The sequence below is a fragment of the Microcoleus sp. ARI1-B5 genome (genome assembly GCF_036705795.1).
Taxonomy (GTDB): domain Bacteria; phylum Cyanobacteriota; class Cyanobacteriia; order Cyanobacteriales; family Microcoleaceae; genus Microcoleus.
Window position 1 is genome coordinate 159,331 of record NZ_JAUBVK010000014.1, and the last position, 44,623, is coordinate 203,953.

Genomic DNA, 44,623 nt, shown 5'->3' on the forward strand with positions numbered 1-44,623 from the left:
TTCGCTGAAGGTGGCGGTGACGGCAAACGGTGCGTTGACGGTGGCTGCTGCTGCCGAAGTCAGGGCTACTGTGGGAGGTGTGGTGTCATTTACTGTCCAGTTCACGCTACCTGTCAGCGTGCCATTGTTGCTATTGCCACTGGCATCGGCGGTGGCAGTCCCCGTTCCTTCATTGAAATTCCAATTACCTATCAACCCAGCCGCTGAACTGATAGATATATCCTTGTTGGCTTGAATTTGAGCCTGAGTCCGGGCGACGTTCCAGACTCTCACTTCGTCTATTTGACCGGTGTAATTGCTTCCTGTTACCTGCTCGTTGCTCCCAATTCGCACGTTGTAGCTATTGGTAGAAAAAATGGCACTGCCGACGTTTGATTGGGCATCCAAAACCCCATCAACGTATAGGAGGACGTTGGTGCCGTCGTAAACGGCTGCTACATGATGCCATTGGTTGTCGTTGACGTTGGCATTTCCTGTAACGTACTTAACTCCTGTAGTGGAGTTGAAAGCAAACTCCAGATTGTTTGAGCTTGACGATCGCGCCAGTCGCCATGCCGAATCTCCTTTGGCAACGATCGCTTCCCACGGCGAGGTGAAATTTGGTTTTAGCCAGGTTTCAACGGTTAGGCGATTTGTGGAGATGTTGAAACTCGGGTTACTCGGAAGACTGACATAACCTCCATTCAAAGTGAGGGCGGTGTCTTTCGGAGCTAAAATGCCGTTATAAGCTGACCTCGCTTCGTCGGAAAAAGCGAGGTCAGCTTCGATTGAACCAGTGGTTTTTTCCAGTTCCCAATCTCCGCCAAGTGCCGCATTCCCCGTTAAGTCCGTGGAGGCAGCAACATCCGCCCCAGTTATTTCACTGAGGCGCTGTACGAAGTTTTCTCCGATTTCTCCGGCTGCTACGTCGCACCCGTACAGCAAAATATCTGCTCCCTCAGTCAGCGCCTTTCTCCACTTCTGTATCTGGCTGCTAAAACTTTCTAAACTTTCCCCATTCAGGATGTCTGAACCGAGTTGGACGCTGCCTGCACTGCCGTGCGAAATAATATGGACTGCTTCTACGTTTTGTTTAGCTGCTAGTGTTTCGGTTATTTGTTCGATGCCGCTGCGGTTAACATCTAATATAACGATTTCGGCTTGTGGATCTGCGCCTCCGAGTAGGGTTTGATAGTCTGAGACGTTGGAGTCGATAAAAATAATTTGTTGGTTCACGTTAAATACCTGCCTGGTTAGCATTGATGTTTTTTGAATGCGACTGTGCCGCGAATTAGAGATTTGTAGAAGCCCGCGACAAATTAATAGGGCTGATGCAGTCGCCCACCCAGAAAACCGGTTGTTTTAAATCTTATTGAGGGTTTTTAGCCAATATTTGGGTTCAAAAACCCGGTTGCTGGATACCCGTGCGTCCAGGACTGACCGACACCCTCTCCCACCTTCTCCCAGGCTTTCATCATCGCCTGACTGAGAGCATCTTCCGCATCCTTAGGATTGTCTCTCCACCTCACACAACAACGATAGAGATAGCCTCGCTCTTGCTGCCCTAAATGCCATAAATTTCTTGAAAGTATATCCTTCACACCCTCATTCAGGTATGACACTACGAGTGCTTTAGTCACTAATTGATTCTTCACTTGAAATCAGGAAGTAGTTTTAATTTTTGCTTAACTTAGAGTAGTTTTGATGCACTCGATAAATTCTGTTACCTTTTTCCAGCTTTTATAAACTCGACCAGGTATTGTTTTAAACAATAACACTTATCCCAGGTTTTCTGATGCAAGTTTTGTGTTTTTTGTGTAAAGTTGCCCCCAACAATCTGACCGACGGCGTGAGGTCATTCCACCCACATTCCGCACCCTTGGGTTTCACACAAGCATTATTACTCAGAATTATCGATTTTTCAGATGATAAATTATACTTTTCCACAATACATCCGTTAATATACGGTATTAAGTTATAATTTATGGCTTAATTGCTCGCTCAAAATAAGTAAAAACCGATGGTGAGAGTTGAGGGTGGGGAATCTGGGTTCAAGCCCTAAGCTTAAGCTACCTCAGTCACGCCCCCAAATTTGACTGAGGTAGTTTTTATGTTATGCCTTTAGATGCCTCTGATCTTAACTGTCCACAGGGCTGGGATTAACCTTGACAGGGTTAGTTTTTGCAGGCCACTAAAATAACTATATTTTCTTTGCCGCTAAAAGTAAAGTCGGAAAAGTCGGATTCTAAAGTCGGAAAAGTCGGATTCTGAAGTCGGAAAAGTCGGATTCTGAAGTTTCTGGGCAAGATCCCGAACAGGTTCTATGAGGTTGGTGGCTCCCGCAAGCTGCTTAAACAAGGTAAGGCTTTGTTATGCCGCGGTGGGTTAGAGGACAGGGCAAAAGCATTGAAAAAGTATTGACAAAACAGTCGGTTTATGCATCTTGACAAATCCTCAGAGTCATGATACTCCGTTTCAGGTATTTTGAAGACTCAATTCCGATGAGATGGTAAAGTTTCATGCTTAGCTGTGCTGGAGTGTTAACATCCCATTCCCGATGAAACTTAAACCGGAATTCACTCTTACCGATTATTTTACTGGCTTGGACGAGCCAGTCTGTCGATCGCACTTTCGCGTCACAAGTTACTCGATTTCATCGCCGTCGCCAAATATCCTGTCATTTGCGGAGCCTAAAGTAGGGTGAGTATAAAAAATTATGGTCAAGTTAAATATCAATGGTTGACCCTAATTTTTTCTAACTCTCAAATGGCATTTTGTCTCATGATACATTAGCCAGATTTTTTGCTATTATTTACCAATAAAAATCTAGCAAAAAAGTAAAGTTCCGTAGGGAAAAGCCGTGCCGAAGCGGTTGGCAAACCACAAGGTGATATAATACCGGCTCAAAGTGCTGGCAACGGTACCGAAACTAATTGCGATCGGATGGCCCTGATTTGGGTCTTGCAGCATACAGCTATTGAAGATTTGCGAGTTAAAATTGAGATAAATTTCAGATTCAGCGGACTCATCTAAAGTATTGTATGATTAAAATGGCGATCGCCAATTTTAAAATTATAGAGAGTATGTATGCAAATTGTGCTGGCTGCGGTAGACGATGACTTAGTTAGAGCCTGGGAAACCACTTGTGGCAATATCGAGAATGTCAAGATACATCGCGGCTCAATTTTTGATGTGAAATGCGATGCGATTGTGAGTCCGACAAATAGTTTTGGCTTCATGGACGGCGGCTTAAATTTAGCAATTTCCGAATATTTTGGAGGTCACGTTCAACAACGCCTACAAAAACTAATTCAGACTCGCCATCACGGCGAACTGTTAGTAGGATTAGCCGAAGTTGTCGATACCGATCATGACGAAATTCCCTATTTGATCGCGGCCCCAACAATGCGCGTTCCCACAATTTTAACAGAGACAGTCAATGTCTATCTAGCAACCCGCGCTATTTTAACTCTCGTAAAATTTGGCACAGTCCCAGACGGAACGCCAGTCAAACATATCATTGAAACGATCGCTATTCCCGGCATGGGTACGGGAGCGGGCAAAGTGCCGCCGCACATCTGCGCGCATCAGATGAAAGTCGCGCTTCAAGATATCCTCCTATCTCAATACAAATTTCCTGAATCTTGGCTGGACGCCCAAAAATCTCACCACCTGTTATATGGGAGCGATGTCGGAGATTTGTCGTTGGAAAATTGAAAGAATTAAAATTCAAAGTTTGACAGTGTTGAGAAACCGGGTTTGTGGGTGTTGTGTTTTTTGAGGTGGAGCGACTTACCAAAATTTAAGTGCGCTAAACCGTACCTGCAAGTTGGCGGTATCCTACACACGAGCTCAACTTTGATAGATAGAATGTAAGAGAACTGAGGAAAAAAAACTTAACAGCCAAAAATTATCTGTGATGCCACCAAATACTGCGATCGCAACGTCGGTTGTGGGTACGCGGCGGGCAAATCCAATGCAAACAACTATTGAAGGTCGATCGACATTATTGCTTAAACTAATGCTTTCAGGGAGAGTCCCGAAATGAATCAAATTAAAACTGCTGCTTTGTTAGGTTTGTTAAGTGCGCTGTTAATTACCGTTAGCTATTGGGTAATCGGCGGTACGGGAGGTGCAATTATCGGCATTGGTTTGGCCGCCGCCATGAACTTAGGTTCGTGGTTTTACTCAGATAAAATCGCTTTGGCGGCTTACGGGGCTGTGCCGGTAACTGCCAACCAAGCGCCAGCACTTTATACAATGGTGGAAAGACTGGCGCAGCGCGCTAATTTACCCATGCCGGGAGTTTACATTATTCCTACTGCGTCTGCTAACGCTTTTGCTACCGGGCGCGATCCCGAACACGCGGCGGTTGCAGTCACTGAAGGCATTATGAATATGCTTTCAGAGGACGAACTCGAAGGAGTTATCGCGCACGAACTTACTCACATTAACAACCGCGATACGCTGACGCAAGCGGTGGCGGCGACGGTGGCGGGGGCGATTTCGTGGTTGGCGCAAATGGCGAGTTACAGTATGTGGTTTAGTGGGGGTAGGGACGATCGCAACAGCCCGAATCCTGTGGGGTTGCTGCTAACGATTATCCTCGCACCGGTGGCTGCTTCGGTCATTCAGCTAGCCATTTCTCGCACGCGGGAGTTTTCGGCGGATGCGGGCGCTGCCCGGTTAACGGGCAATCCAAGGGCTTTGGCGAGGGCTTTGCAGCGGTTGGAAAGCGGCGCGCGCCAAATGCCTCTAGATGGTAATCCGGCTTTTGCACCGCTGTTGATTGTGAATTCGTCTGCTGGTGATTGGTTTAGAAGTCTGTTTTCTACTCATCCAACTACGGAATCGCGGATTGAAAATTTGATGAAGCTGGAACAAGAATTGCCTGGTTCTTATTAAATACCAGAATGAATTCTCGCGCTACAGGTACAAAGTCTTAAATGCCAGAATGAATTCTGGCGCTACAGGTACAAAGTCCGCCTTCACGGACTACAAAAGGAGATAATTGATATGACAGATCCAAATTTGACTGAAGTAACAATTGTAGAGGTATCTCCGGAAACGACGGCGATCGTTAAAAAAGAGATGCCCGACGCGACTGATGAGGCGATCGCAGAAACTGCCGCTTTGTTTGAAGCAATTAAAAAACGCGCCGCCGCCGAAGTCCAAGCAGCGGGCGATCTTACCCGCGAAGCTTATTTGAAAGCTGTCCAAAAGGCTTCAGCCGCGATCGAACAAAATAAGTCGATCGCCAAAGAGAGAATGACAGAAGCAGTCAGCCTGATCAAAAAGGAATCTGAGAAAAATTGGCTGGTGGTGGATGCGATTAAAACCCGGGCGCAAGCGCAGGTGCAAGATGCGGGCGAAGTCAGCCGCGATGCTTATTTGAAAGCAGTTCGACAAGCGCGAGAAGCGGTGGAACAAAATAAATTGATCGAACGCGATCGCATCGATCGAGCTGTTGACCACATTCACAAGGAAACTGAAAAGAATTGGCACGTTGTGGTTGTGGAAATTGAGTCGATCGGCACTCGCTTGAAAGAGACGGCTAAGTCTGCGTGGAACGCGCTGACGGCGTTTTTTGACAAGTCGGATCGCGGCGGTTCGCAGAAGTAAAGTATAAAGCAATCGGTTTTTTATGGGCCGTGGCCGCCCGGTTTCACGCCTTTGATGGATGCGGATTCGCATTCCAATGCTGCGAACCTGGTTTGTAGTTAGGACTTCAGTCCTTTGATGGATGCGGACTCGGATTCCGATGCTGCGAACCTGGTTTGTAGTTAGGACTTCAATCCTTTGATGGATGCGGACTAAAGTCCTCACTACGAACCAATTTTATTATGGTAGTCCGAGTGGCTTCAGTATTAGCCCTCAGTTGTTTCTAGGCCGAATACTCGATCGAACACTTTAGTCACTTTATAGCCGGAATCTATAGATTCTAGCGGGTCTTTCCGCAATCGGTGCCGCAAACACAGAGTCATCACCCGGCGAATATCGTCCACAGTCACCTCTGTGCGGCATTCTAGGGCTGTGAAAGCTTTCGCGGCCCGATTTGTGACCAAATCGCCGCGCAGCCCGTCTACGTCCAATTCCGCGCAGACTTGGGAGATTTTTACTCGCAAATCTCGATCGATAGTTACGGATTGCAGCCTTTCCTGAGCTTCCACCAACTTCTGCTGCATATCGTCTTGTTGGTGCTGGTATTTGGCGAGAAACTCCGGCGGATTTTGGTCAAAGCTCGATCGCTGTTCGACAATTTCTACTCTTAAATTCGGGTCTTTTACAGTCCGAATTTCTGCGTGCATTCCGAATCTGTCGAGCAATTGCGGCCGCAATTCTCCTTCTTCTGGATTCCCGGAACCGATTAAAATAAATTTAGCCGGGTGGCGGATTGAAATGCCTTCTCTTTCAACAGTATTCCAACCGCTGGCGGCGGAGTCGAGCAAAACATCGACTAAGTGATCGTCGAGCAAATTGACTTCATCGACGTAAAGAATGCCGCGGTTAGCTTTAGCTAAAAGCCCTGGTTCAAAAGCTTTCACACCTTCGGACAAAGCTTTCTCGATGTCGATCGTACCGCAAACTCGGTCTTCGGTAGCGCCGAGAGGCAAGTCTACCATTTGCACTTTTTTGCGGGCGATCGCGATTGTACCTTGATGCAAAGTGCGATCGCGCACCTCATCGCTCATCAAATCCGGATCGGTGGGATGGCTGTTAAAAGGATCGTCAGCCACCACTTCAATTTCTGGCAATAAATCAGTGAGGGCGCGGATTGTGGTAGATTTGCCAGTACCGCGATCGCCCATAATCATCACACCGCCAATTTTCGGATCGATGACATTCAACAGCAGCGCCAGTTTCATCTCCTCCTGGCCAACAATCGCAGTGAAGGGAAAAACAGCGCGGCGGGCTGCTGTAGTAGCGGTAACGGTTGGCGGAGCGCCCGCATTTACGGTATTGCTGACTTCGGCAGTAGGACTCACAGGATAACTCAAAATATAATAATTGCCTGTTTATTGTAAGGGATAAGGGATTTTAGATTTTAGATTTTAGATTTTGGATTTTGGATCGTGACGGGCTTGGGCGCCGAAGGGAAACTGTGAATAAGGGCGATCGAGCAGACACAACTATCAGGTAGTATTCAAGATGTAGCGTGCTTGTGGGGGCACAGAGGGGATCAGCGCCCAAGGGAAACTGGAAGGGCGATCGCACCTAATTGTAAAGAAATGTAACAATATTGCGCGATTCGCATAAAAACCTCGGCTTGCTCCAGATAGGTAATTGAGAGCATAGTCAAGCAACTATTTTTGAGGCGTGCAAATGTCTGAAACCAACATCGGTGCATTAACTGGCAGCAAAACCTACACAGGCACAGTTGACAGTAAAAATATCTTTGACCTTTACCAATTTAACATCAAAAATACCGGAAGTTTCCAACTTTCCGTTAACGGTTTAACCAGCAATGCGGACCTGTTCGTACTGAACAGCAGCGGCACAACACTGTACACTTCTGCCAACATGGGAACCAGTGCAGAAACAATTAGTGTTGACAACTTAATTGCTGGAGACTATGCAGTCAAAGTTTTGCAAATCAGCGGCAACACTAATTACAGCCTAAGTTTAACAGCAGCACTCCAAACCGAAAAGGCGATCGGCACTGATAGCCTCACAGGTGCAAAATCCGATGCGCCACTTCCCGCCAAAGACTCCACAATTTCGGCTGTCACCAGCACTTCTGAAAAATCCACAGCAACCAAAGATCCCATCACAGGAAATCTAGCTGAGGAGAAGACTGCCGCCCCTACAAATAACAGTCAAGTTGCTGGGGGGGACAAAACAGCAATTCCAACCGATATAACAACTACCAAAACCGAACCAGAAAAAACTGTAGCCGGCACTGAATCGGCAATTTCCGCATCCGAGAAACGAACCGAACCTGGAACATTAACCACCGAAAAGTCTGAGGAAACTGCTAAAACCACAAATTCAGCGAACACGGCAGCCACCACAACTACGAGTTCAAAAGATGCAGTTACAGGCGAGACAATTGCCAGTAAAGAACCAAAAACCGACGCTGCTTTAGCCGCAGCATCAGAAAAACCAACAGAAGCTGCAACTTTAAGCGCCGAAAAGTCGATCGAAACTGCTGCAACAAACAATCCAGCCAGCACAGCCACCGCAACAACTACGAGTTCAAAAGATGCAGTTGCCAGCGAGACAATTGCCAGTAAAGAACCCAAAACCGGCGATGCTTTAGCCCCAGCCGCAGATCCTAGCAAAACCAGCGACAAACCAACTACCAGCGGCACCACCGGGGAAGACACCAAACAAGAAACTCCCACCACCGCCCTACCGATTTCCGACACTAAAAAAGAACCCGAACCAACTCCCGCCAAACAACAGACATCTCCCTTTACATCGGGAATATTTACTGTTGACGCAACAGGTAAAGTCGGCATAGATTACCTATTAGATGGCGGCTTGTATCGCGGTCAGCTAGCGATTATCAGCCTCAAAGGCATGGAGAAGTTTGTACCGGGTTCGGAGGAGTTTATCAAAGAAGCGGCGGCGCGGGCGATGAGCAATTCTGAAAAAGGTTACATAGTAATCGACGATTTGAGCGAAGGTGCGAGATTTTCCGGTAATTTACCAGAAGGTAATTTCAACGAAGGAGCGTATTTAGGAGTCAAAACTTTTGCGATGACTCCAGGGGATGAATTTGGCATCATGATCGTGCCGAACGATACTGTAAAGTTCGTGTACGACTATCCCGGTTTTGGCGGCGATAAACGTCCGCTGTTCTCGATGGTGACAGCCAATCCTAACGAGGCATTTCACTTAGGTCAAATTGCCGATATCACGGCAGAAGGCAATACCTTTGCGATGGAGGATATGCGGTTCGATTTAGGAACTGACAGGGATTATAATGATATTACTTTCCAAGTGCGGGGCGCTAAAGGTAAAGCGGCCTTGATGGATAGTGTGGTTAACCCGGATAAAGATTGGCGCAAAACTGATTTTGGCAAGGCTGTAGTTGCCTATGCCAAACCTTACATTACGCCGGAACCGCAACCGAAGTTAGAAGCTGAAGTATCCGGCTTAATTGATGATTTAGAAAAGGAGATTACAAATCCATCAACTCCTGAGAAAGAGACTCCGAAAGCCTTAGAACCGACGGCTGGCACAGACAAAAATACTACTGAACCCAGCAAGGTTGTACCAACTGATAAGGTAGAGGCAAATCCTGCGCTTCCAGCGGTAACAACTGAGGAAAAAGTCAAAGATACTGCGACGGCTACTACCGACAAAACTACTGCTGAACCGACCAAGGTTGTACCAGCCGATAAGGTAGAGACAAATCCTGCAATTCCAGCGGTAAAAACTGAGGAAAAAGTCAAAGATACTGCGGATACTGCGGTTAATCCGAATCGAGTTGAAACAATCAGTAATGTAGAGTCGAAGCCGACAACAATTGGGGCGAATTCACCCACTGCTGGCAAAGATACTGCGGTTGATTCGACGGAAAAATTACCCATTGAAAAAACGCCTGTTCCCGCAGCAGCGACTGAGGAAAAAGACACAGTTGCTGAAATTCCATTAGCGACAATTTTGCCAGTAAAATCTACCGCTGAGACGGAAATAGTAGCAAATGTAACTCCGAAGGTAGAGGCGAAACCTGAAGTTTTGCCAGCGGAAACTGAAGTTGCAAAAGCTGAAACTCCGAAAGTTGCTTTACCTGGGAATAGTGTCGATTCTGCGGTGAAGGAAAGCCAGCCAGCAGCTACGGTTGGGAGTCAAGAAACTAAATTACCAATTGAAAAAACGCCTGTTCCCGCAGCCGCGACTGAGGAAAAAGACAAAGTTGCTGAAACTTCACTAGCGACAACTTTGCCTGCTAAATCTACGGCTGAGACGGAAATAGTAGCAAATCTAACTCCGAAGGTAGAGGCGAAACCAGAAGTTTTGCCAACGGAAACTGAAGTTGTAAAAGCTGAAACTCCGAAAGTTACTTTACCTCAAAATAGTGTCGATTCAACTGCCAAGGAAAGTCTGCCAACACCTATTGATGGCAAGGAAACTACGGAATTTAAGCCGTCTTTATCGGTGAAAGAGACTAATTTGGAAAGTATGCCTGTGAGGGCTACTAACAGCGGTGAAGAGTCGCAGACGAAGGAAATAGTTGGTGAGACTAAGACTCCGACTATCAGTGATGTAATAGTACCAACAGAGTCACTGCCAAGTTATCAGATATCAGAAATTGATTTTTCTGTGAGTGCTGATTTGATAGCACGTTTGGAAAGCATGAAACAAAGTCTTAATGACAACAGAAGTGCAGACGATCCGAGTCAAAGTAGCAGCAGCGAGGCTTGGATTGCTCGTTTAGACCAACTGACTGAAAGGTTGATTGGAAATGAATCAGCGACGGTTTCCGATAACACTGTGGCTTTAGTTTCGCGGTTAGAAGAAATGGTCGATCGACTAACCATACCGCCCATCGAGCCGCCATTACCGTCGATTGAGACAGCACAATTCGATTTTCCTGCTGCCGATCAGCCGATAATCGGAGTCATTGACACGGGATTTGCCGGCAAAAATCCCGATATTGACTACTCGCGAATTACCTGGGGACAAGACAGGGTAGATGGCGATGCTGACCCCAGATTGGAACCTGGTAAAGGCAACGAACACGGCACTCATGTTTTAGGAATTATTGCCGCCACTCAAAACAACGGTGTTGGTATTGACGGCATTAATGAAAAAGCACCTATTTGGGCTGGAAGGGCGATCGGTTCTGGAAAATGGGCAGAATCATTAGTTGAATATGTTGATTTTGTCAAGACTTCCGGGAAAAAGAATGCAGTCATTAATTTGAGTATGGATCTTACTCAAGTTAATCCCGATGGTACGACAACAACTCGCTATGAATTGACGCCGGAGGAAAGGAGCGCGATCGAATATGCTCGTCAAAATGGAGTATTGATGGTAGTTGCGGCTGGCAACGATGGCGTTGTAATGTCTGCCTTGGGTCAAGCTTCCCAAGAGTTTGACAACATTATTACTGTCGGCGCGGCCGATCGGGTTAATGATGAAATTGCACTTTCCAAAGCTTACGATCGCGCGGACTATTCCAGCTACGGTCAAGGTTTAGATATCGTAGCCCCTGGAGGAACTGTTGACAATCCACAATTATCAACAGTTGGAGATGGAGTTGGCTTCATGTCAGGGACTTCGGCTGCAACGGCCAAAGTCACCGGTGCAGCGTCGCAAGTGTGGGCGGCAAATCCCAATTTGAGCTTCCGTCAAGTGATTGAAATTCTGAAGCAAACTGCAACGGATTTGAAGACAACTGATTGGGATACCGAAACCGGTGCAGGGTTGCTGAATATCGAAGCGGCAGTAGCTTTGGCATTAGCCACGATACCGCAAGAGTATGAGGTATCAGCAACCATCCTTCCTGAGACTTGGAATGGCAATGGCTTAGTCACCCCTATGGAAAGGGCAGCTCGGATTCCCTATACATTTCGCTCGGGAGATACACTTTGGGGTATCGCGCAGCGAGAACTTGGCAATGGCAGTCGTTGGGTCGAAATCCAGAAAGCAGATGGTAGCACCTATACCTCGCAGCAAGCAATGAATATACCAGTTGGGACTGTAGTTTATCTGCCAGGTAACAGCCCAACTCCAACTCCAACTCCAACTCCTACGCCGACTCCAACACCTGCACCAACACCAACACCAACACCAACACCGACACCCGTTGGTTCTTTAGCAGGCAAGAAAATAGCTTTAGATCCAGGACATGGAAACTCTCCTGGGAGATTCGATCCCGGCGCGGAGGGTTACGGCACTACCGAGGCAGCAGAAAACATGGTGCAAGCGCAAATTGTCGCCGACTATCTGAGGCAACGGGGAGCGGAAGTTAAGATTATTGATGATGGGAGTTTGGGACTCGAACAAATCGGTCAGCAAAGTAGTGGCTCAGACCTATTCGTTTCCCTGCATCTGAATTACTTTAACCGCAGTGCCCAAGGCCACGAAGTTTTTTCTCACACTTCAGCACCAGCCATAGATAGTAGCCTTGCTCGGACTATTAACAGCGAACTAGACGCTGTTTTTCCCGATTCAGAAATTCCCAATCGCGGTGCAAAAACAGCTAATTTTGGCGTACTGCGTGGCGCACCTACTGGTGTACCTGCTGTGTTGGTAGAATCCTTGTTTATCGATGCACCAGGAATGAGTCGTGCCAATGTTGAAAAAGCAGCAGGGGCGATCGGACGCGGCATTGAGAAATTCCTCACTGGCAATATCACTAATCCTGGGACAGGAAATAACAATGGTTCGGGTTCGTCTGCTCCTCCAGCAACTCCTGGACAACAGCGACAGTACATTATCAAAGCTGGCGATACACTAACCGCGATCGCTCAACGCGAACTGGGGAATGCTAACCGCTGGCGTGAGATTGTGAAAACTCCGACTGGCGGGACTTTTACTGAAGCTCAAGCGCGACAGTTACGAGTTGGTGAATCAGTTTATTTGCCAGTGAGTTATCAATCTGGGCCAGGTACACCTGTGAAGCAAGTTCCTACAACGAATCCGAATCAGACTAATTTTGAGATTGGTCGAGTCAGTTCGCGAGTTGGTAGCGTGCCTTTGAATTTGAGGAGTCAGGCTCAAGTCACTTCTCAAAATCGGATTGACACATTACCTGTCGGTAAGGAACTGAAGATTTTGCGATCGGTGCAAGGCGGAACTTACAGTACCGGTAATGGCAATCGCAATGATTGGTACGAAGTTGAAGTGAATGGCAAGCGCGGTTTTGTTGCTGCTTTCTTCGTTGATAAAGGTTCTAGTGCACCGCCACCACCGGAATCAGGTTTTGTTAACTCAAATGTTGGGGGTGGGCCGCTCAGATTAAGGAGTTCAGCTTCTACAAGTGCTCAAATTCTTACCAATTTGAATCAGGGTACAAACCTAAAGATTTTGGGAAGCGTGACGGGTGCCACTTACAATCCCGGCAATGGCAATCGCAATGACTGGTATGAAGTTGAGGTGAATGGCAAGCGTGGGTTTGTTGCCGCTTACTACGTGAGTAAGGGAACTAATTCGGGTTCCGGTGGTGGCAATTCTGGTAATTCCCAAACATGGCAAAATCCTCTTCCCGGTTACCCAGTTACAAGTGGGTATGGTTTGCGCAGCAATCCTTTGAATGGTACCCAAGAGTTTCACTGGGGCATTGATATAGGTACTTCAGGCAAAACTCCTTCTGTGAAAGCTGCAAAAAGTGGCAAGGTTGTCGTTGCTGGATGGAATAATCAAGGCTACGGGAATTTGGTGATTATCGAACACGCAGACGGCACGAGAAGTTACTATGCCCACCTATCAAGTATTGCTGTTTCTCCTGGTGCATCTATCAACGGAGGAACAAATATTGGAAATGTGGGTAGTACAGGTAATTCTACTGGCAACCATCTTCACTTTGAAGTGCGTGTATCTCCTTATCGTTGGCAAACAGATAACCGCAATCCTAGAAACTACATTAATTTCTAGGATGTGTTTATCTCATCGCGTCTGATGCAATTCACCTTCCACACCTGCGATCGCCCTTTCTTTCCCCTCCTGAAAAAAGCGCGATCGCCCTCTCCCATCCTTCTGTGCCCAAACACTTCTGGCAAAACCCAAACAATCTCCGATTTGTAAAGTTTTCTGAAGATCAGGCTAAGTTTCGCATAAAACTAGCGCCTCGCCCCTGATAGATAAGTGACGGTTGGTTTTTGAATGCGCTCGCGCGCTCGGGCTTTCTTGCTTTTTCTAAAGAAAGGGCGATCGCCTTTTTGAAATAAGTCAAAAAGTGCGTGAAGCGAAGCTATCCGGTAGGGAATCGCTCTTTTGGGAAAAGAAGGTTGATCGACCTTTTGGAATAAGTCACCAAGTGCGATCGCCCTTTTTGGCATGGAGAGGGCGATTTCTCAATCAGTTAGGAATGCGATCGCATTTAGCAAATTCAATTAAACTTCAGTAAAATAAGACAGAGCCATCTGAGCCTCCCAATCTAACTCACCATGCAAACTTTAACATTTGACAGCATTTTAGACGATCTCGAAACCTTGTCTGTAGACGAACAAACCAATCTGCTTGCCATCATGCACCGAAGACGCGAGCGATCGCCGTCGCACCGAAACTGCCGCTAACATTGCACAAGGAAAACAGGACTATCAATCTGGAAACGTCTTTCGAGGTACAGTAGACGCGAGCGATCGCGGAGCTAAACCGTTGAAAATAATCACCTTTGCTCCATCATTTAGTGGAATATGACTGTCGGATTGTATTTGATTTTGTTAAAAATCCAGAGTTGGGAGATGAAGAAATTCTCTTGCTTGACATTGGCACTCATGATGAGGTGTATTGAAAATGCTGGTTTATGGAGCGCCTTTTTCTATCTGCCACCGCCCGTGGGCGATCGCTCCTTTATCATCAATTAAAAGGTCGAGATCCCTTTACTTCTATTTCTCAAAAAAAGGGATCTCGCAACTAAAAATTGTTAGCTTTCAGGAGTGCAGAATACAATCTCGAAAACTGCATTTGGAATATACCGCTGCAAAGCTCTCAGGCGATCGTCAGCGTCTTGACGGTTGACAAAACTGGCGATGATGCTGGTTTTTGCATCGGGCAAAATTCGAGCGATCGCCCAAGGGCGGTGAATTGGCCGATTTCTGACAAGATACAGGTAGTTGGCAAGCACAGAACCTTTGAGATTAGCAATTAGCTGCTCGATCAGTAGGTTGGCGATACTTTCTACCTCTTGTTTTTGTAAAGCCATCCGCATTGCATCAAAGTCGCCATCGCGGTAGTTGTCGATGCGCGACACTAACTGAGTGATGCCAAAGTCGTCCAATGCTTGTCGATAAGCATCGGAGTGCTCCCAACGATCGCTTTTACGTTTTACCATTGATTACAGTCTCCTTTGTTTGAGGGAACTAGAAGCCAGCGGAGAGCTTAGGAACTTAGCCGCTGGCTTTTTGCTGGGAAAGCCTGGTACTTTAAGTACGTATAGTATTTATAGCATATCTGGTATATTGCGACCGTACATACTAAAAAGTTTTTGGCAGTAAAATGAGACAATAGGACGAAAAGTAATGTTTGGTTGGAAAATTGAGCGACAAGCAAAAGTTAGCAGTAGTCAAAACCTCCGTTCCCGAAGAGTTGCGGAACTCGTTCAAAGCTGCCTGCGCTAAGGAAGGCAAAAACATGAGCGAGGTATTGTCCGACTTGATAGAGCAATATGTGAGCGATCGAGAAACTCAATCCTCCCCGGGCCCGAAACGACGGATGTGAGGCTCCGCAAGCTCGATCGCCCTCATCATTCGCCATCACAAAAAAGAGCGATCGCTCTTTTTGGGGATGGGGAGGGCGATCGCTCTTTCAAATAAACTCTATAATCACTAATGACTAATGACCAATAACCAATAACCCATAACTAACAACTACCACTGGGGTTCGGAAGCCATCAAAGCAGTCGCATCTTCGCTCGGTAAGGGCTTAGCAAAAAAATAACCCTGACCGTATTCGCAGCCGATCGCCCGCAATCTAGCTAATTGTGCCGCCGTCTCCACACCCTCAGCAATCACATCCATCCCCAAAGCGTGCGCCAGCGTCACAATCGTCCGCACGATCGCCACATTCTCCCCCTCGCTTTCGAGTTCCATTCGCCCCACAAACGACTTATCAACCTTCAAAGTATCCGTAGGAAAGCGGCTCAAATAACTCAACGAAGAATAACCAGTCCCAAAATCATCAATTCCCAAGTTGACATTTAACGCTTTCATGTGCTTCAAAACTGCGATCGCCGACTCCACATCATCCATCACCACACTCTCAGTAATCTCCAACTTCAAACTCTCGGCACTCAAACCCGTCGCCGCCAAAATAGCCTTCAGGCGATCGACCAAATCCGGCTGAGCAAACTGTTTCCCCGACAAATTTACACTCATAATCAAAGGGCGATCGAAATCAAACATTTCCTCCCACAGCCGCAACTGCCGGCAAGCCTCCTCCAACACCCACTCGCCCAGCGGCACAATTGCCCCCGTTTCCTCAGCCACCGGAATAAACTTCATGGGCGAAATCAAACCCCGCTGCGGGTGCTGCCAGCGTACCAAAGCCTCAAACCCAATAATCTTCCCGCTAGCCAAAGATACAAACGGCTGGTAGTGCAGCAAAAACTCCTGACGCTTGAGGGCCATCCGCAAATCCGTCTCCAACTGCAACCTCTCCACAGCCAAAGCGTGCATCGAAGCATTAAACACCTGGTACCTTCCCGTTCCCAAAGCTTTCGCCCGGTACATCGCCGTGTGGGCGTCCCGCAGCAAGTGTTCCGGCTGTTCGCTGACAGTAGCAGCCGGTTCGCCCCCCACCGCAATCCCGATGCTCGCGGTGACAAACACCTCCTGCCCTTTGAACTCAAAAGGCACAATTAAAGCTTGGTGGATGCGATCGGCCAAATTAACCGCAGTGTCAACATCAACATTCCTCACCAAAATTGCAAAATCATCGCCCCCCACCCGCGCCACAGTATCCCCGGAGCCAATAATCGCCCTCAACCGCAGCACCACCGCCATCAGCAGTTCATCCCCCACCAAATGACCCAAAGAATCATTAATCACCTTAAACCGGTCTAAATCGAGAAACAGCACCGCAAACAGATAGCTGCGGCGGCCCCTAGTATTGGCGATCGCCCGGGCCAAGCACTCTACAAAGAAATCCCGGTTCGGCAAACCCGTCAGAGAGTCGTGAAAAGCATCGTAAAGCTTCCTGTAAGCGCTGACACCCACACCAGTCACCACCAAACCCAAAGCCGGCGACACCAGCGGCACCCACCCACCCCCAATAAAAATCGCAAAACTAATTCCCAACAGCCCCATCAACACCGCACCCCCAACCAATCCCGCCCTCGCCGGGTGCACAATACGCCAAGCCACAACCCCGCCAAGCACCGCCCAAGAACCGTTCCACAAAATTTCCGCCCATTGCGGCCACATCCAAAACAGCGATCGCCCCTCCAAAACCGCACTCAATATTTGGCTGAGCATTTGAGCGTGCAGGATCACCCCCGGCATTTTCGGAGTTTGTTTTTGAACCGGACTGTAGGGCGTCAGAAACAGGTCTCTGGTACTAGGTGCAGTCGTCCCGATCAGCACAATCTTGTTCTTTACCCAGCTTGGGTCAATTTCGCCGTTCAATACCTGCGCGATACTGACTTGTCGCGCCACCTCTTTCCCAGAACGGTATTTGAGCAGAATTTGATAGCCTCTGCTATCGAGATTTGCATAGCCGCCGCTGTCAGATTTTAAAGGCACAAATTCTGCTTTGCCCCAGTTGATTTGGTGGGGATTGACAGGGCTATCTGCCGGCTGCACTCTGTCTTTGAGATACAGCAAAGCCAGTTGCAAAGAAAACGAGGAAGCAGTAGTCTTGTTTGCTTGCGAGACTGAGAGTAAATGGCGGCGCACCACGCCGTCAGCGTCGATCACGAAGTCGTTAAAACCGATTCGATCGCGCGGTATTCCTGGAGGCGCCGGGACTCCGGGACTTTCTGCATCGCTCATTTTGGCGATCGCCACTACATTTGGTGCTTTCAGCTTGGCCAGCAATTCTCGGTGTCCCGGTGGTTGCGGCAAATCCCGGTACAAGTCCAAACCGATGACTTTTGGCTGGTACTTTTGCAGTTTTGTCAAGGTTTGGGCGATCGCACCGTCAGAAATCGGAAATCTCCCCAGAGCTTGAATATCAGCTTCAGAAATTCCCACTACCAGCAGTCGCGGATCGGGGCCGGGATCGGGCTGCAACCGCACTAACGAGTCAAAACTCCCCAATTCCCAGCTTTGCAGCCATCCCAACCGCTGAACTCCCATATTCAGCAACGTTACAGTCGCGCCCGCCAGCATGGCAGGCAAAATCCTGACGCGCCGGCCTTGATAACTCAGATCGAGGCCAGTGGCGACAGACAGTACAGAACGAAGATTTCGATAGAATTTGGCAGTCACAGAAAAAATATATGGGTGCAAATTCCGGAGCACAAGTCTGTTCCCACAGAATTGAGCTTATTATGAGATTGAGTGTAATTTTTTCAGAAATTGTGCCGAAACCGAGTTTATTTAAGCTAATAACTCGATTTGGCAAAGTATTTCTGGGGTGGGAAACCGGGTTGTTGAAGATTTGCCGACAAGTCCTGTTTTTTATTCCCCTGTTTCCCCAAATTCCCACAAGCGTTAAAATTTAGTCGATCGAACTTTCAGGATATTTTTGAGATTATGGCGAATCAACTTCCGATTCCGGTGATTGTTAACGGTGCTGGCGGCAAGATGGGCCGCGAAGTAATTAAGGCGATCGCAAATTCTAGTGACATGACTTTATTTGGGGCTGTAGACCGCTCTCCTGAGTGCCTCAACGCCGATGCCGGGGAATTAGCCGGATGCGGCTCGTTAGAAGTTCCCGTCACTGACGACTTGCAAGGAATGCTGGTATTGGCAGCTCAGGAAAAGCAGTTAGGCGTGATGGTAGATTTTACGCATCCTTCGTCAGTTTATGAAAACGTGCGATCGGCTATAGCTTACGGGATTCGCCCCGTAGTCGGCACTACGGGCTTGAGCAGCAAGCAAATTGAAGACTTAGCAGAATTCGCTGACAAAGCCAGCATCGGCTGTTTGATTGTACCCAATTTCTCGATCGGCATGGTTCTGCTGCAACAAGCCGCCGTCACGGCATCTCAGTATTTTGAACACGTAGAAATTATCGAGCTGCACCACAATCAAAAAGCCGACGCTCCCAGCGGCACCGCGATTCAAACTGCCCAAATGTTAGCAGAATTGGGCAAAACTTTCAATCAGCCGGAGGTTGAGGAAACTGAAAAATTAGCCGGAGCTCGCGGCTCTGTGGCGGATGAAGGGATTCGGATTCACAGCATCCGTTTGCCCGGTTTAATTGCCCACCAAGAAGTAATTTTTGGCGGCCCCGGTCAAGTTTATACTTTACGGCACGATACGAGCGATCGGGCTTGTTATATGCCCGGAGTTTTGTTGTCGGTGCGAAAAGTCCTGGAATTGCGATCGCTCGTTTACGGATTGGAAAAAATCTTGTAGTCAGTTGTCAGTTGTCAGTTGACTGTTGACAGTTGACTGTTGACTGTTGTCATTGGTAATTGGTAATTAACTGGTTCCAAGGAAGAGCCTTGGAATCTATATAATCGAGGCTCTGCCTCGGCTGGACAAAGGAGGCAGAGCCTCCGAATATGCGTTTCTAGGCTCTGCCTAGAAACGAGTAAGAAGTTGACATCCATTACCAATTACCGATTACCAATTACCAATTACCGATTACCGATTACCAGTTACCAATTACCAATTACCCATTACCAATTACCAATTACCAATTACCCATTATGCTAATTCCCTTAACCCGAGAAACCTTTCAAGAACTAATTCCCGCCGTCGCCACGGGAGCGCAATACAAATATATCTGGGGAAAACCGCCAGATTTTTTGAGGCGAATGTTAATCTCGGCCGTCATCGTAGTTTTCGTGCTGGTAATCTACAACTTCGCCGGTTCCGATGTCGCGCCCCTAGTTTTAATTAGCGGATTGATAGCGGGTTTGTACTGGTTGTGGGGGCCGATTTTGTGGGCTAGTTTGCGGAATGCAGAATGCCGCAAATATCAATACTGCGGTTTTTGGCAAGGGCGAGTATTGGATATTTATATCACCGATGAAGTCACAAGTCAAGAAGAAACGGTCAATCAAAAAGGACAACTCGTAATTGTAGACAACTTAGAACCGCGAATAAATTTAGAAGTTGGGGACAAAACGGGATTTACTACTAAACTCAGAGCTCCCTTGCGGAAAGAACACCAGGGAATTGTCCCCGGCCAAGCTGCTTTAATGTTAATCATGTCGAATCAAGAAGATTTGGGCAGAATTGCCAAAGTTTCAGATATTTACATTCCCAGCCGCGATGTGTGGGTGAGCGATTATCCTTATTTGCGCAGGGATTTGTTTGTCGAAATGAGCCAGCAAATTAAAAAAGGTAGGAAAAAAGGCAGAGAGCGAGATAATCAAAGTAGAGATGTAAAAAGGCGATCCTCCGCTGATTATTGAGCGACTAAGGAGATAATATCAGACGGCGGTTTCAACCGCCGATTCTTGCGATTAATTTCGACTCGACGGTCGAGTTTTCGGACGCCAGAAAAATTCAGATAGCTTCATTTTGGGATTGCCTAACTGTTTTCTCCAGCCTTCCATATAAGTATAGAATACCGGAGTCAGATACAGCGTTAAAATTTGCGAAAATAGCAATCCACCGACGATCGCAATTCCCAACGGGCGGCGCGATTCCGAACCGCTACCCACGCCCAGGGCGATCGGCAAAGTGCCAATTAACGCCGCCATCGTCGTCATCATAATCGGGCGGAAGCGCACGATACAAGCTTCGTAGATGGCATCATAGGCGCCGATGCTGTCTTGGCGCTGTTTCTCGATCGCAAAATCCACCAACATGATACCATTTTTCTTGACAATTCCCACCAACAGAATAATCCCGATAAACGAATACAGATTGAGTTCAACCCCACAGATTACCAGGGTTAGCAGCGCGCCAAATCCGGCTGAGGGTAAACCCGACAAAATAGTCAGCGGGTGAATAAAATCCTCGTACAAAATGCCGAGAATCAGATAAATTACCACAATCGAAACGACTAACAACCAACCTAAATCGTTAAATGATTGGTTGAATACCTGCGCTGAACCTTGGAAACTTGTTGTCACTGACGGCGGTAAAACTTCCTTAGCAACTTTCTCGATCGCAGCGGTTGCTTGACTTAGGGATGTGCCTGGGAGAGTATCAAAAGAGATTGTAGCAGAAGGCAGTCCGCTGAGGTGATTGACTGTGAGCGGGCCGACTGTTTGGGTGATATTGGCGATCGCACTTAACGAGATCATTTGTCCGGTAGTCGATCGCACGTACAGCATCGACAAAGCACTCGGATCGCGCTGATATTCGGGCTTTAGTTCCATCACAACCGTAAATTGATTGTTTGGAGTATAAATCGTCGAAACCTGTCCTGAAGCGTAAGCAGCACTGAGAGTTTTCTGCACTTGTTGCGCGCTGACGCCGACGATTGCTGCTTTATCGCGATCGACTTTAACTTGCAGTTGAGGCGTGCTCAATTGCAAATCGCTATCGACACCGCGCAATCCCGGCAGCGTTTTAACTTTAGCTAACAATTGGGGCACCGCTTGACGCAGCGCTTGCAAGTCTAAACTTTGCACCGTAAACTGATATTGCGAATTTGTTTGTTGACCGCCGATCGGAATCGCAGCAGGAGAACGTATAAAAGCTTGAATCCCTGGAATTCCGCGCAATTTCGGAGTCAGTTTTTGGATGATTTCGTCGGCACTGAGACGGCGCTGCGATCGGGGTTTGAGCCTAATTGTAATCCGTCCGTTGTTCGCCGATGCGTTCGGCCCGCTAGCACCTACAGTCGAATTCAACGCTGCAATATTTGGATCTTTCCGAATGATATCAACGATTTGTTGTTGGTGGCGCAGCATATCCTCAAACGAAATATCTTGCGCTCCTTTCGTGTTAGCCATCAGTTGTCCGGTGTCTTCGGTTGGAATAAAGCCTTTGGGAACTAGAACAAATAGATAAGCCGTCAAACCCAGCAAAATTACCGAAACAATCAGCGTCATAAAACGGTATTTTAAAACAGGTTTTAGCGTCCATTCGTATGCTTGCAAAAGTAGCTCAAATCCCCGCTCCGAAATGCGGTACAAGCGGTTTTGGCGTTGGTGGTGGGACGATTTGAGAAATCGACTGCACAACATCGGTGTCAGGCTCAGAGAAACAAATCCTGAAACCAAAATAGCGACCGAAATAGTCACAGCAAATTCATGGAATAATCTACCGATTAACCCACTCATAAACATGAGTGGAATAAATACGGCAACCAATGAAAGCGTCATTGATAGAATTGTAAAACCAATTTCTCTCGATCCTTTTAATGCTGCTTCTAGCGGCGCTTCTCCCATTTCTTGGTGGCGCACAATGTTTTCCAAAACTACGATCGCATCATCCACCACAAAACCCACGGAAAGCGTCAGCGCCATCAGAGACAGGTTATCTAACGAGTATCCCAACTGATACATCACCGCAAACGTACCGATAATCGCCACCGGCAAAGCTAAACTCGGAATTAGCGTCGCTGTGAGGTTCCGCAAAAATATAAAAATTACTAAAACAACCAGACACACCGACAAAATTAAGGAGAATTTAACATCGTCTACAGAAGCCCGAATTGATTGCGATCGATCGTACATAATTCCCATTTCGATCGATTGGGGAATTTGTTGTTTGAGTGCGGGTAACATTTGCGCGATCGCATCCACGATTTCGACAGTATTTCCATCCGGTTGAGGCTGCACGGCAAGCAAGATTGCAGGTTGATTTGTAACTTCTTTATCGCTGTACAAATTTAAGACTTTGTTATTCTGCACGTCGTCAATCACGTTGCCTAAATCTTGCAGCCGCACTGCTGCGCCGTTTTGGTAAGCAACGATTAGCGATCGGTATTCTGCCGCAGTGTTCAATTGACCGTTTACCTGAATTAAATAGCTTTTATTTTCACCGGAAAGGCTGCCGGTTGGTAAGTTTACATTTCCTTGCGTAACTGCTGTTCTAACTTGATCTAATCCGATGCCCCTCGCTGTCAATTCTCGCGGATCGAGTTGAATCCTGACTGCATATTGTTTCTGCCCGTAAACCTGCACTTGCGCCACGCCGTCGATCGCAGAAATGGGTTGGGCGACGGTCACTTCTGCAGCTTCATCTACTTCGGCAATTGGCAGGGTTTTGGAATACAAATAGAGGTAAAGAACCGGTGCAACTGAAGGGTTAACTTTGCGGTAGGTTGGCGGTTTGGGCATTCCAGAGGGCAATGAACCTGCTGCTGCTGCGATCGCAGCTTGTACGTCTTTTGCAGCAGAATTTACGCTGCGGCTGAAGTCGAATTGCAGGGAAATGTTGGCGCTACCGGTGGAACTTGTGGAGTTAAATGAATTGAGGCCTGCTATTTCTGTGAATTGTCTTTCTAGCGGCGCGGCGACTGAGGATGACATTGTTTCGGGGGTTGCGCCCGGTAGGCTGGCGGAGACGCTGACAAAGGGATATTCTACGTGCGGTAAGGCGCTAATTGGTAGCAGGAAATAACTCATTAAACCGAAGATTAGGATGCCGATTGTGACTAGGGTAGTCATTACGGGGCGGCGGATAAAGATTTCTGATAGGTTCATAAAATGAAGGAAGTTCGGCAACGAGCAATGTACGGGATGTAACGGATTAAAAAGTTGTAGGGTGCGTCGCCCTCGAAAATACTTAACTAAATATCCACAACCTTATGGCGACGCACCTTATCTCATTTTTACTACGATTACTCGGACTAAAACCTGAGTCCGGCAGGGGTTTAAACCCCTGCCTCAAAGCTGAAGTCCTCTAAAGAGGACTGATGAGTTCTTTAGTCTTTTTTAGTCTTTTTTAAAGTCATCTTGCATAAATTTGAAAATTTCTTTAGTCCTCTTCAGAGGAGTTTCGCTATTAGCCAGGGGTTTAAACCCCTGGCGGCCTTTCGGGTTAAGTTAATACTAATGTCGCTAGAATCACCCCTACAAACAGCGAATATATTTGTCATTTTACCTTCCTCCTTTTACATAAAAGACTTGCCCAAATTTCACCTCCCTAAGTTTCTTTCGCCACGATTCCATGTAGATGTAAAATACAGGCGTGAGATACAGTGTCAAAACTTGCGAAAACAAAAGTCCGCCGACAACGGCAATTCCTAACGGGCGGCGAGATTCCGATCCTGCACCAACTCCCAGCGCGATCGGCAATGTACCCATTAATGCCGCCATTGTAGTCATCATAATCGGTCGGAAGCGCACTAAACACGCCTGATAGATTGCTTCCGCTGGTTTTTTGCCGTCGAGGCGCTGGGATTCGATCGCAAAATCGACCATCATAATCCCATTTTTCTTGACAATCCCTACTAATAAGATGATGCCGATGAATGAGTAAACGTTGAGCTCAACGCCAAACAACATCAGTGTTAGCAAGGCGCCAAATCCCGCCGAAGGTAATCCCGACAAAATTGTGATCGGATGGATGAAATCTTCGTACAGAATACCCAGAATTAAATAGATGACGAGAATTGCGATCGCCAACAAAAACCCCAAACTCGGCAGCGAACTTTGAAACACTTGACTGGCGCCCTTATAATTCGTCGTGATGCTGTCGGGAATCACCGATTTGACGATTTGGTCGATCGCGCTATTGGCACTTCCCAGCGCTACACCAGGCGCGAGATTGTAGGAAATCGTCGCAGCATTCATCCGCCCGACGTGGTTGATAATTAGTGGCGCGACTCCTTGGGAAATTGTCGCAAACGTTGCTAGCGGTACTTGCGCTTGACTCCCAGAAACATCACTCGAATTAGTGCTGGCTGTCGCCATGTAAAGCTGCATCAAAGCATTCGGATCTTTTTGATATTTTGGTTCGAGTTCCAAAATAACTTGATACTGGTTGCTCGCACCGTAAATCGTAGAAACTTGGTAAGCGCCGTAGGCATTTCTCAGAGTATTTTCGATTTGACTCGCCGTAATTCCTAAGGCTGAGGCTTTGTCGCGATCGATATCAACTTTGATTTGAGAAGTCATCTGCAAATCGCTGTTTACATCCTGAATTTCCGACATGGCTTTCATTTTTTCAACCAGTTGCGGCACGTATTTTCGCAGCGGTAAAACGTCGGAACTTTGCAACGTTAGTTGGTACAATCCCGTGCTTTGTTGAGTGCCCAGCGGGATGGCTGGAGGATTTTGCAAGAAGACTTGAATGCCGGGAATTTCTGCTAATTGCGATCGCAAATTCTGCACAATTTCGTCAGCGCCCATCTGCCGCTGCGATCGCGCTTTCAGCCGCACAAACAAGCTGCCGGAATTTCCCGCAACCGCCGCCCCGCCGCCATTTGCGCTCGCTCCCGCCCCGATGTTCGAGTTAACTGCTTCCACGTTTGGATCTTCCCGAATCGCATTGACAACTGCTTGCTGGTGCCGCACTAATTCATCAAAGGAGGCATCTTGGGCGGCTTGAGTAATGCCCGTAATTTGTCCGGTATCTTGGCTGGGAATAAAGCCTTTGGGAACTGCGACGAACAATCCAACTGTGGCGAACACCATTACTAATGATAAAATCATCGTGGTGCGGTGATATTTTAAGACTATTTTGAGACTCCAATCGTACAAACTCAAAAATTGATCGAATACATACTCGGAAGCTTGATAAAGCCTGCTTTGATTGGCGTGATTTGCCGATCGCAAAAAACGACTGCACAACATCGGTGTCAAACTCAAAGAGACAAAGCCGGAAACCAAAATTGAAACGGCAATCGTGACTGCAAATTCATGAAACAAGCGCCCCAACAAATCGCTCATAAACAACATCGGAATAAACACCGCCACCAAGGAAAGCGTCATCGATAAAATGGTAAATCCGATTTCCCTAGAGCCGTTTAGCGCAGCCTCTCGTGGGGTTTCTCCTTCTTCGATGTGGCGGACGATGTTTTCGAGCATTACGATCGCATCATCGACTACAAAGCCTACAGATAGCGTCAGGGCCATCATTGACAAGTTATCCAGGGAGTAGTCGAACAGGTGCATCACGCCAAAGGTGCCGATCAGCGATACCGGTAGCGCTAAGCTGGGAATGACTGTTGCTGACAGGTTGCGTAAAAATACGAAGATGACTAAGATGACAAGGGCGATCGTCAAAACGAGGGTAAACCGGACATCATCGACAGATTCGCGAATCGATTGAGACGCATCGTACATGACGCCAAGGGCGATCGAATTTGGCATCTGGGCTTGCAAACTTGGTAGCAATTTTTGAATCGTATCTACCACTTCGACGGTATTTGTACCGGGCTGTCTCTGGATTGTGAGGATAATTGCGCGATCGTTATTATACCAACTAGCAAGTTGAGTATTTTCTACGCTGTCAACCACTCGCCCCAATTGTTCGAGATAAACAGGCTGTCCATTTTTGTAAGTCACAATCAAACGGCGGAAAGCCGCAGCATCTTTAAGCTGTCCGTTAGTTTGGACTGTAAAGTTTTTATGACTACCAGAAAGGCTTCCCGTAGGTAAATTAACGTTGCCTTGTTGGATAGCAGTTTGCACTTTATCGATGCCAATTTGTCGCGTAGCTAACTGCTGCGGATCGAGTTGAATTCTAGCAGCATATTTTTGGGAACCGTAAATCTGTACTTGCGCCACACCGTTGATTGTCGAGAGCTTTTGCGCCAGATAAGTTTGGGCGTAGTTATCAACTTCAGAAAGCGGCAAAGTTGGGGATGTGAGATAAAGGTAAAGAATTGGCCCGTCGGCGGGATTGACTTTGCTGTAAGTCGGCGGATTTGGCAAATCATTGGGTATTTGGCCGGATGCCGAAGAAATTGCAGATTCCACATCTTGCGCCGCATCATCAATATTGTGACTGAGATTGAATTGCAGGGTAATTTGAGTTTTGCCGCTGGTACTGGTGGATGTTAGCGTATCGAGTCCCGCGATGCTGGAAAATTGCTTTTCTAGCGGGCGCGCCACCGAAGCAGCCATCGTTTCCGGGCTGGCGCCGGGGCGGGAAGCGCTAACTTGAATTGTCGGATAATCGACGTTGGGTAAATCGCTAATCGGCAGCAATCGATAACTCATCCAACCAAAGATTAGAATAGCCGCCATCACCAGGGTGGTCATAATTGGACGGCGGATAAATGGTTCTGATAGGTTCATTTAGTTATACCAGTTTAAGATTAGAATATAATTGCCTTAATTTGAGAACATTCGGTTTTTGCTGAGTCTCGATCCCCCTCGCATCCCCCTCCCGGAGGACTTTGAGTGTTGCCAAAATCCTCAATCAAAAATTGCTCGGGCGGGCTTTGATCGCTTCCGGTTCCCCCCTTCTTAAGGGGGGCTAGGGGGGATCTATGCCCAATCATCACATCCAAAATCTCAAACCTATTATCCTAAGGATTTTTGCGCGATTTCCCTGATTTATTTCCCGATGAATTGGAATCACCGCCAGATTTATTATCCCCTGATGTGTCTGAATTACCGCCTTTAGTAGAATCTGAATTATCTCTAGCATCCCCTGGGGTTTTAACGACTATTTGGCCGCCATCAACCAGATTAGCTTGTCCGTCGATGACAACATCATCGCCCGCATTCAGACCTTTTTTGATGACAGTTAAACCATTGATTGTATTCCCGACAACCACAGGCACATTATCTACTGTATCGTCGAACTGCGCGACAAACACAAACTGTCCTTTCGGGCCGGTTTGTACTGCTTGCGACGGCACAACGATCGCATTTGGTTGTTGAGATAAGGTTAATGTAGTATTGACGAATTGACCGGGGAATAGTTTACCGTCGGAGTTATTAAAATCGCCAATCAGTTGAATTGAGCCTGTGGAATTATCAACCGTATTATTTACAAAGGACAAAGTGCCTGATATCGGTTTATTGTTTCCCGCAAAGGTGACATCAACTTTCAGCTTGCCGTTTTCTGCGTATTTTTGGATGTCTGGTAAGTTTGATTCGGGAACCGAAAAGGCAACTTGAATCGGATTGATTTGGGAGATGGTTACTAAGGGTTTGTCGGTGCTTGGTTGCACGACATTGCCTTCTGTGACTAGAATATTTCCGGCGCGTCCGTCGATCGGCGAAAACACCTTAGTATAGGATGATTGCACTTGAGCATTTTGCAAACTACCGCCGTCGGCGCTAACACTAGCCTGAGCACCCTCGATCGCAGCCCGATCGCCCTCAACGACAGCCCGAGCATTGTCAATCCCCACTAAATCGCTCTTCACCGCCGTCTGAGCGTTCTCAATTCCGATTAAATCGCTCCTCACCGCAGTTTCCGCATTTGCGATCGCCACCTCGTCACCTTTGACGGCAGCCTCCGCATTCGCGATGCCAATGCGATCGCTCTTAACCGCAGTTTCCGCATTTGCGATCGCCTGTTTGTCAAGCTCCACCGTTGCCGCAGCGGCGCGACTGCTGGTAGCATATTGTTGCGCCTGATCTTGACTGATTACTCCTTGTTTGTAGAGCTCTGCATAACGTTGACTTTGGGCTGCGGCATATTCAGCTTGCGCTCGATCTTTTGTTAAAGTTGCGATCGCCTGCTTAACCGCACCTAAGTCTTTTTCCAGAGTCATTTTCGCCTGTTCAACAACTCCCTTATCCTTCGCCAGAGTCGCCTTAGCTTGTTCGACAATTCCCCGATCTTTTTCCAGAGTCGCCTTAGCTTGTTCGACAATTCCTCTATCCTTATCAAGAGTCGCCCTAGCTTGTTCAACAACTCCTAAATCTTTAGCAAGATTTGACATCGCTTGTTGCACCTGCGCTCGGTCTTTTGCTACAATGCCTTGAGCTTGTTGGATCGACGCAGTTTGAGAGCGATCGTCGATCGAGAACAGCAACTGTCCTTTCTTAACTTCTTGCCCTTTCTTAAAATAAACTCCTGTAACCCGCCCGCTAGCCTGTGCTGTCACCGAGACAGTAGAACCCGATTGTACATTGCCGATCGCCTGTAACTGAATCGGCACCGTTTTTTTAGTCACCGCCGCCACCATCACCGGAGTCACTTGCATTCTACCGCTGCGGCGGCTAGCTTTTTCCGGTTTCGGAGCGATCGCGCGCTGCCAAACCAAAAAACCCAAACCTCCTATCAGCAACAACGCCAACAAAAACAGCCCAATCCGCCCTTTCGCCAGCACCTTTTGGGTCTTCGGTTCTTCAGTTAAAACATCATTATTTATAGATTCACTTTCCGGCAAAGTTGAAGATTCCTGAGCCACTTCACGAAGAGTGCGATTCGGAACTAGATCGACAATTTCAACGTTGTGGGTCGGTTGCTCGTTCAGCTTCATATTTTCCCCAGAAACTTTAGGGCGAGTGCCATTCCGACTGTCATTAATAATTTCCTCGATCATCACAAACCTCCGTATAAAAATAGCTCGGACTCTTAATAACAGTTATTAGACCTTTTCTATAACTCGCTTTCCCATCTAGAATTTATCTGCGTCAATCAGTGTTAATCTGCTTTAAATCTGCGGTTAACCTCTCAATCCAAGATTTAGGCAATTCCAGTCTCTTGTAGGGTGCGTCAGACCAAACAATCAGCAATCCACAAAAAATCAACTTCCTGACGCACCCTACAAAAACCCAAAAAACTTATAATTGCGATCGCACAAAACTTGTTCTCAGAGCATTACTGAGCCTTAGTTTCAGACGGCTTTTGCCCATTTTGCGCGCGAGGATAAGCCTCCTTGAGAATCGCCTTAACTTTGGGCTTTTGTTCAGCAGTGAGATTAATTTCAGTCAAAGCTTTACGCATTTTTTCACCCGACTTCAGCTTAGCGTCCAACTGTTTGTACTGTTCGGGCGTCAGCACCTTTGCGAGTTTTTCACTAACTTCCTTGCGCTTCTGTGCGCGTTCAGCATCAGAAAGCTTCGGTTTCTGGGAATTTGTGGGATTTGCAGCCACCGCGTCAGATTTAGCATCTTTAGAAGCAGCAGCATCCGCTTTTGTTTCCCATGAACTGACTGGAGTCGCCGCAGTCGCATCCGGTTTAGAGGTATCTGAGGAAACAACATCCGCCTTCGGTTTCGCTGAACTTACCGGATTTTCCTTAGCTGCATTAGATTCCGAAGCTTCCGGGGTGTTAGATGGCGCACAAGCCGACAAACCGCCTATCAACATGGCGCCGGCGAGAATAAATGCTGGTGCGATCGTACTTTTCATGATTCACTGCCTCAAATTAACCTTGTTTCACCAATGTTATAGCGTAAAATCGATCGGCGCATGACGCAATTTTCCTAACCTCACCAGTCAAAAAGCACATGGGGCTTGTGACTTTTTTCCTAGTCCCACATCCTAAAGTCAGTCGAAAATCCTCTAGTAAGTGCGATCGCGCATTGGCTAAGCTGTTATGGCAAAAGGGGAGAGTGGGAGAGGGGGAGAGGGGGAGAGTGGGAGAATGGGAGAATGGGAGAATGCCAGAGGGGGAGATGGGGAGAGTGGGAGAATGCCAGAGGGGGAGAATTGCCCAATTACCTTTTTCCCAATTACCTTTTTCCCAATTACCTTTTTCCCAATTACCTTTTTCCCAATTACCTTTTTCCCAATTACCAATTCCCCTATTACCAATTCCTTCAACATCCATCCATTACATCCGTTGCCGAACTTCCTTCCGAACATAAGGGGGTAATATGTTTTTCAACTCCAAGATACCATTTACAATAAGGTCAGCGCCATTACTTGAATCGCTCCAGATATTGATGGGGAAAAATTCTATGATTCGCTTGACCTATCCATCCTTTCGTTTATTGCTGTATTTGGAGTGGCTGCTGCTGGCGACAGCAGCATTCATGGAAGTTCTGCACCCGTTTCGATCGTTTTGGTCGCCGCTGTTGCGCGTGGGCGCGATCGCACTTTTCGGCCTCATCGGGTTGCGTTTACCAACAGTACGGCTGGGTAGAAAACTTTTATTTACCGCCCTGGAATTTAGCTTAATTTTGCTGCCGATTGTTTGCGAAGGCTTATCTAGCCGATCGAGCTTTTTGCTATTTCTCGTCCTGCTGATGCGGAGTTGCCTCATTTTCCGGCAGCCCGGGCAGGTGACAGTCTTGGGTTTAGCCCTAGTGTCCTATAGCTGGCTGATTTTATCAAAACCAATTTTACGGGAAAAAGTCATCCCCACAGTTTGGGAATGGCGGGTGAGCAACGTATTATTATTTGGATTGACATTAGTATTTGCCTTGCTATTAATAAATGCCTTAATTGCCGAACGCCAAAGCCGAGAGGAATTAGAAATTGCCCACGACAAATTAGCCATAACTAACGAGCAACTGCGCCACTACGCACTTCGCATAGAAGACCAAGCAACACTGCAAGAACGCAACCGAATTGCCCGCGAAATCCACGACGGACTCGGGCACACCCTGGCCGCTCAAACAATTCAGCTAAATAACGCCCTATTGTTCTGGAATTCCGAGGATGAGAAAGCGCTGGAGTTTCTGAAACAAGCCAAACAACTCGGATCGGAAGCATTCTTAGAAATTCGCAAATCTGTGTCCGTATTGCGATCGCACCCTTTACAAGGATTATCGCTCGAAAGTGCGATCGACAAACTGCTGCAAGACTTTCAGCGCCTGAGAGCGATCGAAGTATCCAACTCAATCCGCTTACCAGTTCCGCTATCTCAAGAAATGAATACCACACTGTACAGAATTGTGCAAGAATCCCTGACAAATATTCACAAACACGCCGATGCCACAATAGTAACAGTTGGATTGCAGCACCACGCCGGACAGATTCATTTATCAATTTCCGACAACGGCAAAGGCTTCGATCCCGCTCAGAATACCACAGGATTTGGACTGCAAGGAATGCGAGAACGAGTGGCCGCAGCGGGAGGTCAATTTGTGATTTACAGCGAGTCAGGAAACGGTTGCCGAATTTCCGTTTCTTTGCCCTCTCAAAACATTTAGGAGATTTCATGTATAAGATAAGACGGCGGTTGAAACCAATCCTACACAAACGATGTCCGCCGGACGCCGACTGAGGAAAACAACGTAATTTTAAACATTCCCTATTCAACCCGCACCAGAAGGGTTTTGCCTGTGTAGACGCGGTTTAAACCGCCGTCGCCTACAGGAGCAAGCAATTCCCAATTACCAATTCCCCATGCCCTGTTTGGCCCATCCCTCCGCAACGCTAGAGCCCAATTCCCAATTCCCAATTCCCAATTCCCAATTCCCAATTCCCGAACTATATATGATTAAAATATTGCTAGTAGACGATCGCCATATCATACGCCGCGGCATCAAAAGTATGCTAGAATGCTACTCAGATATGCAAGTAATCGGCGAAGCCGAAAACGGACAACAGGCCGTAGATCAAATCCCCAAATTACAGCCAGACATCGTACTGATGGACATTCGGATGCCCGTGATGGACGGCGTAGCAGCAACCGCAGCCATCGCCAAATCCCATCCCGACACCAAAGTCCTAGTATTAACCACCTTTGACGACGACGAATACGTCAGCCAAGCCATGCGACTCGGTGCAAAAGGCTACCTGCTAAAAGACACCGAACCCGACGAACTAGCCCTAGCAATTCGCGCTGTTTACAAAGGACACACCCAACTCGGCCCCGGATTGTTTGAAAAAGCTTTGATGACACCTGCAGTAACAAATCCCGCCGTTGTTTCACCCCCAGAATTAGAACAACTCACCCCCAGAGAATTAGAAGTTTTGCGTCTAATAGCGAACGGCGCGAACAACCGAGAGATTGCTCAAACCTTATTTTTGTCGGAAAATACAGTAAAGAACTACGTCACAAATATTTTGAGCAGGTTGAATTTGCGCGATCGAACTCAAGCCGCCCTGTTAGCCCATTCACTATTTAAATAGATTTCCCATCCGTAATTAATCCGTTAAATCCGTTACCAACCAAAAATCACAAGATGTAGGGGCGGGTTCACCAACCATAATTGCCCATAATCCACCATCTCAAAAACCCGCCCAACCCCAACTAAAAATAGGAACCTACCTTCTGTGATGCGATGCAAATTTCAGGTTAATGTAGGCGATCCGTTGTGGAGGGCGGGTTTATCTAGATTGTCAGTATTCGTTAAATATTGTTGGTGAACCCGCCCCTACCAAATCTGGGTAAACCTCTTGTGCAAAAAAACCTTGCATTCCCCCCACAAAAGATGTAAAATTCAACAAATATGGGTAGTCAAAAATGAACCAACCACGCCGCCAAGCCTATCTCACCCTAATTGAATCTCTCCTCACCTGGGATAGCGAAGAACAAACCGCCATCCTGCAAGCCAATCTAGAATTATTAGACGATGAATTTGCCCAATATTTGCGAGAGTGGGCAACAGAAACACTGCCCAACTTGGATGCACACCAAGCAGAAACTCGTGCCAATATTTTATACAATTTAAATCTAAAATTTTCAAGTCTTCAGCAAGGCAGTCGCAGAAGCAACATAGAGATTGCGATTGCTTGTCTGGATATAGGATTAACTATTTGTACTCGCGAAGCTTACTCAGAAAAGTGGGCAATGTTTCAAAACAGTATAGCAATTGCTTACAGCCACAGAATCAAGGGAGACAGGGGCGATAATCTAGAAAAAGCGAGATCCTGTTATGAATTAGCTTTGTCGGTTCGCACCCGCGATGCTTTCCCCCAAAATTGGGCGATGACTCAAAATAATTTGGCAAATGCTTACAGCCAGAGAATCAAGGGAGACAGGGGCGATAATCTAGAAAAAGCGATCACCTGTTATGAATTAGCTTTGTCGGTTCGCACCCGCGATGCTTTCCCCCAAGATTGGGCGGCGACTCAAAATAATTTGGCAATTGCTTACAGAAACAGAATCAAGGGAGACAGGGGCGATAATCTAGAAAGGGCGATATCCTGTTATGAATTAGCTTTGTCCGTTCGCACCCGCGATGCTTTCCCCCAAGATTGGGCAATGACTCAAAATAATTTGGCTGCTGCTTACTGTGACAGAATCAAGGGAGACAGGGGCGATAATCTAGAAAGGGCGAGATCCTGTTATGAATTAGCTTTGTCCGTTTACACCCGCGATGCTTTCCCCCAAGATTGGGCGATGACTCAAGAAAATCTTGCCTATGCTTATGAAGACAAAGGAATAATTTCAGAAGCTATAAAATGTTTTAAGTTATCCTTAGAAATCTTCAAACCGGATGCTTTACCCCTTAGCTGTTTGAAAGCTGGGCGCAATTTAGGAAATACTGCATTCGATATAGAACAGTGGGAAACAGCCATCTTCGGCTACGAAAAAGCGATCGAAGCAGTCGAACAAAGCCGCGAGTGGATTGCCTCCGAAAAACGCAAACGAGAAATCATCGGAGAAAACCTCAACGTCTACGAAAAAATGATCCAATCCTGCATCAACCACCAACAATATCACAAAGCCATTCAAACAATAGAACGCAGCAAATCCCGCTACCTAGTCGAACTCTTCACCAACAGCGAAATCTATCCCAAAACAGCCACCGAAACCGAAAAACAGCAACTCCAAAACCTGCGCCGCCAAATCGCCACCCTCCAACAATCCCTAGAAACATCAACACCCACTCCAACTCCCCCCCTTAGCAAGGGGGGGCCGGGGGGGGTTCCCCAAGACTCAGACACACAACGCACAACTCAAACCCGCACCCTCACCCCCCAATCACAACAACAACAAAAAGACAAATTAGCAACAGCATTACAGCAACTAGAACAATTCCTAGAAATCTTCAAACAGCGAGAACCAGAATTCAAACTAACTCAAAAAATCTCACCCATAGACATCGCCGAATTCCAGCAAACATTAGATCCAAAAACCGCCATCGTAGAATGGTACATCGGCAACTCTAACTCCCCCCTTCTTAAGGGGGGCAGGGGGGGATCAGATCCCAGCATCACCATCAACGAGTCCAACTCAAACTCCCCCCTTACTGAGGGGGGCAGGGGGGGATCAGATCCCAGCATCACCATCAACGAGTCCAACTCAAACTCCCCCCTTCTTAAGGGGGGCTGGGGGGGATCTGCCTTCATCATCACCCGCAACAGCATAGAATTAGTCACATACACCACAACCGAAATAACCGAACTAGAAACCTGGCAAAAACAATATCTCGAACAATATCGAGGCGGCAAAAATCAAAACATAATCTGGCAACACACCCTATCCGCAAAACTCCAAAAACTATCCGAAATCTTGCAGCTAAACGAGATAGTCGCCCGCATCCCCAATCATTGCCAACAACTAATCTTAGTCCCCCACCGCTACCTGCATTTATTCCCCCTCCACGCCCTAGAATTCACATCACAAACTAGATTTACTCAAAAAACCAACTTTGGCGGCAACTTCTTAGACTGCTTCCCCAACGGCGTGAAATACGCCCCCAGTTTGCAACTCCTGAAACTCGTACAAACCCGCCTCAAAACCCGCAAATCTCCCCCACCCGAACACCAGCCATTATTTGCCATCCAGAATCCCACCGAAGATTTGTTCAACGCGGATATGGAAGTAGAAACCATCAAAACCAGATTCACCCCCCACAATATTCTGATCAACAAACAAGCCACAAAACTCGCCTTTACCGAAAACCGAGAAACCCTCTCAAAAGCCACCTATATCCACTTTGCGTGCCACGGACTATTCAACTTTGACAATCCGCTGCTGTCCCTTCTAGCCTTAGCCGATTCCATAGAAACAACCTCAGAAATTAACCCGCCGCAAATCCCCGAAATTAACCCCCCCCAACCCCCCCTTGGTAAGGGGGGGCTTCAAGAGAATAAAGTCAAAAAACAGCGCTATGTCACCATGCGCGACGGCCGAAAAGCCATCCCCGAAAAATGCCTAACTTTGCGAGAAATCTTTGCAGAATTAGAGTTAAGTAGGTGCAGCCTCGTGACACTCTCCGCCTGCGAAACCGGGTTAACCAACTCCACCGCAATCACTGATGAGTACATAGGTTTACCCAGCGGCTTCTTGTATGCTGGGAGTTTGAATGTTGTCAGCACTTTATGGAGCGTCGATGATTTGGCAACGGCAATTTTTATGATAAAATTTTATCAGGAGTTGCACCGCGAAATATCGGTAGCTGTCGCTGTCAACGCTGCCCAAAACTGGATGCGCGCCGTCAGCAAACAGGATTTGAAAATTTGGGTTGAATCCTTAAAATTAGATGAAACATGGATGAGAGAATTCAACAAGCGGTTAACCTACTGGCCAGAAGATAAACCACCTTTGGGCCATCCCAAGTTTTGGGCCGCATTCTGCGCTACGGGATATTAAAAATTGTGGAGATCCCCCCTAACCCCCCAAAACACAAGGGGGAAACAAGAGACTGTTAGGAGTCTTCTCAAAGTCTACCTGTGTTTTATTACCCCGGAGATCCCCCCTAACCCCCCAAAACACAAGGGGGGGACAAGAGTAACAAAAGTCCCCTTTCTTACCCTGACATTTTATTAACGGAGAATTATCCAGTGGAAACTTACGAAGATATTGCTAGTTTTCTCTATTTGCTGACAAAAATTCCCGAGATTTTTTCGCCGGCAGTATGGGAAGATTTACCGAGTTTAGCCGCCGAAATAGACCAATTAGCAGGCAATGAATCTGCCATTAACGATGCTATCAAAAATTGGTGCGTACAGCGCGAATTGGGAGACGCATTAATAATGGGTAATCAGCGAGAAATCTCCGATCCGTCTCAACCCCTGCAAACCACACTAGCACCCCTGGAAAATCTCACTAAAACCCTACCTGAAAGCATTATGAATGCTTACAAAAAAAGACTGAAACAAGAGCGAGAAAATAGTGCAGATACCAGTAATGAATCCAATTAGTAAAGTATACGCCCCCAACGTTCATTTATTCGCCTTCCACGTCTGGGATACCCTAGCATCAAGCTCAAACCTACCACAAACATCGAATGCTTCTATCAATTCCGAACACCTCTGGGAAAAGTGCAACGAGATACTGCAAGAAAAACTGAGAATACCTGCGGAATTTAACCAGGACAATTTATCATACAACAAAACAAGTCAACCTTCTGGCCGGCGCGCCAACCTAATTATCAAAACTGCTGTCAACAACCGCAGTTCCCTGCTGTTGACTAAAGAAATTAAGCATCACAACCAGCAGATTTCCCTCGCTGGATTTGCTCAACCGCTGCGGATTGACGACAGTTACGCTTTGGCATTCAACCTCCGCGTTCCCGAAAAAACTAACGGTACTAAAACCCCTGATGTTGACCTTAGCATCTTCAAAGAGTTTAATCCCGATAACTGCTTGCTGCAGGAGTCGGTTAACAGTTATTTCGGTCAAACTTTGCTGCTGACAGCTTGGCTTAGCCCCGAACAAAAAGATAAAGCCCAGCAAGATTCGCAGTATCTCAAAAGTTTAGCCCAAGAGTGTTTAAGCTATTTTATTTGCGGTCAAGATTTGCCCGATTTTTACCGTCAAGGCGAATTGTTTGGCAGCCCAATTTTGGAATACGGCCATCCCAATTACCCAGATAAATTCGGACAGATTCTGATTTGGTTTTTCAACAGTCAAACAACGAGTGACATCTGGGATATCTACTACCCCGACTTTTTAGATTTATGCTTGTACCGCAACAAAGTCATCCTTGCTTACCAGGAAAGTCGCGCCTATTACTTCGCAATCCGTAAGGAATACGAACAAATCGAACTGGATATCGACAGCACTTTTCAGTATTTGCAGCATGACGAAGCCCATCAGCGCCAATCGAAGGGCACCGGTTTAAAGAAAAAGGAATTAGAGTATCTCGAAAGTCAGACAATTAATATGCCGCCCCGCGCTGTTAACTATGCGCGCCTGCTGATTGAGATGGAAATTAGGCAAAATACGATCGCCATTAACGCCAAAAATTACCAAAATAAATTAAATCAAATAAGTCTTGACATCAAATCCAGAAAAATTTATAATAATAGGGATACCAAAAATTATTCTGACTTGAGCTTCCTAGAATTATTCAGCAAAGAAACCTGCCCGCAGTTCAGCGAACAAATCAAAGCTGACCTAGGTTACTTCAAACACGGTACGGTGGCCTTAGACAAGGCGATGGAAGCAATTAGGGGCGTTGTGGCGATCGAAGAAGCCTATCGAGATGCAGAATTAGAAGCAACGATTCAAACAGTGGGTTCTGCTTTGGGAGTGGTGGGAATAGTAGCTAGCGTAGCTCCTTACTTTATCAAACAAGAGCCACCGGATAATGGCAAATTTCACTTGCCCTTGACCAATGTTGACATTCCTGCCTTTGTTTTGGTACTGCTGATTAGTATCGGTGCGGGATTTGGTGTGTGGATGTCGGTATGGGCGATCGCCAAAATCAAGCAAATGCTACCAAAAATCAAGCAGCGACTGCCTTTGAGGTAAGCTCCAATCCCTTCAATTACCCGCAATCAAAAATGTTTGCAGTCAGGACTTTAGTCCTCTTATTTTGATGCGGACTAAAATCCTCACTACAAACCATCGGTATTGATGCGTCTGAGACTGAGGACTGAAGTTTGAACGATCGAACGGCATCAACTGTTCCCCTCTTGGCCGTAGGCTTGCCAAGCCAAATCCACCAAACCGTTAACAATCGCCACAGCCACCACCGCCGAGCCCTTGCGCCCCTCAATCCGAATGTGAGGAATCATCGAATCGTGCAGCCGCGACTTAGCCACATCAACCCCCACAAACCCAGAAGGAGTCCCAATCACCAAAGCCGGCCGAATTTCCTCAGCCTCAATCAAATCTACGATCGCCGACAAAGCAGTTTGAGCCTGGCCAACCACAAAAATCCCTTCAGGATAGCGTCTTGCCAAAGTTTCAATCCCCCAAGCCGCCCGCGTTTTTTCCCTTTGGGGGCGCGTCAAAGCCTCCATCGAACAGTAAACCGGATTAGCAAAGGTACTTTGGATCAGAGGCGTAATGCCCACCTGCACCATCGGCACATCTACCACGATCGTAGTTCGAGCAGCCAAAGCGGCCGCCCCGGCTTGCAAAGCCTGATCTGAAAAACTAATTAAAGACTTGTACTCAAAATCAGCAGTCGCATAGATCACGCGGCGGACTATTTCGTACTCCGCCGCTGAAAAACCGTGGTCGCCAATTTCGCTATCGATTAATCCCAGACTCTGGGCATCGCTTACGTGCCATTCCATTTGTTGGATAGCTGTCGCCTGTGAGTTGTCAGGTATCAGCTTATCAGCTTTTAGTCATTAGTCATGAGTCATCAGTCATTAGTTATTTGTCAGGAGCGGATTTTTGGGTCATTTTGGCAGTCAACAACTTATCTCAAAACTTGCACAGGGGGCCGAGAAACCTCGTTGCAGCCCGCAGATTCGCTAAAAAACCCGGTTTCTTTGGACTTGCGCGCAGGGCCCAGAAACCGGGTTTTTTTACAGTAATACTTCAAGTCAGCCCGCAGAAAAGGTGAAAAACCCGGTTTCTAAGACTAATGACTGATGACTGCTGACTAATGACTCTTAAAAAAAACTAAGTTTCTTCTGAAGGAGATTTGCCCAATACTGGAGTCAAGAATGCCACCAAAGCCCCGATCGCAAAACCGGACACATTTCGAGCCAAAGGCAACCAGTCAGAAGTCCGAGTCACCACCGGCCCAATTCCGAAGGCCAAAAACAGAATACCCCACAGCGGCGAAAAAATTAGCGCCCACTGCCAAGCCACAATCTGTCCCGGTTTCCGAGGCTGAGCCGCAAACCCGCAGATGACGCCGCCAACCACCGACGTAATTAATGTCAGCACCCACTGTTCCCTCGGCAAACCGGGAACCACGCGGCACCCGCCCTGACGCAAACAGCCTTCTATCGACTCCAAAGATTCAATGATCGATCGATCTTCGCCATTGTCGCGGACAAAAAATTGATTGCCGTAGCGGGTTTGCAGTTCCACCCAAAAAGTGCGCGGCAGCAGCGGATACAGCGAATCGCCCACATTAAAATTGAGCAAATTGCCGCCTCGGGGGTCAGCAACTAGCAACACGCTCTTGTTATCTAGCCCCCAATAACTTTTGACAGCCAAACCGGGCGTGCGATCGTACTGAGTCAGCACTCGCAGTTTCCAGCCGGTTTCGGCTTCAAATTCAGTTAAATTTTTTGCCAAACCCTCTTCTTCAATATCCGTGAGGGCTTTAGCTAAATCAATGATCGGCGTCTGAGTAGACGGTAACAAATCGGGATTGTTGAAAGCGTGGGCTGCTGGTGCGATCGCCCACACCGACAAAGCCAGAAAAAATGCGGCAGCAGAGGCTAGAAATCTTCGCGGAAAAAACTGTGACATAGGAACTTCTAATCTGGGTCTCAATTGTGAATGCTAGCTGGCGGTCTTAACCAGAGGATAAGAGAAAACTCATATTTCTTTACAATTATTTACTTTACAGGAAGCCGAGACCAACGGGAAGGGTTCTGGGAAGGAAAGTTTGGAACAGGGAAGGGGCTGACAATTAGCTGTAGAGGGCGCGATCCAGGTCAAACCACCGTTAAACAAGAGCTCGATTTCCTGACGGGTGAGTATCTTGGGTTGTCCAAGTCCTTCTATTTTCATCAGGCGGGCGATCGCAGTTCCGTTAATCGATCGGGACTTACGATGGGGGTCCAGAAACCGGGTTTTTTTACCACAATACTTCGCTGTGAGCAGCAGATTAGGTAAAAAACCCGGTTTCTTTCGTAGGAGTGCGTCCGGGACTATTGATAATAATTGAAGCCGATGGTAACAGAGAGAGACCGTATGTGCGATCGGTTATTTAAGTATTTTCCGGCATGAAAAAACTTACCTTCATAAAGATTTAGCATAACTTTAAAAACTATCAGTAAATATACGGCAAACCTCACAGACTAGCAACACAAAAAAACTCGGAACTTCTGTATTTTCCCGAATTTCTTTATAATCGAGTCTAGCCGATAATGATGAGTAACCGCTGAATAATGATTTAAAACAAATTAACCATTTCTCAAGGAGTGCCCAGAGTGCCTTTAACCGACCCGATTGGAGAACCTTTAACAGAAGTGGAATCCTTAATTCCCGGACTTGCCCCAACTTTCGCCCCACAAATGCCGGGAATTCAGACTAACAAAACCTTATTATATCAAACTCCCGGCTCTTCTGAAAACTCCGAACAACCTAACTTAATAGAAACCGCCAAGCCACCAAAATCCGAATTCATTCGAGCCGAAACCGATGCTTTTATTATTAACAAAACCTCCGATATTAACAGCATACCTTCTGCTACCACCAGTGCGACCAAAACTAACAGCTACTCCAGAGATGCAACAAATTCTGAAATTGACCCCCTAATTGGTAAACTAGACTCGGACTTAGGAGACCCCCTGACCAACCCGAATCCAATAACCTCACCCGTTGTAACTACATCCACAACGAGCGAAAAAGCTTCGGACAAAACACCATTACCCGCAACCGCTGAAACAACTTCAAAACCAGAAGATAAAAAAACACCCTTATCGTCAGAGGCTACACTCAAAAGTGAGTCAGAACCCAACAAAACATCACCTGCAACTGCATCAACCGCAATCCCAGAGCATAGTACAACTTCATCAGACAAATCCGATAAAATTGCAGTAACAAATTCAACCGAAACTGTTGCAGCTAGCCCAAATATTCCCTCGACTGATAAAACCTCTACAGACAAACAGTCCCCAGTTGCCAAAGCTGACGACAAGATAGACTCAGACAAGCAATCTCAAAACTCCACAATTGTGGAGAAAGCCAACTCAGGCGAACAATCTCGTACTGCCGAAGTTTCTGACAAAATAAACTCCGATAAAAAAGCTCCAATTGCCCAGACTTCAGAAACAAAAAACTCAGACAAACAGCTTCCTGTTGCGGAAGCTACCGCCAAAATAGACTCAGACAAAAAATCCCCAACAGTCGATGCAACACCGACCGAAAAACCCACTTCAAATTCTCAACTGCCACCGACAACACAGCCCCCAACAGCCCCATTAATTCCCGCCACATCTAACCCTGTTTTACCTGACACTAATATCAGCCCCGAAGTCAAATCAACCGATTCAAAAAACCCAGTACAAACCGCTACTCAATCTTTAAGTGACAAACAGAATGATTCACTAAAAATTGACGATTTAAAAATCGAACCTGCTGCAATACCAAAAACAGCAGCCAGTGAAAATGTAGCGGTGATGACAGCAGCAACAGCAGCAGTTAAAACCCCAGAAAACTCTCCGAACAACACTGACTCATCTTCGGAAATTAAACAGCCAGTTAAAACAGAATCTCTTGTCAACCAATCAGCAGATGCTGAATTAATTAAAACCGACAAAACTGCAACTGCAAGCATTTCTCAACCCCCCGCAGAAACAGAGTCAATTACCGCTCCCATTGCGTCAAATTATCCTGCAAAAACAGACTCGCTCGTCTCTAATGTTGGCGAAGAATCACCCAAAGAAACCAACTCCAACGTTTCTACCGCAGCCGAACAATTACCAACAAAAAACGAGTCGATTATTCCCACAGAAATCGATGCGTCGGGTACGGTGGAAAATGAGAGCGCTTTTCCTGAAATAACAGCAGAACTTGAAAGCGAACAATTGCCGACAAAAACCGATTCGCTAGATCCAGCAGAATTCACTGCTGATACAATCGAACGGGACATCGTTGTTTCCGAAACAGCAGCGGAATTAGAAACTGAGAAAAGCCCAGCACTCTTCTCAACTCCATCAGAGACAGCAGCAGTTACGACACAGATAACTGAAGCCGAAGTCGAAACAAGCGTTTCACCCTCAACTCTTAAATCCCCACCTGAACCAACTTCAAACAATTATAGTAGCAATTCAAATCCCACAGAAACTGCCACCGCCCTACCCGCGTATTCTGATACCGAATTTGCGCCCAAATCCGTAGATATAACAAGCGGTTTGCTACCGTCAGCGACAGAAGAATCTGCTCAAAATTTAGACAATATTGCAGACATTCAACCCAATTCAACACAGCGTACTGGCGACTTCCAAAGCAATACCAATCCCCCAACAAATCTCTCAATAACAGCAGCAGCCAACTCACCCATTCCCGGCACTTTCCTTGTAGATGACCAAGGAAAAGTCAAATTTGACTATCAGTTTGACGGCGGGTACTTTACAGGCGAATTCGGCATTTTTAGCCTTTCAGGAATGGAAGCATTTACACCTGGTACTCCAGAATTCATCGCCGAAGCTGCTAGGAGAGTCCTAACTAATTCCACATTAGGAAACGTTGTAATCCGCGACAGTACAGAAGGAGCCAAATTCACCGGTTCGATGCCGGGAGAATACGACTTTGGTTCAGGAGAATATCAGGGTATCAAAACCTTCAACATGACCCCTGGAGACACTTTTGCCGTCATGTTCGTACCCAGTGGTACAGTACAATCATCCCTCCAATACTCGTGGCTGTGGGATTTGTTTCCCGAAAACCGTCCCTTATTCAGTATCGCCACAGCCAATCATAACGATACCGCTCATCTGCTACAAATAGCCGACATTACCGGTACGGGCAACACCTTCGCCCTAGAAGATATGTCGGCAGCTCAATCAGACGGCGATTACAACGACCTAATCTTTAAAATTAGTGGCGCAACAGGAAACGCACCGCTGCTGGATACAGTCATCAACCCTGACAAAGAATGGCGCAATACTCCGCTAGGACAACAATTGCTCGCCGAAGCTAATCCCCCGAATTCTGACAACAATCCGCCCGTTGTTTCGCCGACAAACGCTCGGACTTACACAGAATTAGAGACAACTATTTCATTAGACAATCTTGCCACAGATGCAGAAGGCGACCCTCTGACAATTAGCGTCCTCAATCCAGTAAACGGCACGGTAATTTTCAATCCCTTAACTAACAAAGCATCGTTTAAACCAGCATCCGGTTTCTCTGGAATTGCCAGCTTTGATTTCCTTGCCAGCGACGCTTTTGGGAGTTCTAGTCCCGCGCGGGTGACAGTCAACGTCAGCGATGTTCCGCTGCTGAATCTAGATTTTGTGAAGCGAAATCCCCGACTCAATGCAGGAGAAAATACGGAATTAGTTGTGCTCGGAGATTTTGCCGACCAGAAAGGTGTAGTGCTGCCAGATTCTTATCTAACTTACACTTCAATAAATCCAGAAGTAGCACCAATTGACGCGACCGGGAAAGTGACAGGTTTGGTCAACGGCACTTCGATTTTGAGCGCGAGTCGCAACAACCTGCAAGCAGTCACCCCCATTCGCATTGGGACTATGCCAGCACCGACAACAGACGCTCAATTGCATCAGATACTAGCCGAAATGTACGGACTAGACCCATACCCAGATGCCGTCTCCCTGACACCCGGTGCAACGAGGAAACTGTCCCTCGGCTTAAACTCCAACTTCACCGAAGCTAACTTAACCGCAGCCAGCACAGGTACGCGCTACTTTAGCAACAACAGCAACATCTTAAACGTCAGTCCCGACGGCACTATTACAGCAGTCGGCATTGGCGATGCCAGCGTCACAGCCATTCACGGAACCGCCTCCGCAACCATTCCAGTTCGAGTCGAAGCACCGAAACTCGGCACAACTGCCTTGGGAACCGACGGTGGCATCATCAACTCAAGCGACGGAGCGCTAGCAGTAATGATACCTCCGGGCGCTCTAAAACAGAATGCAACCGTCAGCATTGCCCCAGTCAACCAACAAAACTTGTCCCTACCGCTGCCGGCGGGATTTGAATTTGCAGGAGCCTTCAACTTAAACTTTGGGGATAACTCCCTGAATATACCCGCCCAGTTGGCAATACCAGCCCCCGAAGGATTAGCACCAGGAACTGTCGCATACTTCCTCCGAAAAGGAGCAATACCTGACTCCACCGGCACTTGGAATCCGATTTGGCTGCAAGAAGAATCAGGCATAGTCGGAGATGACGGCTTCATTCGCACCCAGTC

At 47.1% G+C, this 44,623-nt stretch carries 27 protein-coding genes; 14 read left to right on the plus strand and 13 right to left on the minus strand.

Annotation, left to right across the window (positions count from 1 at the left end; translation table 11 throughout):
* The 3 genes from QUB63_RS20555 to QUB63_RS20565 form a co-directional block, all read right to left on the minus strand.
* Positions 1-1,239 (minus strand): DUF4347 domain-containing protein (locus QUB63_RS20555; RefSeq protein ID WP_332947148.1); only part of this gene is annotated, 1,239 nt, incomplete at its 3' end.
* A 122-nt stretch (positions 1,240-1,361) separates the two neighbouring features.
* Positions 1,362-1,619, minus strand: coding sequence for a hypothetical protein (locus QUB63_RS20560; protein WP_332947149.1), 258 nt, complete (start codon positions 1,617-1,619; stop codon positions 1,362-1,364).
* Between the two features lie 1,186 nt (positions 1,620-2,805).
* Entirely contained in the window at positions 2,806-2,949 is a 144-nt protein-coding gene (locus QUB63_RS20565; RefSeq protein WP_332947150.1) for a hypothetical protein, read from the minus strand.
* A gap of 117 nt (positions 2,950-3,066) precedes the next feature.
* Here QUB63_RS20565 and QUB63_RS20570 point away from each other — a divergent pair, with 117 nt between their 5' ends.
* From QUB63_RS20570 to QUB63_RS20580, 3 genes are all read left to right on the plus strand, one after another.
* A complete protein-coding gene (locus tag QUB63_RS20570) occupies positions 3,067-3,696 on the plus strand; it encodes a macro domain-containing protein (RefSeq protein WP_332947151.1) in 630 nt (209 codons plus the stop codon).
* A 327-nt stretch (positions 3,697-4,023) separates the two neighbouring features.
* Positions 4,024-4,884 (plus strand): M48 family metalloprotease, encoded by an 861-nt coding sequence (locus tag QUB63_RS20575; protein ID WP_332947152.1) that lies wholly within the window; start codon positions 4,024-4,026, stop codon positions 4,882-4,884.
* A 111-nt stretch (positions 4,885-4,995) separates the two neighbouring features.
* On the plus strand, positions 4,996-5,601 hold the full coding sequence (locus tag QUB63_RS20580; RefSeq protein WP_332947153.1) for a hypothetical protein: 606 nt from the start codon (positions 4,996-4,998) through the stop codon (positions 5,599-5,601).
* Positions 5,602-5,846: 245 nt separating this feature from the next.
* Here QUB63_RS20580 and bchI read toward each other — a convergent pair whose 3' ends face one another.
* The gene (bchI, locus tag QUB63_RS20585) at positions 5,847-6,965 is read right to left on the minus strand and encodes a magnesium chelatase ATPase subunit I (RefSeq protein WP_332947154.1); all 1,119 of its coding nucleotides are present in this window, start codon (positions 6,963-6,965) and stop codon (positions 5,847-5,849) included.
* A gap of 337 nt (positions 6,966-7,302) precedes the next feature.
* Between bchI and QUB63_RS20590 the strand changes: the two genes are divergently transcribed.
* Entirely contained in the window at positions 7,303-13,530 is a 6,228-nt protein-coding gene (locus QUB63_RS20590) for a S8 family serine peptidase (RefSeq protein ID WP_332947155.1), read from the plus strand.
* Between the two features lie 512 nt (positions 13,531-14,042).
* Positions 14,043-14,171, plus strand: a complete 129-nt coding sequence (locus QUB63_RS20595; protein WP_332947156.1) for a hypothetical protein — start codon at positions 14,043-14,045, stop codon at positions 14,169-14,171.
* Between the two features lie 350 nt (positions 14,172-14,521).
* On the opposite strand, the gene QUB63_RS20600 is transcribed toward QUB63_RS20595, so the two are convergent.
* Positions 14,522-14,929 (minus strand): hypothetical protein, encoded by a 408-nt coding sequence (locus QUB63_RS20600; protein WP_332947157.1) that lies wholly within the window; start codon positions 14,927-14,929, stop codon positions 14,522-14,524.
* A 191-nt stretch (positions 14,930-15,120) separates the two neighbouring features.
* Here QUB63_RS20600 and QUB63_RS20605 point away from each other — a divergent pair, with 191 nt between their 5' ends.
* Entirely contained in the window at positions 15,121-15,315 is a 195-nt protein-coding gene (locus QUB63_RS20605) for a plasmid partition protein ParG (RefSeq protein WP_332947158.1), read from the plus strand.
* Positions 15,316-15,464: 149 nt separating this feature from the next.
* Here QUB63_RS20605 and QUB63_RS20610 read toward each other — a convergent pair whose 3' ends face one another.
* Positions 15,465-18,023: an EAL domain-containing protein gene (locus QUB63_RS20610; RefSeq protein WP_332947159.1), complete on the minus strand. Its 2,559-nt coding sequence runs from the start codon at positions 18,021-18,023 to the stop codon at positions 15,465-15,467.
* A gap of 267 nt (positions 18,024-18,290) precedes the next feature.
* On the opposite strand from QUB63_RS20610, the gene dapB reads away from it, so the two are divergent.
* Positions 18,291-19,118 (plus strand): 4-hydroxy-tetrahydrodipicolinate reductase, encoded by an 828-nt coding sequence (gene dapB / locus QUB63_RS20615; RefSeq protein ID WP_332947160.1) that lies wholly within the window; start codon positions 18,291-18,293, stop codon positions 19,116-19,118.
* Between the two features lie 296 nt (positions 19,119-19,414).
* Positions 19,415-20,125, plus strand: coding sequence for a phosphate ABC transporter permease (locus tag QUB63_RS20620; RefSeq protein ID WP_332947161.1), 711 nt, complete (start codon positions 19,415-19,417; stop codon positions 20,123-20,125).
* Between the two features lie 51 nt (positions 20,126-20,176).
* Here the strand turns inward: QUB63_RS20620 and QUB63_RS20625 are convergent, their stop codons facing one another.
* From QUB63_RS20625 to QUB63_RS20645, 5 genes are all read right to left on the minus strand, one after another.
* Entirely contained in the window at positions 20,177-23,317 is a 3,141-nt protein-coding gene (locus tag QUB63_RS20625; protein WP_332947162.1) for an efflux RND transporter permease subunit, read from the minus strand.
* A 396-nt stretch (positions 23,318-23,713) separates the two neighbouring features.
* Entirely contained in the window at positions 23,714-26,860 is a 3,147-nt protein-coding gene (locus tag QUB63_RS20630) for an efflux RND transporter permease subunit (RefSeq protein ID WP_332947163.1), read from the minus strand.
* A 233-nt stretch (positions 26,861-27,093) separates the two neighbouring features.
* The gene (locus QUB63_RS20635) at positions 27,094-29,070 is read right to left on the minus strand and encodes an efflux RND transporter periplasmic adaptor subunit (RefSeq protein ID WP_332947164.1); all 1,977 of its coding nucleotides are present in this window, start codon (positions 29,068-29,070) and stop codon (positions 27,094-27,096) included.
* A gap of 278 nt (positions 29,071-29,348) precedes the next feature.
* The gene (locus QUB63_RS20640) at positions 29,349-29,882 is read right to left on the minus strand and encodes a hypothetical protein (RefSeq protein WP_332947165.1); all 534 of its coding nucleotides are present in this window, start codon (positions 29,880-29,882) and stop codon (positions 29,349-29,351) included.
* Positions 29,883-29,898: 16 nt separating this feature from the next.
* Entirely contained in the window at positions 29,899-30,303 is a 405-nt protein-coding gene (locus QUB63_RS20645; RefSeq protein WP_332947166.1) for a hypothetical protein, read from the minus strand.
* Positions 30,304-30,433: 130 nt separating this feature from the next.
* Between QUB63_RS20645 and QUB63_RS20650 the strand changes: the two genes are divergently transcribed.
* The 5 genes from QUB63_RS20650 to QUB63_RS20670 all read left to right on the plus strand — a co-directional run bounded on the left by QUB63_RS20650 (position 30,434) and on the right by QUB63_RS20670 (position 38,073).
* A complete protein-coding gene (locus tag QUB63_RS20650) occupies positions 30,434-31,630 on the plus strand; it encodes a sensor histidine kinase (RefSeq protein ID WP_332947167.1) in 1,197 nt (398 codons plus the stop codon).
* Positions 31,631-31,916: 286 nt separating this feature from the next.
* Positions 31,917-32,555 (plus strand): response regulator transcription factor, encoded by a 639-nt coding sequence (locus tag QUB63_RS20655; protein ID WP_332947180.1) that lies wholly within the window; start codon positions 31,917-31,919, stop codon positions 32,553-32,555.
* Between the two features lie 334 nt (positions 32,556-32,889).
* A complete protein-coding gene (locus QUB63_RS20660; protein WP_332947168.1) occupies positions 32,890-35,967 on the plus strand; it encodes a CHAT domain-containing protein in 3,078 nt (1,025 codons plus the stop codon).
* A 191-nt stretch (positions 35,968-36,158) separates the two neighbouring features.
* Positions 36,159-36,518, plus strand: a complete 360-nt coding sequence (locus QUB63_RS20665; protein ID WP_332947169.1) for a hypothetical protein — start codon at positions 36,159-36,161, stop codon at positions 36,516-36,518.
* Positions 36,505-38,073, plus strand: a complete 1,569-nt coding sequence (locus QUB63_RS20670) for a hypothetical protein (RefSeq protein WP_332947170.1) — start codon at positions 36,505-36,507, stop codon at positions 38,071-38,073. Before QUB63_RS20665 ends, QUB63_RS20670 begins: the two co-directional genes overlap by 14 nt.
* Before the next feature lie 149 nt (positions 38,074-38,222).
* Here QUB63_RS20670 and QUB63_RS20675 read toward each other — a convergent pair whose 3' ends face one another.
* On the minus strand, positions 38,223-38,846 hold the full coding sequence (locus tag QUB63_RS20675) for a precorrin-8X methylmutase (RefSeq protein WP_332947171.1): 624 nt from the start codon (positions 38,844-38,846) through the stop codon (positions 38,223-38,225).
* A 334-nt stretch (positions 38,847-39,180) separates the two neighbouring features.
* Positions 39,181-39,984 carry a TPM domain-containing protein gene (locus QUB63_RS20680; RefSeq protein WP_332947172.1) on the minus strand — a complete coding sequence of 268 codons (804 nt, stop codon included), beginning with the start codon at positions 39,982-39,984 and terminating at the stop codon, positions 39,181-39,183.
* Positions 39,985-40,670: 686 nt separating this feature from the next.
* Here QUB63_RS20680 and QUB63_RS20685 point away from each other — a divergent pair.
* A partial coding sequence (locus QUB63_RS20685) for a DUF4114 domain-containing protein (protein ID WP_332947173.1) occupies positions 40,671-44,623 on the plus strand: 3,953 nt, incomplete at its 3' end.

Bases quoted from the DNA above. Each gene is read 5' to 3' on its own strand.
- QUB63_RS20595 (WP_332947156.1), top strand. From the start codon at position 14,043: ATGCAAACTTTAACATTTGACAGCATTTTAGACGATCTCGAAACCTTG.
- QUB63_RS20670 (WP_332947170.1), top strand. From the start codon at position 36,505: ATGAATCCAATTAGTAAAGTATACGCCCCCAACGTTCATTTATTCGCC.
- QUB63_RS20565 (WP_332947150.1), bottom strand. From the start codon at position 2,949: ATGCTGCAAGACCCAAATCAGGGCCATCCGATCGCAATTAGTTTCGGT.
- QUB63_RS20600 (WP_332947157.1), bottom strand. From the start codon at position 14,929: ATGGTAAAACGTAAAAGCGATCGTTGGGAGCACTCCGATGCTTATCGA.
- QUB63_RS20675 (WP_332947171.1), bottom strand. From the start codon at position 38,846: ATGGAATGGCACGTAAGCGATGCCCAGAGTCTGGGATTAATCGATAGC.
- QUB63_RS20590 (WP_332947155.1), top strand. From the start codon at position 7,303: ATGTCTGAAACCAACATCGGTGCATTAACTGGCAGCAAAACCTACACA.
- QUB63_RS20655 (WP_332947180.1), top strand. From the start codon at position 31,917: ATGATTAAAATATTGCTAGTAGACGATCGCCATATCATACGCCGCGGC.
- QUB63_RS20635 (WP_332947164.1), bottom strand. From the start codon at position 29,070: ATGATCGAGGAAATTATTAATGACAGTCGGAATGGCACTCGCCCTAAA.
- QUB63_RS20660 (WP_332947168.1), top strand. From the start codon at position 32,890: ATGAACCAACCACGCCGCCAAGCCTATCTCACCCTAATTGAATCTCTC.
- QUB63_RS20645 (WP_332947166.1), bottom strand. From the start codon at position 30,303: ATGGATGTTGAAGGAATTGGTAATAGGGGAATTGGTAATTGGGAAAAA.
- QUB63_RS20680 (WP_332947172.1), bottom strand. From the start codon at position 39,984: ATGTCACAGTTTTTTCCGCGAAGATTTCTAGCCTCTGCTGCCGCATTT.
- QUB63_RS20570 (WP_332947151.1), top strand. From the start codon at position 3,067: ATGCAAATTGTGCTGGCTGCGGTAGACGATGACTTAGTTAGAGCCTGG.
- QUB63_RS20650 (WP_332947167.1), top strand. From the start codon at position 30,434: ATGATTCGCTTGACCTATCCATCCTTTCGTTTATTGCTGTATTTGGAG.
- QUB63_RS20640 (WP_332947165.1), bottom strand. From the start codon at position 29,882: ATGAAAAGTACGATCGCACCAGCATTTATTCTCGCCGGCGCCATGTTG.
- dapB (WP_332947160.1), top strand. From the start codon at position 18,291: ATGGCGAATCAACTTCCGATTCCGGTGATTGTTAACGGTGCTGGCGGC.
- QUB63_RS20630 (WP_332947163.1), bottom strand. From the start codon at position 26,860: ATGAACCTATCAGAACCATTTATCCGCCGTCCAATTATGACCACCCTG.
- QUB63_RS20625 (WP_332947162.1), bottom strand. From the start codon at position 23,317: ATGAACCTATCAGAAATCTTTATCCGCCGCCCCGTAATGACTACCCTA.
- QUB63_RS20620 (WP_332947161.1), top strand. From the start codon at position 19,415: ATGCTAATTCCCTTAACCCGAGAAACCTTTCAAGAACTAATTCCCGCC.
- QUB63_RS20580 (WP_332947153.1), top strand. From the start codon at position 4,996: ATGACAGATCCAAATTTGACTGAAGTAACAATTGTAGAGGTATCTCCG.
- QUB63_RS20575 (WP_332947152.1), top strand. From the start codon at position 4,024: ATGAATCAAATTAAAACTGCTGCTTTGTTAGGTTTGTTAAGTGCGCTG.